Here is a 57,671-nt window from a genome sequence, read left to right on the forward strand (position 1 = left end):
CTTACCTCTTGTACCGTGTTCGGTATCTTGCCCGAGTATAGCACCTGTTATTAATAGCGAAACTTCACTGTTGCAGAACCCGATAAGATTTTTGTAAACATCTCCGTTAGTAGATACGCCTGCTGCAAATTCCAGTGTTTCGGTTTCATCGATTATGAAGTAAGCTGCTGCACCCATGTCTTTCATCATCTGCTCGCCACGGTTCAGCATAGCCGTATCTTGCGTATTGGTCTTCAGAACCCGGGGGGGTATGCCGTAAATTTCGCACAGCTCACTCCAGCAGCTCTGTGCAAAACGTTTGAATAGTATGTGCGGTACTGCCTTATTGAGCAAGCCTAAACCACCAGAGTTAAATTCTAATACCCAGGTTCCAAACTCCCTCATCTCCCTGTACAATGCCGGATTGAGGTCATCAGTATAATCTTTATAGAACAGTCCTTTTTGGGGAACTATATTGGTTCTGGGCAATGTTTCTGCTTCTAATGTAGCGTTGTTCCAAGACAGCTCCGATATGGAATAACCATAAAGCTGGCTATCGAACATGGCAGTTGTCAAAGAATGATAAACCTTTGAATTGCTTAATATTTCCGTAGCTTCCTTTTGTACTTCTCCATTTAGCTTAAGATTGAAGTTAGCTGAAAACAATTGTTGCTTTCTGTTCTCTATCTGAGAAGTGAGCAGTGCATCTGTTAATATTTCATTGTACAAAAGCTGAAGTGGCCACATCCGTGGTTCTTCTGCCATCTGCGCCATGTTTAAGGCCCTTGTCCAGCTTTGTATGTCCTGACGGCTCCTGCTTACGCTCTTGAGTGTCCATGGCAATACGCGTTTTGCAATTGTTTTGCCTACTTTACTGTTTGTCGATTTAGTTGCCATTGTTATTCGTGGTTAAATTTTCGTCTTGATCCCATGCGGAAAGGATTTGGCTTATTTCCAGTCTCGTTACCTTCATCTGGTAAAGTGGGCAAGGTCAGGTCCGTAGCATCGCCATCTGCCAATGCGGTCATGTATGCTACCGCTCTATCGTATCTATCCTGTATTACCTCATAATGAATACCTGCATTACCCCTTATGATAAGGTGCCATAGGGCCACGATCTTGGTATAGGATAAGATAAGGGCATGCCTCTGGTCTCCCTCTTTTGCGAATATGGCCTGCACGTCATAGCGCTGCCTGCCATCAAAAGAGTTACGTTTTGTGGAAGGCGTTAAGCGGCTCATTACTTCAGTAATACCACTATTGACACATTCTTGTATAATAGTGTCATCCATGCCAGCTATAACTTGTACATGCTCGGTCTTAGCTACTGTTTTTAACTCTTGTATGGTAAGGAAAGCCATTTTATCTCCTCCTTACTTTATTTTGGTGAGAAAGCTTTTTAAAGTTGGTTTTACCTTTTCTGCTCTTACCGTTACCATACCTCAGGCCGTATTCTTTTGGGGACATGCCATATTCTCCAACTTGGACAAGATCCAATCCACCTACCACTTGCTTGCTTGTTTTTTGTTTGGTGGTTATTTTAGATGCAGTAGCCTGTTTTTGCTCCTGATGAGATAAGTTTTTGTTGATGGTTGCAGGTTGTGCAGTACCTCCGAGTGCTGCAAGTGCCAGAGCAAATCCAGCTCCGATGAATCCGAATTTTGATGTTCTTTTTTTCATTGTTTAAAAGGGTTTTAAAAGGGTATTAAAATTTTCTTGATGGCCTCTGATAGCTTCTATATTTAGTACTTTTCCTATGCTTACGATTTTTTATGATCCATACGGCACCCTCCAAGCCATCCGGTCCATCTATATGGGAAGCATTAGGCGAAACAGCCAGCATTTGACCTTCCATGATCTTCATGGGTGGCGTGTCTTTTAGCCGTTTATCAAAGATTAAATTACCAGATGCATCTTCCGGTTGTAACGTACCTTCTACACGGTCATATTTTTCTGGTTTTTTTCGAGTGTCTTCACGTAATGGAGGATAATCTGAATTTAATTCCTCTGCCTGCTTTGCAACCTCTGGTTTAATGACCTGTTCATAGTGTGGAGCTTGTAATGTATTGTTCTCTATATAGATGATTTTGGGATCGACACCATTTTCATTTAAATATTCATCTGCCTCAAAAATCCATTTAACAAACGTCTTGTTATTGGTTTGGAGGAGCCTTATCCAATAGATGTAGTACTTTCTGTTTTTATACCCAACAATGATTACGCATTTGAAACTGGGCCCTTTTCCCTTTCCTTTTGGTTTATCTTTGTTAGATGTAGATGGATCTGCATAAACAACTACTGTTTCACAGGTATTGATTGGAGGAGCCTTATCATATTTAACGCTTTCAAATACATCTCCATCAATGATTGGGTTATTAAAGTATTCACGTTGTTGAGCATTGTAGCTTATTGTTGACAATACTCTGTCAATCATTTCTTCCGTGTTTTTGCTTGGCCAAGTGCTTTGTCCATTTGCATCACGAATATTAATGATGTCCCACTTATCAGCTTTATCTCCAAGCTCTGAAATGCAGCAATAATTCGCTATCAAATTCCCGCAAACAATTAAAAGCAATGGCTCTGATATTGAACGGGTAGGTATCAATGCAGACTCTATCCAACTAACACGTGCTTTAATTATGTCCGAATTCTTTACATCGTGGTCCGTATCGATATCATCGATTAAGATTATATCTGGTCTGACTGCATCGTTACGAGTACCCCTTGGGGATTGCCCTGCCCCTAAGGCTCTAAAGCTCTTCCCGTTCTTTGTTTTAAATTCGCCTGCTTCCCAATTTCCTAAGCTTTGTTGTTTGCCATAATCATTGATTATGCGGTTATTGCTCTCAAGGTTTGCCTTATATGGGAGCAATAGACGCTCAGCATTGTCATAGCTATTGGATACAAGCAAAACATTATGCTTTTTATCCGTTAATACTAAAAAAAGCACCTCCATCATGGTTCGTGCAGACTTGGCCAATTCGCGGCTCCAAGATCTTACCTCGTACCACTCAGGATTTCTTAAGACCCTTCGAGAGGCATCAATATGAAACTGTGCAGGTTCAGAGGTGTAAAAATTGGGGAAATAGTATTTGGACCAACTTTCAAAATCTTTCTCCAGTCGTTCAATACGTCGCTTTTTAGCTAATGGTTCCTCGTTTATGTCAATAGGTGTCGCCCTATTTATGTTGTCTTTAAACTTTTCCCACTGTTCAAGATATTGTTTATCAGTGGCCATTATTTTATGAGTGTTTGGATGTATAAATCAAACCAAGCGGTTATTTTCTTGGCTAACTCTAAATCATCAACCTGAACAAATCCTATAAACTTTCGTCCAACATCTACTGTTTCTCCAAGGCTTGTTTCAACCTCTAATTTTTGTATGGATGCCGACAGTTTTGAGATTACGTCGGCTTCTTTAGTTGTTGCTACCTTATTTTGCCTATTGGCAATTTCATTATTTTGCCATTCCAATTGGTCATATAACAAGGTAATCTGTGTTTGCTTGGTAGTGAGCAATGATCGTTTCAAGCTCTTCCAATTTCCCTCGTTAATCCACTTTGATAGGGTTTTTTCAGTTACGCCTACTCTATCTGCGATAACCTTTTGGTGCAGGTTCTCTTTTACATATAGGACCTGTGCATACTCTTTTGCTTTTGCTTTTTCTCCAGCCATAACACGTTGATTATGGTACAAAAGAATGCCTTGAAATACCTGATTTTTAAATAGTTGTGCAAGCCTTGCCCAGCTAATTCGGATGCGTTCTTTTTCGATACAACTTTGGACAAACAAAGAAGGAAAGCATGTCTAAAAAGAGTTTTGTACTGAATGATGAAACACAGGTAAACAGCTATGGATTTAGGGTACCTAATGCCCTTATAGACTTAGACAGGTTCAAAGAAAATGCAGTATTGCTTTATATGCACAAACGAGGAGAAGTGCATGGCAGATGGGAAAACATCAGGATAGAAGGCAGCTTACTGTTAGCCGATCCTGTATTTGACGAAGCGGATCCGGATAGTGCAAAAATTGCAGGAAAAGTAAAAAGAGGCTTTTTAAAGGGAGCATCAATCTATCTCAATTTTACCAATAACACAACTTTCTTTGAAGCCCCAGACAAAGTTCTTGAGCTTCATAACAGTGAAGCATTTGAAGCATCGGTAGTAGATATCCCGAGCAACAAAAAGAGCGTAAAACTTTTTGCGGACGGCAAAGAGCTTAATGAGAAAGAGATCAAGGGCATAATGCTGTCTGCTCCATCTATCCACAACAAATCGGAAACAGAAGATAAAAATCAAAAAACAGAAGTAATGGAAAAATTCAAACTGACAGCTCCGGCTATAGCTGTTCTGGTTGGCGCTGGCCTTGCTGCCGGAGAAACCGAATCAGAGGTAAATGATGCGATCATAAAACTTGGCGCAGCTCTTACAGCCGAAAAGACTGCGCACAATTTAGAGAAGAACCAAAGGGAGGCTCTGCAAAAAGAGATCAATGACAGCAAGGCTGCTGCACTTACAGCATTGGTAGATCAAGCGGTTACAGATGGTAAAATTTTAGCAACAGCTAAGGAAAGTTTTATCGCTTTAGGCCATGATGCCGCCAAGGCTATTATTGACAACCTACCGGGCAAGGTTCAGTTGGGTTCTCAGGTCAATAACCAGGCAGGAGGAGCAAACCCTACAGACCCAAAAACTCTTGACGAGTTTGAAAAGCTCACTAATGAAGCCAAGCTCGCTTTCAAGAACAACAACCCTACGGGCTACACGGCATTGTTTGCATAGTCCTTAAACACCACGGAGAATAAATCAAACAAGTATTAACCTTAATCTTTATTAAAATGTCGTTAACTAACTTCCCTGAATTCTGGGAAAAGCGAGTAGAATACAACCTAACGCAAGCCGACAAGGCTCCGTGGTTAGAAGGAGTTGAAGAACTGGATATGGATGTTACAGTTTTAGGTGCCGGTACCGAAACAGAAAAGAACATCATTTACATCCCAACTACAGATTTTGAACCGGAGGTATTGATCAACAATACCACTTATCCTTTAGATGCTGTTGAATACTCAGACGGTACGGTACAGATCACATTGGATAAGTACCAGCCTAAAGTGGTAACCCTTGCTGATGATCAGGTAATGGGGGCATCTTACAATAAAATTGATGCGGCAACCCGTACCACTACCACTGCAATTACCAAAAAGAAATATGGTAAGGCCATCCATGCCATAGCCCCTGCTGGTAACAGCGTAAATACCCCTGTCCTTAAAACAACCGGGGCAGCTATAGGCACACGCAAGCGCTTCACGTACAATGACCTTGTAGCGTTAAAAGATAAGTTTGATGCTTTAGAAATTGATGCAGAGGGCCGCAGGTTAGTATTATGTACCGATCACTGGAATGACCTGTTGCTGGACCGTGAACGTTTTGGCGATAACTTTTCAAACTACCGCACTGGTAACCTATCGCCTATGGTAGCAGGCTTTGAACTTTACCAATATGTGAACAACCCTTTTTATACGGTTAGCACTTTGGCTAAGAAAGCTTATGGTACAGCACCTAACAATACAACAGATACCAGAGCATCTGTAGCGTTCTATGTGCCCAACATTGCCAAGAAAACAGGTAAGACAAAGCAGTACTTTGTTGCTGCCGCACAAAATCCGCGTAACCAGAGCAATGAGCTTGGGTACCGTCACTACTTCGTTGCTATGCCAAAAAGGGCAAAATACATCGGTGCCATAATTTCAGATCTAACCGCTTAGAGATTGCATGAAAACGTTCTTTGAAAGGCTATTGCAGACTTTTGATTATGAAAGTGCGGGACAGTTCTTGAGCAGTCTCGCACCGAGTTCAAAGTACAAACTTACCATAGCAAGTACGGCAATAAGTCTGTTCTTCCCTTTTATAGACAGGGTTTTCGGTCTGGACGTCTATGCCTTTGGAGGATTGGTACTGGTATTTATAGCAGAACTGACCAGCGGCCTGATCGCTGCCAATATCCGCAAGGAAACCTTCAGCAGCATGAAGCTTAGCCGTTTCACTTTTAAGGTAGCCTATTATCTGATACTGATTGCGGTACCCTATGTAATGTCCGTTAGCTTTAGGGATCACGGAAGGACAGCGGCGGCCACGGTTTTCGACTGGCTCCATTTATTTCTATTGGCACAGATCATCTTGGAGAACATTGTGTCGATTTTAGAAAACGTAGCGGTAATAAGCGGAAAAGATAAAACACACTGGATTGCAAAAATACAGACAAAGATTAACGAACTGTTAAAATGAGACTAATAAAATACATCGTACTGCATTGTACGGCGACACCGCACAACACAAGCATTGATAGTATAATGAACTACTGGCGTACAGTACTTGGCTGGAAAAATCCGGGTTATCATTATATGATCAAGGCCGACGGCGAAATTGTCAATACTTTTCCGATCGAGCAGGTCAGCAATGGAGTTGCGGGCTATAATGCAAACAGTATCCATATTAGTTACATTGGTGGCATCGATGAAAAAGGCAAGGCTGTCGATAACCGGACACCTCAGCAGATCGTAGCCCAGATAAGGCTTTTAAAAGAGCTTAAGGCAAAGTTTCCGGCTGCAGAAATTAAAGGTCACAGGGATTTTCCAAACGTAAAAAAAGAATGTCCGTGTTTTGATGTCAAGACATGGCTAAGAACCATATCGTTACTTATTGCCTTGTGCGTAAGCTTAACGGCTTGTAAGGTCAGCCAAAACAGGCAGTTGAACAAATCTAGCTCTATTACGAGCGAAATGTCAACAGCAACAACAGATCATATGGCTGAAACCGTTAGGGAGACCGAAGCAAGGCATACAAGTAACAGATCTGAGTTAAACGGTGCAACCATCTACAATTTTAATGGAAAGGTAAACGCTGATGGAAGTATAGAGGGCAGCGCAAGCCAGATCAATACCTCATCACAAAAGAATGCCAGCACCAGCAGCCAGATCAAAACAAAAGTACAGATCAGAACAATTACCAAGACATTGCTCGTAAGGGCTATAATCAAAGAAACGCACATAATTACCCAGACGGTGGTCAAAACCGTCACAAAAACATTCATACCGTGGTGGGTTTGGTTAGCAGGCTTGGCCGCAGTAGCGGTCAGCCTGTTCTTTGATCCTACCCGATTATTTGTAAAACTTAAAAACTTGATAAAATGGCAGAAGAATTAAGCCGCACGCAAAAGATGCAGATCATCTTTAAGCAGCACCCCAATGCACAGGAGTTCTATGTAACATCAGATGACCAAGCTTTCTACCTTCCGAGCGATGCTAAGAACCACGCTTCTACACTTGATGATAAAACGGTCGACTGCATCAAAAGAAGGGATATACTAAAAGACGCCAAGATCGAGAATGGCGGAGATAAGAAAACTGACCGCCAAGCTTTGTTCGAGGAACTGAAGAACTTGGGAGGTTCGGCCCCTACCAACATCAGCGATGCTAAACTATTGGCCAAGGTCGAGGAATTAAAAAAGAGCGCGCCCAAGATGATCGATGTTACCGTAACTCAGGAAATGCTTGACCAGAACCCTGAGCTGGTAGCAGAGGGCGTTAAAGTTGGTGAAACCATACAGATACCTGATACCGAAAAAGAGTAATTAACAGAGTTTTAAACTTAATTTTTATATAATGTATTCATACGGAGTAACCAAAGCCGAGGTCGGGATATTTAGTGCTGTAGACGGCTCAGTTAGTGGCTGGAAAGAAATTGAACTGTACAAGGACACCTTTACAATGGGTGAAGATGATCCTACACAGAACGAGCATTACCAGCAAGGTGTCGCATCTCCTAAAATAGTAAGAGAAACCACCGCCCCGACAAAGATCAATTTTTCGTTAATGGACCTCTCGGCTGATAGCAAGATCGAGTGGATAGGTGGTACTAAGACAACAGTCGCAACTGTTGATACATGGCATTCCCCACGCTTAAAAAGATCAAAGATCAAGGCGCTCAGGTTTACCTTGGAAGAGGGCGGCGTAATTACCATTGCTAAAGTGCAGACCTACGCAAAACCCGACGTAAAAGCAAGTGATGCCGATATTAACCTGATGTTGGTAACAGGGACAGTTCTCGATCCTGGTTTTGAAGATGTACTGCCGATTGACTGGAAAGATGCAGAATAATGGAGCAGCTGCACACAGAACTACGCGCAGCTAATACCTTACTGAAAAGGGGCATAAAGGTGAGAGCCCGAGCCCCTTTTTTATTGAGGTTGTTTTTCATCAAGACCATAACCATCACGTTATACCAACCCTATAGGGGTACTCTTGAAAGAGCCGCACGATATTACCTGAGTACTGGTCTGAATTTAGAAAAGCTGCAAGATATTACTGCCGAGGAAGCCTTGGCCGTAATGGCCGATCATGGCGGGCCATTGACCAATGCCGTATCAGTGTCCGTATTGAACGGATGGATTGCGGGCTACCTCTTTACCCGCCCTTTGAGCTGGTATCTAAAGTGGCATTTAACAGAGGTTGAGATAATGACATTGATGCAGGCCATCATCAGCTATGGGGGCCTACAGGATTTTATGACTACTACCAGATTAGTACGGAGCATGAAACTGACAGCTCCCAATCTGGGCCAAAAAAGCACGAAGGGGAGTTAGTGGCCTCTGGCCTGAATAGCCCCTTTGGAATATTGCACCAGATCATCAATGAAACTGGATGGACGTTGCATTACATATTATGGCGTGTTCCATGGTGTACAATATTACTGATGCTGGCAGATAAGCCAAGTATGAGAAAAAGAACATCCATCATTAAAAAAGGGACAAAAGACGACCTGAGATCATTAATACAGAGAGCTAATGGACAATCTTAGATTAGGTATTGAATTTCCGATAGATAATGACCGCTTGCGTCAGGAAAGCGCAGAAAGTAAGCGGATCATCAGTGGTGTTGGAGATACTGCAACTGATGTACAGAACAGGGTACAGCAGAACATGCAAAAGTCTTTTGACATGAGCAAACGCGAGTCCTCTCTTTCAAAAGATGAACAGGCCATGTTCAAGAAAAGACAGGCCGAAAAAGAAGCTTTTTATAAACAGGCTGCAGAAAAGATCATAGCTTATGAACAAGAGATCAACCGTTTGACCAAAGCTGGTAAAAAAGGCTTTGACGAAATGGGCAATGCCATACCTAAATTTGATAAACCACTTGGCCTTATAAACCGTCTGGCCTATGCGGCGGAGCTTTACAGGAAAGCAGTTGCATCAGCTATAAACCCCGAACTGATTGCTAAGTATAACAGAAAGTTAGAGGAGACCGAGCAAAAGATAAATCAGCTTAAGAATGTAGGCAAAAAGGGTTTTGATGAGATTGGAAACGCTATTCCAATAAGTAAGGCAGAAAGGTTCAAAGAGATATTGTCCGGTGTATTAAGCGCTCTCGGTGTAACTTTCAGCATACAACAGGTGGTTGAATTTGGAAAGGAACTGTTCAATGTTGCCCAAAAAGCAGAGGGTATAGAACTTGCTTTTGCCAAAATAGGCAATGGAAAGGATCTTGAAAAGTTAAGAGCTGCTACAAAAGGCACTGTTAGTGATCTTGATTTAGTAGCTGTAGCGGTTCGGGCGGATAAATTTAAGATCCCCATGGATACCTTGGCCATGGGACTTGCTTTTGCACGCCAGCAGGCCAAGGATATGGGCGGGGATGTTGATTATATGGTCAACAGCTTTGTTGATGGGTTAGGCCGTAAATCTACCATGATCTTGGATAACCTCGGTATCTCAGCAGCAGCTGTATCTGAACAGATCAAAAAAACAGGGGACTTCTCAAAAGCTGTAGGTAATGTTATCAAAGAAGAAATGGCAAAAGGAGGGGTTGAGGTAGACACCTTATCAGAAAAAACCTCGCGGTTAGCTGCTTTTTGGGACAACCTGAAGACTACCGTTGCCAATACATTCAATACCGGGCGCTTGGACATGGAACGGATAGGCAATATGACCAAGGCAGGTACCTTGGACATGGGACATTATAGGTATGAAACCCGTCTCGACATTATTGAAAAGCAATCAAAAAAAGTAAGGGATCTGGCCGCACAGAGACTGGACCTCGAGAAGAAAATAGCTACCATTGGCCCTGCCGCCGACGAAGCAATGATGAAAACATCATTTGAACGGCGGTTAAAAGATATAAAGGAGCAGGAACAGGCCCAGAACAACATCTATCAATCGATGCAAAAGCAGCACCAGCAGCTCAATGAACAGCATAGGATATCTAAAGGTATATTATCTGTGGAAGAGTTAAGGCTTGCTGCCGAAGAAAAACGTGCCCGTGCAAAAGACCTGGTCATCCGTACTGCGTATGACGCCGAATATGTAAAAAGACTTTACCGTGAAGCTGATGAGATTGATGAAAAAATAGCAAAGATTACGGGTAAGGCAGAAAAAAAGCAGGAAGCGGCCTATGCAAAAAGTTTGGAATCATACAGGCTGATGAAACAAAAGATCGATGAGGTCAACGCCAAATATGAAGCCAGATCTATGTCAAAAAATGATACCGAAGTCCAAGAGGTCCGCAATGAATTTATTAAACTGTCAGAAGAAGTAGACGCTTTCAATAAAAAGCGTAAAAATATGCTAAAGGTTGATGGCACTGGCCTTACCGCTACAATGAACAAGGCAATAACTGACCTTAGGTATAGACAGGAGACAGAGGCATTAAAAGTGGCGCTTGAAAAACAAAAACAACTTTACCAAGACTTTGAGGAGTATAAATTAACTTTTGGGGAGGCAAAGGCAAAAGAACGGTTTAAAAACGAAATCAATGTCAACAGCTCCTATTTAACGACCTTGCAGACTGCTTATGCAATTGCTTCGGCACAGAATGTTAAGTCCGGTGGTCGGGGAACCACGTCAGATCGATTAAAAGCATTAAAGACAGATATTGATGCTGCTGAGAAATCAGAGCGGCAGCGTTACGACAACCTGCTGAAGGACCTGCTGAGCTATGAGCAGAAACGTACGATCTTGGTCGAAAATTACCAAAAGAACCGTACACTCCTTGTAGAAAAAGGCAAAACAAGCGAGGTAACCGTTTTAGACCAGATCCACAAAGAAGCCCTCGGCAGGCTTGATGATGAGAATACGCAAAAACTTGATGCCTATAAAAAGCTGTTTTTAGGAATAGAAGATCTGAGCGATAAAGCTGCTGCAAAAGTAATTGCTGATGCAAGATCAATGCTTAAAAAGCTGGTTGAAAATGGTACTATATCTGTTGAACTGGCAAAGCAAATTTCAGATAAACTAAAAGAAAGCCAGAAATCTTTAGATGACCGCTTACCGCAACGCCTACAGAAGTTAGGGGGCGAGCTTAAGAACATCGCTGGGTTGGTTGGCGATGTTGAGTGGGGTAAATGGGTTGCTGCTACGGGCGATGTGCTTAGTGGACTTGGTAATATTAAGGAGCAAGTTAATACTATACAAAAAAACTGGGGAGAATGGTCAACAATGGATAAAATTGGCGCAGGTTTTGGACTATTCGGATCTTTCATAAGTTTAGGAGATACCATTTCCAGTTTATTCAACCGTGGTTCTCAAGCTGCTTTAGAGCAGGCCCGCTATGCCAGTGACCTGCAGATCAAACAGACAGAAGCCTTGACAAAGGCTTTAGACCGCCAATTAGCATTGATAAAAGAAGTTTACGGCATCGAGCGCATTACTAAATATACAGAAGCTATTGGTAACATTGGAACTGCAACCAATAAGGCAAAAGAGGATTTATCTCAATTATTCGCACTTACAGGAGATAAACAGATTGATGACCTTTTAAAGAAATGGAACGAAACACTTGGTAAAGGTTGGAGCGGTCAAGATAGGATAATCTTTAATAAGCTTTGGGATAGCGGTCAGCTGGGACAATATCGCATAGCCGTAAACGATTTAACCGCTCTTCAGAAGTTATTGGATGAGGGCAAGCTCGATGAAAAGGCTGCAGCACTGGCAAGGACCATTCTGGATCTGGCCGAAAAAGAAAGAGAGGCTACCAACGCCATTAAGGAGGGCTTAACAGGGACGGGCTTTGAAGAGTTGGCAGATGGTATATTTGATGCGATTGTTGACGGTGCAAATAATGGTGCTAAGAGCTTCGAGGAGATTATGCGCAAGGCAATGTTAAATTCTCTCAAGTCATCAGAACTTACCGCACAAATACAAAAATTCTATGATGACTTTGCTAATGCGAATAAGAACGGATTAGATGATGCAAAAATAGCTGAATTACGCGCCCAATACGATGCAATCGTAGCCAAGGGCAAAGCAGATGCGGCAGCTATGGAGAAAATCACAGGGATATCACTTCAAGATCAAAGTAGCACCACAAATTCATTATCAGGCGCATATAGATCGGCAAGTCAGGAAAGCATAGACCTATTGGCAGGGCAGACAGGCGGTTTTAGATTAGCGCAGTTAGAAGGTAACGAGCTTTTAAAGGTAAGTAATCAGAACATGTTGCAACAGTTGGTAGAATTAAAAGCCATGCAGCTTACTCAAAAGGAGATTGAGGTAAACACCAGGAATACAGCCGAAAATACCGGGGAGATAAAACAGGACATCAAAAAGCTTAACGATACCATTCAAAGTGTTTACAACAGCCTAAGGAGCACGGGGAGGTTACCATGACAGATAATATTTTACTTAATGATACCAATGCCTCGGCAATGGGTATTTTCTTCGTTGATGGCATCTATAGAGAGCTGTTGAAAATGGCGAAGCTCAAGCCGGGCTTAACACAGGACTGGATGGATGAGGATGGTACAGAGCGGGACGATACCAATCTGTACTATGAAAGCAGGGTTCTTAATCTACAAGTATTGTTGATAGGTTCAAATGAGACCGATCTATTAACCAAGTTTCAGGCATTTAAAGACTTTTTAATGAATGGTTATTTTATGCTTAAATGCCAAAAACTGAACAGGCAGTACAAACTCCTATATAGCGATATGACCAATGTAGATTGGCAACCGGAGTTCGTAGCCTTTACGCTTACTTTAATTGATGATTTTCCCCAACTGACAATACCTTACACATAATGCATATCATAAAACGTGGCAACACAGACATATTGAATATCAAAGCATCCGGAACGCTCACAAAGAGGTATATGGATGCCTCTGTAGTGCAGATGAGTTTTACGCTTACAGATCAATTTGATTTTGCCATAGGCGATAGTGTAATTGTTCACGGCCAGAGATTTTACCTTAACAAAATACCTTTGTTAATCCAACAGAGCAGCTTTAAATATGATTATACGGCCACTTTTGAGGCTCGGTATTATGATCTTTCAAAGGTTATCTTCTGTCAGTATGATGAGAACAATGAGCTGACAGAGGGATCGTTCTCTTTAATGGCCACGGCTAACGTATTTCTGGATCTGATTATCAAGAATGCTAACCGAGACCAAAGTGGATGGGAAGCAGGAACCGTAGATAATACCAAAGCTAAAAACCTGACTTTCTCGGCCAATACCAAATGCCTTACGGCACTGGCACAGGTTGCAGAGGCTTTTGAGCTTGAATATTGGGAAGAGAACCAGGTATTACATCTAACCAAAAAAGGGTCACCAAGCGGATTGACATTCTCGTACGGTAAAGGTAACGGGTTCTATAACATAGCCCGGTCTAATGAGAATGATGCGGCCATCACTACCGTTGTTTATGCAAGAGGTGGTACCCAGAACATCCCTAATAATTATCGTAACTATTCTTCACGTCTAAAAATGCCTGCATCAGCAGGTGTTAGACTTACTGCAAATACAGAGTTATATGGCTATAACGAAGAGTGGCTTGAGAATAATGATATATTCCCTAAACGCCTGGGCACGGTATCAGCGATTAATGGACATCTTAAATTTAAAGATGCCGATATCGACTTTGATGTTAACCAACAGCTCATGCCGGGTGTTTCAGCGAAGATAACATTCCAGACAGGCCAGCTTGCTGGTTATGAATTGGAACTTACCAATTATAACCATGCAACTAAAGAGTTTACCTTAAAAGTAAATGCCGACGAAAAAGCGTTAGAAGTACCGAGTGCCATATTACATGCCGTTATCGGCGATCAATATGTGCTGCATGATATCATAATGCCAGCCAGCTACATATCAGCAGCAGAGCAGGAGCTATATGACTGGGCATTGGCCTATCTTCAGAAAAACAGTATCCCAAGGGTATCTGTACAGCCTACCGCAGACAGGTTATATTTTAAAAAACAGGCTATTGCTTTATCTCTTGGAGATACAGCTAATATTGTCGCTCCTAAGCTTGGGATTAATAGAGAACTCCGCATTTTAGGTTATACCCAAGATATTAACGACCGATATAATTATATAAGCTTAGAATTTGCTGAAACAGCTTTGCCACGGGCCATCAATAGAATTGTTGCCCGAGCAGAAAAGGTTGACAATGCCATCCGTATCAATAACCTCTTAAATCCTGCCAAAGCCCGTAACAACTGGCGGACTACTCAGGAGCTGACGACAATGTTAGATACTCTGCGGGCTGAGATGCTATTAATAACCGTTGCGGGCGCTGCCTATGATACTGATGTTACCGCCATTGTTAACGATGCCAATTTTGTTACAACAGCAGGCCAGCTACAGCACGCTCAATATACAGATAATGGCGGTGCATGGGCTGTTGATGCAGCTGTTTTGGCATTACCAGCTAACGTGCCTTATTACGTTTATTTTAAAGCCTCACAAGTTGAAGCCACGGCAACTATCGTTTTGTCTGAAGTAAAAATTGGCGTTGAAGATATAGTTGGTTTTTACCATTTTCCTTACGGTATAATCAGTTCAATTATTGACGGCACCCGTGTATTTACATCTACGAAAGGTTATACACGCATAACTGGAGATAACGTAACAACGGGCAAGATCAGCGCAACCAATGGCACAACTGTGCTGGATTTGGATAATGCCGTTTTTGATGTTGCGGGTAACGCTGGCATAAGCGGTAACGGTGCGCTTAATACGAGCATTAGGTTTTGGGCTGGTGCTGCGTTCGCAGATCGTAATATAGCACCATTTAGGGTTGACCATGCAGGCCGCCTATTTGCTACAAATGCAACCATAAGCGGACATATCGAAGCTACCTCAGGTAGTATAGCTGGCGTTAGTATTTCAGCCGGAGACCAATTTTCGCTAAACGGCACAAAGGTTAAAATTTTACCTGATAAAGGTCTAAGAGTATTAGACGGTGGTTATTTAAGCATACCCAAAGTACCTGCTCCTATAGAAGACATGCCTATTGGCGAATATTGCCTTGTGATGAGAGAGGCGGTTGGAGGCATAACCCCGGTTAATGTAATAGCAAGGCTCGGTGATCTTTTAGACGTTGATACTACAGGAGATGCAGAATGGGTATTGTACAAAAAAAATGATGGAACATTCGGGTTTAAGGCAGCATCAGGCGGACCGGGTCCTGATGTGTACTCTAAATCAGAGATAAATGCTTTTTTTGGCGGAGTTACTCCGATAACGGGGTACAATAAAGCGAATTGGGATGCTGCTTATTCATGGGGAAACCATGCTACAGCAGGTTATGCTATGGCAAATGGGTCCAATGCTTTTGGAGTATGGAATATTAGCTCCTCAAAGTGGGGCGGGATAACTGCTGATTTTTTAACGCCGGGCACATCATTATCATATATACTTGGGCTAGACAACACAGATAAAGGAAAGTATTTTAGTTCAGCATACGTACAAGCTTTTGTGGGCCTAAACAATGGATCAACACTTACTAATAGCATCAGCGGTAATGCTTTGACTTCTACAACAGCATATAGCGCAGATAGATTTGCTGGCATTGGTTATGAAGGAGCATTATTAAACCCTCCTATTTATTTGATGGGGTTCAATGGTGTAACCAGCCGTTTTGGAGTTGTAGATGCGGCGCAGACAAAAGCATTTTTAGGATTACCTGCTTCAGGAGGTTATGACCTGCAAGGAGTTACGAACAGGGGAGCAACAACAACCAATAGCATTACCGTTGGCACTAATATTACTGTTAAAGGAGTTACGCCTTTTATTCAGTTCAACAACTTCTCAGACGTAGGCTTAGGGTATATCCAACAGAATGCTGCAGGGATTGAATATTATACAACTACTGGAGGGCATAAATTCAGACAAAAGGTTTTTTCCAGTTTTTTTGGAATACCAAGCGGCAATGGGGCTAATGAATTTGAATTAGGTTCCAACAGCTCAGGAGGTGGAAGTTTTTACATATATGATATAAATAACGGTCGCTACCGCCTCAATATTCTTAATAATGGATATGTAGGTATCGGGACTTACGAGCCGCTTCAAAAATTCGTTGTGTCAAATAACGGAGCTTTAGGTTTGGAAATTTACGACGATAGCGCTAACGGGGCTTTCGGCATCCAGGTTTACAACAGATCTTCTCCCGGTTATGGTATTTTAAAAATAGATGCCAGTCAGGTTGTTATCAGCACTAATGTTCTATTGGCCAATAACAAGATGACAGCTAAGCATATTGAGGCTACAGCCGCACTTAGAGTTCCGAAAGTAGAATTGGATCCAGCAGATATGGTACCTGGCGAGTATTACTTAAGGATTAGAGAGTTATAAGATATGGCAGCACCAAACACAGCATATTATAAGAACGATACAGTAAGGGTAGAGTTTCCAATGGTCGGTGTAAGTCTTACAGACTTGCACTATCCGGTATTGGCCACAGCATACCCAACCCCTGATGATTTTAAGGCACTATTCTATTGCGATTATCTGATAGAGATTTTCTATGTTATCGAGGGCGGCGTAAAAAAATACCTCCTTGCGGCTGGGTGCGATGAGGGCTCGGCAAATTATAGGCTGCACAATCCGAATAGCATAGCACAGCTTGAGCCTTACATTAGACCGGGAACAGCATTAACAAAGCGGAAAATAATCTTATTCAAAGATGGTGGATTAAACCCGTATGCTTTATGTAAGATTTTATTGCTGAAAACAAGGTTTTCAAATCGTCTGAAGATTGATATGTTACTTAAGTCAACATTTTATGCCGATACAACTGCATGGGGTTTTGAATATCGCAAACAGGGTGCAGCCTCATGGTCAGATTATCCAATCAACACATTTTTGCCAGCCAAAAACGAGCTAAATCAGGAGGTAGTTATTTATCCCAACTTAACGGCTAATACAGTATCAGAAATCCGGATGTATTCAGTGAACGATCAGGGCAAGTATTATGAGCTACCTCATGTATTTACAGTTTTAGATGCCCTTCACGAATTTCAGGCACTTAAAAGATCAACGGCCTGTAACTCTGCAGGGCAGGTTGCGGTTGATATTTTTATGCTGGAGGCGGATTATGAGAAAATACCGCTATTAACAGATGACAGCCAGCAATTGGATATCTATGCTTATGAGGATGATGAATTTAATCAGCATTTAGAGGACGGCTATTATTGGGGCATAATAGATGATTACGCTATAGTTTGTGCAAGTGGTCAGTTCATTCAAAGAGTTTACTGCAGCCCTCCAGCTCCTGATAAGAAAGTTTACATCTACATAGCTGTGCACGGGGATGGAACGGCTTACGTCAATGCTGTTAGACCTGAGAACGTTGGTACACCAGCATTAAAAATTCAGGGTACTGTTGCCGCTAAAGACGAGAACGATAATGCAATTGGCTACTTCGATTTTGAGGTAATTGTTCCCGCTGGGCAGTATAATGGAAACAATACCGTTGCTCATTCCCTTGATTACCCGGCAACATTATACTATAGTGTGTTTGGCCAGCATGATGTTAACGGCAACATAACCAATACTGAGATTTATGCGGAAGCAAATTACGAAGAAATATAAATATTAACATGGAACCATTTAAAGCAATATTAGCGGAATCGCAAGGCGAGGAAACTGTAGCAGTGGCGACTGCTGAAAACATCACGTTCAATTTTTCGATGCCCGATGCTGAAACAGCGATCTCGGACGGAAACTTTACAATTGGCGGGAACCTAAAGCTTAAGCTGCTCAACGGCAGTACAACATCCGCCACGATGCCGACCATTAGCAAGCGGCTTAAAGATTTAGCAGTCGTTATCTCAAACATGCCTGCTGGAGCCGAAAAAACAAAAGCACAGGCAGAGTATGACAACTGGAGCAATATGATGACTACCATTAGATCAGCTATTGCCAGCGCATTAAAAACTAATTATGAACTTAATAACCCTTAAATAAAATGAAAATTACACGAGGAGAACTGTCAACATTATCAGCAATAATTGGCAAGTGTACAATAAAGAGTATAGGAAGTGAATTATTCTTTCCTGTGATCAAATTAAAGGCAGCACTATCAGTAAATGTAACAGAGAGTCAAAGCTTATTAAAGTCTATCTATGAAGAATGCGGTATTACAGAAGATAATTATAAAATTCTCAGCGATAGTCAAGGTAAAGAATTAATGGCGAGCGAGAAAAAATTAAACGAAGATGTCGTTGATTTTTCTGATACGCACCTATTAAATGCCGATCAGTTTTTGCTTTTTTCAGACGAAAACCCAAAGCTTAACACAGCAGAGTTGGAATTTTTATACAAGTGGTTGGTAGGCGTTAAATAAACGCCCCTCAATTAGGGCTTTTGTTATTTTTAATTACCTTTGAAATGTTATTTAATTTTGTACAATTCGATTTATATTATTGTACAAGTTGTTTTGGCGATTATACTTATTGCTAAAGCATTGGCTACAGCAATATTTTTATAATCAGTATACTGGTATGCATCTAATGTTTTAGGTAACCTGTTTGGAGAAGACCATCCAGACCAATAATTGTAAGAAATAGAAGGTTTTCCTGTTTTTCCCTTTTTAGTGGTAATAAAAACAACCCCATTTGCAGCTCTACTTCCATATATAGCTGTTGCGGCTGCATCTTTTGCTATGTCAATGGTTTCAATATCATTAGGGTTAATAGAGGCTAAAGCATTACCCCCTGCATTTGTACTGCTGTAATCCCCTGTTTGAGCTACAACACCATCTACTACAATTAGGGGTTGAGAACTTAGAGAAATGGAGTTTGTACCGCGTATTCTGAATACCGGGGGAGCGTTGAGAACCCCGCTCGGAACAGTTATCTGCACACCTGTTGCTCTACCTCCTAAAGATTGCTCAAATGATTGGGTTGGACGCTGGGCTATATCCGCACCTTTTAAAGATACGGTACTTCCCGTTACGTCTCCCCTTTTTTGAACCCCATACCCTGTTACAACAACTTCGCTTAATAGCTTAGAGTTAGATGCTAAAGAGATATTTATTACAGTTCTGGAATTAATCTCTACCGTTTGAGAATCGTATCCGATGGATGTTATCTCTAAGGTAGTTACAGATCTGGGTATGGATAAGGAGAATTTACCATTTGGATCGGTAGAAACGCCAATATTGGCTCCTTTTGCTTTTACGCTTACTCCGGGTATCGGTAATCCGTCTTCTTTTGAAGTAACCGTACCAGTAATTGTTCTGTTTTGCGCCATTACCGTAGAGGTAAATAGTAGCAAAATGAACAAACTCTGTAGAAGTTTTTTCATGAAATTTAAATTTAGGTTTAGTTAATAGTTTGATTAATAGAAATAAACTTAATGAATAAATTAATGTAACACAAATTTTATTTAAAAATGACTGTTAAATGCTTGATTTTTCAATTAAAAAACAAGTTGAAAAGAATATATTTATATATCCAAAACTTAATTCTTATTCCAAAATGGGTTTAAGATATTTTTTATGTATAGATGAGAACATTAATAACAGCCGTTATTGATATTGCAAGAGGAGGAAAGAAGGATAAAGAATAAAAAATCCCCTGAATTTTCAGGGGATTTTTTTATTCTACAGTAACGGATTTTGCCAGATTTCGGGGCTGATCTACATTGCACCCCCGCATTACAGCAATATGATAAGATAATAACTGTAAAGGTATGGTTGCTAACAATGGTAGAAATGCTTCCTGCGATTCGGGAATTTCTATACAGTAATCGGCCATTCGCTTTACTTCTACATCGCCTTCTGTTACAATAGCAATAATTACACCTTTACGAGCTTTAACCTCTTGTATATTGCTGATTACCTTTTCATAGGATGAATTTTTAGTAGCAATAAAAATAACCGGCATTTCTTCGTCTATTAAAGCAATTGGTCCGTGTTTCATTTCTGCTGCCGGATAGCCTTCTGCATGTATATAAGAAATCTCTTTTAATTTAAGCGCACCTTCTAATGCAACAGGAAAACCATACCCCCTACCTAAAAACAGACAATTTCTCGAATCTTTAAATTTAGCTGAAATGGTTTTGATCAGGTCATTAGATCTTAATGCGTCCTGAATTTTTTCGGGAATACAATCTAGTTCTGTAAGGAGCTCACGAAGTTTTGAACTACTGATTGTTCCTTTTTGCTGTGCCATATAGAAAGCCATCAGCGTAAGTACGGTTACCTGTGCTGTAAATGCTTTGGTAGAAGCTACTCCGATTTCAGGACCAGCATGTGTGTAAACGCCTGCATGCGTAATTCTCGGGATAGAGGCACCTACAACATTACAAACACCAAATATAGTTGCCCCTTTTTCTTTTGCCATTTCAATGGCGGCCATTGTATCGGCGGTTTCTCCGGATTGCGAAATGGCGATTACAATATCTTTTTCGGTTATGATAGGATTCCGGTACCTGAATTCTGATGCATATTCTACTTCTACCGGTATACGGGCATATTCTTCGATCAAGTACTCGCCTACTAAGCCTGCATGCCACGAGGTTCCGCAAGCCACAATGATAATTCGGTCTATGTTCTTCAGCTTATCGGCATAATCTTTAATGCCGCCTAACTGCACTTTTCCTTCTTCGGGATAAATACGACCTCTCATACAATCTTTGATTGAACGAGGTTGCTCATAAATTTCTTTAAGCATAAAATGCTCGAAGCCCCCTTTCTCCAACATTTCTAACTTTAGCTCTAGCTCTTGAACATATGGAGTCTGAATAACGTTATCAAGTCTTTTTACCGTTAGATTATCTCGTTTTATAAGAGCAATTTCGTTATCATTTAGATAAATCACGTTATTGGTGTACTCTACAATAGGGGTAGCATCTGAAGCGATAAAATATTCTCCTTTACCTACACCAATGACCATGGGACTTCCTTTTCTTGCGGCAATAAGCTGATCAGGTTGCTCTTTATCCATAATAACGATGGCGTAAGCACCATTTACTTCGTTCAGCGCCAATCTTACTGCTTCAAATAAATCTATATCATGATTATTGTAAATTTCCTCTACAAGGTGGATAAGGACTTCGGTGTCCGTTTCGCTAGTAAATTGATGACCTCTGCTTAAAAGTTCTTCTTTTATTGTAGCATAATTTTCAATAATGCCATTATGTATAATGCTGAGCTTGCCACTGTTAGAGGTGTGAGGGTGAGAATTTCGGTCAGAAGGAGCTCCATGAGTTGCCCACCTGGTATGTCCCATAGCTACAGTTCCGGCAAGATCTTTCCCCTCGGCATATTGCTCTAATTCTTTCACTTTTCCCGCTTTCTTGTAAATGTTTAAATTACCATTATTAAGTAAAGCAATTCCTGCGCTGTCATATCCCCGGTACTCTAATCTCTTCAGACCTTTCAATACAATTGGCCAGGCTTCTCTAAAGCCTATATATCCTACAATTCCACACATTTGGTTATTTATTTTTGGTTAAAAAAATCGCCCTAAAGTTATGCTTTAGGGCGACAATATCAAATTCCGTGTAAAGAAAAAATTACTATTTAACCTTTGTGAGATAAATATTTAATTTCATTACATTATCGCCTGCGCTGGGGCTTTTCTTAAAAGCGCCAATTACAGAACGGGCTCCGGTACTATACGGAGGTGAAAAAACAAATTCTGAAGAAGGTGATGGGGCTAAAAATGTACCATAATCTTCTGTTTTTCCATCCAATAAATCTTGAATGTATGAAGTGATCACAAAAACATATTGCTTGGTTACCGAGTTAAAGTAGCCTCCAAAAGAACTTGGATTTGCTCGTTTATCTCCTCCCCCGTAAACTGTACCCACATCATTATCTGGCACATTCTGGCGTTGTCCTGCAATATCATATCTATATAATGCTAAGCGTTGTGCTGGTTTAAAAGGGGATACATCTGTTCCTGATTTTAGATCAATCACTAACTCTGCACGGTTTACAATTACCTTTCCTATTTCTTTTTTGAATTTAGTCAGATAAGGAAAAGATATTTTATTTCTTACGCCAGCTAGCGGTTGCAAATAGGTCTCTGTAAATTGTATTTTAGAATCTGCAGTAAGCTGAGCATCAACAGGTGTACCTGTATAGTTATGTTTTAATGTGGTAGCTACTGCAGAATTTGCAGAAGCATTAATAGGAAACCTTACAGAAACCGTATCAATACTGGTAGATGAAGCATCTGTTTTTTTTCTGTAATAAAGAACCAACCCCGTTTCAGATGAAGAAGAGTCGAAATTAAAGAACATTAGCCCCCCCTTACCAGATGAATTGCCTTTATTTACTTCAACATGCAATCCTTTAAATGCATCCTGAAAATAAGCATTACGTTTTAGAGCATTGGCAGATAAATTAAGGATGCTATTGGTAATAAAGTTGTTGTTCAGCCTTATTCTTATTTGAGGAGAAACATAGCGTAATGTATCAGGTCCGCCTGCTACAATATCAGTAACCTTATAAGGTGTAGCAGGGAAAACCTTTCCTGTATAATTTCCTACAGATGTAAGAGATTTTGAATAGCTTTTAGAGCTGAGGTAAGAACTTTCCTTGGTAAGATTGTTGCTTAACTGGTGAACGTCAAGACTATATTTAGACGTGCTATCTCCATAAAATTCTGTACTGTAGTTTAAAACTAAAACAGCAGAATCTAGAACAGCATCAGTGCCAAAACTATATTCGTCATTAGGTAAGTTCACGCTAAAAGCCAGGCTGGCATCAGTAGTTCCAAAAGTAGGATCCGTTAAAGATCCTAATGGATAACGGGTTAAGAAACTACTTGTTGAATAAGTAGGGGCATCGTCTTCTTTTATCGTTCTTGAATTAATGGTAGCTGTATCGATCAGCTCTCCATTAATTTTTGCACTAGGATCAACTTCTAAGCCAATTGTGGAGGTGTTCTGACAAGAAGAGAAAACAAAAAGACTTACTAACAAGGTTAATAAGTCTATTTTTAAAAATTTCATATATTAAATAATGCTATTTTATGCAATTGATACCAATTCTTCGCTTGTAATTTCTTCATAAAAATTAAAGAAATTATCATAATCTTGGGTCAAGTTAGGAGCTAAAGTTGGTTTATTCGAATCTTTAACAAATTTTAACACAGCTTTATCAATGTTTTCATCAGCTAAAACCACAGCATCTGAATATGTTATAGCTCCGATATGCATTGCATTGCAATCAGCATCTACAAATGGCTTAGTGTCTGCCTCTGTCATATTGCTCATCACTGCTTTTTTAGCTAAACGGTCATTCATTTTTTCTGCAAAACAATTCTCGTAAACCGAATAAATTACTTTAGAATTTTTAAAAGCAGGATCATGCTTATAAGTTGTTTTGATATACGCAGGTACTAAAGCAGACATCCAGCCGTGGCAGTGTACAATATCAGGAGACCAACCTAGCTTTTTAACGGTTTCTAACGCCCCTTTACAGAAGAAAATAGAACGTTCATCGTTATCATCAAAAAATACGTTATCCTTATCCCTGAACACATGTTTACGCTGGAAATAATCTTCATTATCCAGAAAATAAACTTGCATGCGAGCTGCAGGTATTGATGCTACTTTTATAATTAAAGGATTATCATTGTCATCTATTATGATATTCATTCCCGATAAACGAATTACCTCGTGTAATCTGTTTCTCCTTTCATTGATGTTACCAAACCTTGGCATTAAGATGCGGATTTCAAACCCTTTATCTTGCATTGCTTGGGGTAATTGACGGGTAATTTCTGAAATCTTGCTAAGTTCGAGGAAAGGCGCCATTTCGTGGGTAACAATCAGTAGCTTCGTTTTTGCCATCTCCATATTAATGTATTTTAAATTATTGTTAATTTAAAGATTATCAAGGTGCAAAGGTACGAATTATATTAGTATTTATCAATAAAATAGGCAATAGGCTTTGTAGTTTTTGTAGAAATAACCAATTTAGTACCCTATTTAACTAAATCAAATTTGGAAGTAACACAAACCAGAGCAGCGTTGCAAGAGGCGCTGGCTAAACTTAAAAAAGCAGAAAGTACCGTTGCTTTAGTGCCAACAATGGGCGCATTGCATGATGGGCATATATCGTTAATTAACGAGGCGAAGAAAGAAGCAGACATTGTGGTGTGTAGTATTTTTGTAAACCCGACGCAATTTACGGATCCTAAAGACCTTGAGAAATATCCTCGCCCCCTTGAGCATGATATTAATATGTTGAAGAAAGCTGGATGTGATGTAGTGTTTATGCCTTCTGTAAAAGAAATGTATCCTGATTTTCCGCAACCCGAAGACTGGTATATTGATTTAGGAGAAGCAGAATTTCTTCTTGAAGGAGAATTTAGAAAAGGTCATTACCAAGGGGTAACTCAGATTGTATATAAGCTTTTTAAGGTTGTAGAGCCAGATATTGCTCTTTTCGGTCAGAAAGATTATCAGCAGGTGCTTATGATTAAGACAATGGTTCAAAAGCTTGATTTGCCGGTTAAAATTATAACCTGCCCTATTATTAGAGAAAAAGAAGGGTTGGCCATGAGCTCAAGAAATGTACATTTAAGTGAAAAGGATAGAAAAAACGCATTAGTGCTTAGCAAGGCTCTGCAATATATTAAAGATAACTACGATACCTTAGATATTAATACCTTGCTTGAACATGCAAAACAAATGATGGTTGCTACGGAACATGTTGAATTAGATTATTTAACCATAGCTAATGGCGAAACACTACATCCGCTTAAACAGAAAGCGCTAAAAAATGTGGTAGCTCTTGTGGCTGCAAAAGTTGGAGAAACGCGTTTAATAGACAATATGATTATTAATTAGATTAAAGGTTTACTAAAATTTAACAATGTGCCCAAACATTATTATTAACTTTGCAAAATGATTATTGAAGTATTAAAGTCTAAAATTCACCGCGTAAAAGTAACACAGGCTGAATTGAATTATGTAGGGAGTATTACAATTGATGAGGACTTGCTTGATGCGGCCAACATCATTCCAAACGAAAAACTTCAGATCGTTAACAACAACAATGGGGAGAGATTTGAGACTTATGCTATAAAAGGCGAGAGAGGAACTGGTATTGTTTGCCTGAACGGGGCTACAGCCCGTAAAGTTCAGGTCGGCGATATTCTTATCATCATGTCTTATGCCGCTATGCCTGTTGAGGATGCGAAACAATATAAGCCTATTCTTGTTTTTCCTGATGATAACAACCGTCTGTTAAAGTAATAATATTTACTTGCCATTTTTTCTTTCTGCATAAAGTTAGGGCAGGGCTATAATACCAGTTGCCATAAGCTAAATGTTTTGTAGAGTGCCTTTTAAGTGAGGTAATTGTTCCATCCTTTTTCGTAACCTACTATATTGCTTTCGATATAGCCTTTAAGAGTTAGATACACTAACCTATAGGAGATATATCACGTTATCTTTATTGAAAAAATATTATGGTTGCATAGTATTTTGATCAAGAAACACTAAATTTGGAAAAATTAACCAATTGTAGATTATAGTTATGAATTTTGAGTTAAGTGAAGAACAACTGATGATAAGACAGGCTGCAAGAGATTTTGCGCAAAATGAATTAAAGCCTGGTGTTATTGAAAGAGACGAACATCAAAAATTTCCTGCAGAGCAGATCAAAAAGCTTGGGGAACTTGGTTTTTTAGGGGTAATGGTAGATCCAAAATACAATGGTTCTGGCATGGACGCGCTTTCTTATGTTCTTGTAATGGAAGAGCTATCTAAAATTGATGCTTCAGCTTCTGTAGTTGTTTCTGTGAATAACTCTTTGGTATGTTACGGCTTAGAGCAGTATGGAACTGAAGAACAAAAAGAAAAATACCTGAAACCTCTGGCATCGGGAGAAAAGATAGGCGCATTTTGCCTTTCTGAGCCTGAAGCGGGTTCTGATGCAACATCTCAGAGAACCACTGCTGAAGATAAAGGGGATTATTACCTGTTAAACGGAACCAAAAACTGGATAACAAATGGCAATAATGCAAGCTACTATCTGGTAATTGCACAAACTCATCCAGAATTAAAACATAAAGGCATAAATGCATTTATTGTAGAGAAGGGCATGCCTGGATTTACTGTTGGCCCAAAAGAAAATAAATTAGGTATAAGAGGGTCAGATACGCATTCTTTGATGTTTAATGATGTGAAAGTACCAAAAGAAAACAGAATTGGTGAAGACGGATTTGGTTTTAAATTCGCGATGAAAACATTAGAAGGAGGAAGAATAGGTATTGCTGCGCAGGCTTTGGGTATTGCCGCCGGAGCTTATGAATTGGCTCTCGCTTATGCCAAAGAAAGAAAAGCATTTGGTAAACCTATTGCAGATCACCAAGCCGTAGCCTTTAAGCTTGCTGATATGGCAACTGAAATAGAAGCGGCAAGAATGCTGGTTTATAAAGCGGCGTGGCTTAAAGATCAGGGAAAACCTTATGCGTTAGAAGCGGCAATGGCAAAAGTTTATGCCAGTAAAGTAGCTATGGATGTAACGGTTGAAGCTGTTCAGGTGCATGGTGGTTATGGTTATGTTAAAGAATACCATGTAGAAAGATTGATGCGTGATGCAAAAATCACACAGATTTATGAAGGGACTTCTGAGATACAGAAAGTAGTAATCAGTCGAAGTATATTAGGTTAAATATATTCGTAATTGTGTGCCCTTTTCTAAATAAGGGCACACAAATTATTCGCGATTCATACCAAAAATAGCGTCTAATATTATCTTCACAAATGTTACCACAATTGCAAGCACTGTTGCAGACAAGAAGCCGTTGGTGTTAAAACTGGTCATCATACTATCTACCAGTAATATCATTAAAATAGAAATAATAAAAGAAACCAATCCCAAGGTAAGCAGGTTTAGCGGAAAGGTAAAAAAGCGTAGGACCAGTCCTATGGTTGCGTTTGCCAAAGCAATAAGTAAAGATGCAATTATGGCGCTCCCGTACCCATCAACATATACGCCGGGAACAATACGTGCTCCAATGTACAGAGCAAGTCCCATTAATAATACTTCTAAAATAAGTTTCATAAGCTATATTTGTTAAATGAATAAATTTAAGGTATTCGCTTCTATATTCCTAATGTTCGCTTCATGCACAACAAACAAGACAACTCAAATTGGATTTTCTAAAGATAGTACCAGGATTGTTATTGCCGATTTAGGAGAAGCGGAACTTTATCAGGTAAGGCAGCTTAAAGATAAAGAAAACTTAATCATACAGGTTTTTCAGTCTAAAGAAGATAGTCTTGAAAAAGAGATAAAAGGAAAAATTAGTATTTCCGGGGATAGTTTGGTTTTTACACCGAATAAACCTTTAGAAAAAGGAAGTACGTATATGGTTAATACGTTAATAGGGGCAAATTTTGGAAAAACAGAAGATATTTTAAAGTCAGATGTGGGATATAAAGTAAAAACGCTGCAGAAAGAATTGTTGAGATAAAATCCTATCTTGCGCCCCATTATCAAACAAACACAATGAAGAATTTTATTATTTTGCCCATGCTATTTTGGGTAGGGATGGTATCTGCACAAAATCCCGTTCAACCACCAAAAAATGATGCAGTAAGTTTTAGTCATTTTCGTGTAGCGTTTTCTGGTGGGTATAGCTATCTTTTAGGTAAAATTTCTAAAGATGCTACTACAGAAGAGAGGTCATATATTCAGGGGCTAAAATCAGGGGGTAATTATGGAGTAGACATTAGCTATTATGTGAAACCTACTTGGGCAATTGGTTTAAAGCTAAATCAGTTTAAATCTTCAAATCAGGGAGATGGGTTTCTGGCAGATGATTTTGGACAGATTGTTGCTTTGGGCAAAGTAGAAGACAACCTTACGCATACTTTTGTAGGACCAAGCTTATCAGGTAAGTATTCTACTGCAAATGACAGGCATAGCTTCTTGTTTGGAATTGCCCTAGGATATCTGGATTATAATAATAAACTAAATTATGTAGGTAGAGCGGTTACAATTACCGGAGGTACATTTGGATCTGCAATAGATGTAGGCTATGATTTAAAAGTGGCAAAATCAATTGCTATCGGGGCGCAGTTAGGTTTGGTCGGGGGTGTACTGTCTAAAATTAATATAGATAACGGAACCACTGCGGTTACCAAAAATCTGGAGCAGGATCAGAAAGAAAATATGGGACGAATTGATTTCTCGTTAGGAGCGCGTTTCTTCTTTTAGAGTTATAAATGCTTAGATATGAGAATGATTTTTAAAATTTAAAAAAAAATAATATCTTTGCAGAGCAAAACAAGAAAAGAGGGGACGCGTGTCCCCTCTTTTCATTTAGCAAAATTTTATACTATGCAGATAGAAAAGAGAGTTAGTGAGTTAGTAGAAGAAAAAATTGCTGACAGACCTGATTTATTTTTGGTTGATGTAAAAATGCTGCCAAATAATAAGTTGATTATTCATGTAGACGGAGATCAGGGAATTAGCATACAGGATTGTGTAGCAATCAGCAGGCATGTGGGATTTCATTTAGAAGAAGAAAATGCAATCGAAACAGCCTATAATTTAGAAGTTTCATCGCCCGGGGTTGGAGAGCCCCTAAAGCTGGAACGTCAGTATGTTAAAAATAAAGATAGACAACTGGAAATTAAGCTGGCTGATGGCAATAAAAAACAAGGCAAACTTCTTTCGGTTGATGGTAATGCCATTACCATAGAAGAAACCGTAAAAGAAAAAGGAAAAAAAGCTCAACAGGTAAGTCTATCAATAGAGTTTAAAGATATTTTAGAAACAAAGGTTTTAATTTCATTTAAATAGAAATGAGCAATATTAACTTAATCGATTCTTTTCAAGAGTTCAAGGACTTTAAGAATATCGACCGCCCAACAGTAATCAGTGTACTTGAAGAGGTTTTTCGTAGCATGATACGTAAAAAATACGGCACAGATGAAAACTGCGACGTAATTGTAAACCCGGATAATGGAGATCTGGAGATCTGGAGAACCAGGAAAGTAATGGAAGATGGCTTTTCTGAGGATGATGATCTTGAAATTGAGTTGGCAGAAGTACGTCAATATGACGCTGATCTTGAAGTGGGTGATGATTATATAGAGCAAATTACATTAGAAAGTTTTGGCCGTAGAGCTATTTTAGCTGCACGCCAAACATTAGTTTCTAAGGTTCTTGAGCTGGAAAAAGACGAGATCTTTAAAAAATATAAAGACAGGGTAGGAGAAATCGTAACAGGAGAGGTTTATCAGGTTTGGAAAAAAGAGACATTGGTTTTAGATGATGAAGGAAATGAACTTATTATGCCAAAAACTGAACAAATTCCGGCTGACTATTTCAAAAAAGGAGATGCTGTTCGCGCGGTTATTTCAAAGGTAGATATGGTTAATGCCACACCTAAAATTATTATTTCGCGTGTTGCGCCTGAATTCTTACAACGTTTATTCGAACTGGAAGTTCCAGAAATTTTTGATGGTTTAATCACTATTAAAAAGATTGTTCGTGAACCAGGAGAACGCGCTAAAGTTGCGGTAGAATCTTATGATGATAGGATTGATCCGGTAGGTGCCTGTGTGGGTATGAAAGGATCCCGTATACATGGAATTGTTAGAGAGTTGAAAAACGAGAATATCGACGTAATTAATTTTACCAATAATATTTCGTTGTACATCCAACGTGCTTTGAGCCCGGCAAAAATTACATCTATTAAACTGGATGAAGAAAGTAAACATGCTTCAGTTTATCTAAAACCAGATCAGGTGTCTCTGGCTATTGGCCGTGGAGGTCACAATATTAAACTGGCAGGCAAATTAACCGGTTACGAGATTGATGTATATCGTGAGGCAGATGAAGAAGATGAAGATGTGGATTTAGAAGAATTCTCAGACGAAATAGAAAGCTGGATCATAGATGAGCTTAAAGCCATTGGTCTTGATACCGCGAAAAGCGTATTGGCATTAAGCCTAGATGATTTGGTAAAACGTACAGACTTAGAAGAAGAAACTGTTAAAGAGGTTTTGGGTATTTTAAGATCTGAATTTGAATAATAGGCCGTTTACTTGAAAAAACAAGAATAAACGTTACTTTTGTATAATATAGAAAAAAGAGGAAAATCAATGTCAGACGACAAAACAATAGTGTTATTAAAAGCAGCAAAAGAACTTAACATCGGAATTTCTACGGCCGTAGAGTTTCTGGGTAAGAAGGGCTTTGCTGTGGATAACAAGCCAAATACGAAACTTTCCAGCGAAATGTATAACGCCCTTTTACGAGAGTTTCAGGGTGACAAAATAGTTAAGGAAGAGGCAAATCAAATCGTTATTGGCAAAATCCGTCGTGACGAACCCGAAGCAATTGAGAAATCCCCGGAGGCTCCTAAGGCAAAACAGGATTATGAGAATGAAGGGGTATTGATTAAAAACTTACATCATTATACACCTCCTGTAGAAAAGGCTAAAGAAGAAAAACCTGTTGTTGAAAACAAGCAGGAATCAGAATCCAAAGAACCTGAAAATGAAGAAAACTCTTTACCGGGAGTTAAAGTTGTAGGTAAAATAAATTTGAATGATTTAAACCCCAAGCCTAAAGCTAAGGAAGAAGTAACGGAACCGTCTCCTGCTCCAGTGCAGAAAGAAGATGTAGCAAATATCCCTCAGGAAAAACCAGTTGAACCTAAAGTTGTAGAACAGCCAAAACCAGAGGTTAAAGCAGAGGTGAAAGAGAGAGTAGTTGAGGAGAAGCCTAAGCAACCTGAAGTAGTAAAAGCCAAAGAAGAAGTGAAAACTCCTGTAAAAGAGGAGAAAGCAGAAGATGAAGTGATTAAAGCCAGATCTGTAAAATTATCGGGCCCTAACATCATCGGAAAAATAGAATTACCAACAGTACCAGAACGTAGAAGTCAACCTGTAGCCTCATCCAGCGATAGTGAAGCGGCTAAACGTAAACGTAAACGTAAGAAAACAGGTCCAGGCGGTGTACATACACCTGGTCAGCAGGGAACTCAGGGGCAACAAACCCAGGGTGGCGGACAGCATGGGCAAAACAGACATGGAGGTCATGGTAATGCCCGCCCTGATTTTAAAGGAAATCAGCAAGGGGGTAATAGAAACTTTAAAGGTAAAGGTCATCAGGGGCATCAGAATGTTCCAAAAGAAGAACCTTCTGAAAAAGAAATACAAGATCAAATTAAGGCAACTCTTGCCCGTTTAAGTGGAGCTGGTAAGTCTGGTAAATTCGCTCAAAGAGCTAAGTTGCGTCGTCAGAAACGTGATGATATAGCTTTATCAGCAGAAGAAGCAGCCTTAGAAGAAGAATTACAATCAAAGGTACTTAAGGTAACAGAGTTCGTTACGGCGAACGAATTAGCCAATATGATGGATGTGCCTGTAACCAAAGTAATAGGTACATGTATGAGCTTGGGTATATTTGTTTCCATCAATCAGCGATTGGATGCAGAAACCTTAACCATTGTAGCTGATGAGTTTGGTTATGAGGTACAGTTTGTAAAACCAGATGAAGAGGAAGATGTAAATCTTGAAGAAGAAGATTCAGAAGAAGATTTGAAACCTCGTGTACCAGTGGTAACTATCATGGGACACGTTGACCACGGTAAAACTTCATTACTAGATTATATTCGTAAAGCAAATGTGGTAGCCGGTGAGGCGGGAGGTATAACTCAGCACATCGGGGCATATAAAGTAACTACGAATACAGGTAAAGAAATTACATTCTTAGATACCCCTGGTCACGAAGCGTTTACCGCTATGCGTGCACGTGGTGCTAAAGTTGCAGATATTGCAATTATTGTAATCGCGGCTGACGATGCTGTGATGCCTCAAACTAAAGAGGCCATTAATCACGCACAAGCTGCGGGTGTACCTTTAGTTTTTGCTTTCACTAAGATAGATAAGCCAGGGGCTAATTCAGACAGAATTAGAGAACAGTTATCTACTATGAATATTTTGGTTGAAGACTGGGGAGGTAAATATCAGTCGCAGGAAATATCAAGTAAAAGCGGTTTAAATGTAGATTTACTTTTAGATAAGGTACTGCTTGAAGCAGAGTTACTGGAGCTTAAGGCTAATGCAGATAAACGTGCTGTAGGTACGGTTATAGAAGCTACTTTAGATAAAGGCCGAGGTATTGTAACTACTGTTCTGGTACAAGGAGGAACGCTAAGAGTTGGAGACCCAATACTTGCAGGTAGTTACAGCGGTAAAGTAAAAGCTTTATTTAATGAACGTGGAGCTAAAGTAAACGAAGCTGGACCATCAGTGCCTGTACAGGTATTAGGTATGTCAGGAGCTCCTACTGCGGGCGATAGATTTAATGCTTTAGGAAGCGAAACCGAAGCCAGAGATATTGCCAATAAACGTTTGCAATTAATGCGTGAGCAAGGTTTGCGTACGCAAAAACATATTACACTTGCAGAGATTGGTCGTCGTTTGGCTATCGGTAACTTTAAAGAGCTGAACCTGATTATCAAAGGCGACGTGGATGGTTCTATCGAAGCATTGGCAGACTCTTTGTTGAAGTTATCTACTGAGGAGATACAGATTAATGTAATCAGCAAAGGTGTAGGGCAGATTTCAGAATCAGATGTATTATTGGCTTCTGCATCTGATGCGATCATCGTTGGTTTCCAGGTGCGTCCATCGGCAGGTGCACGTAAATTAGCAGAGCAAGAGCAGATAGATATTCGTTTATATTCTATCATTTACGATGCGATTAATGAGATCAAGACCGCAATGGAAGGCATGCTGGCTCCTGAATTTGAAGAGAAAATTGTGGCTAACGTTGAAATCAGAGAAACCTTCAAAATTTCTAAAGTTGGAACAATTGCGGGTTGTATGGTATTAGATGGTAAGATTAGCAGAAATAGCAAAATCCGTATTATTAGAGATGGCGTAGTAATTTATACAGGAGAATTAGCATCGTTAAAACGCTTTAAAGATGATGTAAAAGAGGTTTCTAAAGGTTATGAATGTGGTTTGAACATTCAGAACTTTAATAATATTGAAGTTGGTGATATCATCGAAGCTTACGAGCAAGTTGAAGTTAAACGTAAATTGTAATATAAATTATACAGTGAAAAAGCGTTTTGGGGTAAATCTCAAAACGCTTTTTTGTTGATATTAGCAGGTGAATGCAAAACACTGAATTAGTACAGGAGAAAAAGAATTTTGATTTTGTAGATACCATCAGATGTATAGCCATGATGGGCATTGTTTTTGAGCATTCTGTTTACAGTGGGACATACATCTTCGATAGCTTTTCTTTAAAACATATTGTATATATAAGTTTAATTCAGTTATCCAAATTTGGTACCATCGCTTTTTTTGTATTAGCCGGTTTTCTTTTAGGAAGTAAGTTTGTTTCGTACTCTTCTTGGCAATATTTTAAAAGGCGTCTCTCTACCGTATTTGTCCCTTGGTTGATATGGTCAAGTATTTTTATCACAGTTGTTTTAATTCAGCAATACATTGTACTGAAAGATAAATTTGATCTTAGGCAGCTGCTGCCTGAAAAATTAAAGATGACCTATTTGTACACGAATTATTGGTTTATTATAAACTTTTTATTCTGTATAGGTCTATTGCTCATTTTTAAGAGGTTTCTGTATAAATGGTGGTTAGGGGTTATATTTCTTCTTTTCTCGCTTACATACAGTGTAAATGTATATTTTGAGTGGTATACACCCTCGCATACTACCGCTATTTTTGGGTTTGTGTTTTATCTTTGGTTAGGAGCCATGCTCAATAAAAACTGGGTTTATATAGAACAGAAGCTAAAACATATTTCCTATCCTGTAATTATTATATTGTTTATTTTGTCTTTTGTATGCTCAGTTTGGGATAGTATGAACCTCATAAATCTTCAAAGCTCCGATCCATACAATACGTTAAGGATTAGCAATATTTTCTATTCCTTGATTACAATTTTTTTACTGCTCAAAATCAAGAATTTTGGTTTTACTAAATATCTGAAGCCGAGAGAAACTACATTTGGGGTATATTTAATTCATTATATACTGGTAACCAATCTTCTTCCCGAAATATTCAGGCCATTTAAGCTGCCTCAAATACAAGATATGTCTTTAGCAGGAATGTTTGCTTATGTTTGCTGTAGGTTTATGATTGTATATGGAACAACGTTATTGTTGATATGGGGCATTTCGAAAAGTAGAGCTAAGTGGATTATAGGTAGAACATAAAAATTAAAGTTCATGCTACAGTATAATAAACAAATACCGGTTCTTTTTTTGGTCTTTAACAGACCTGATACTACCGAAGTTGTTTTTAAAGAAATTAAAAAGGCACAGCCGAAGAAACTATACATTGCTGCTGATGGCCCCAGGAACGAGGCCGAAGCTGAAAAAGTAGCTTTAGTAAGGACTATTGTAAATGGGATAGATTGGGACTGTGAAGTAAAAACACGATTTAATGAGCATAATTTAGGATGTAGAGAAGCCGTAAGCACAGCAATTTCATGGTTCTTTAAAAATGAAGAAAAAGGAATTGTATTAGAAGATGACTGCGTTCCTTCCCAAAGTTTTTTTGGATTTTGCAGTTCAATGCTTGAAAAATATAAAGATGATGACAGGATAGGTCATATTGGCGGAGCTAATTTCCAAGAGGGAAATATAATTGGAAATGGATCATATTACTACTCCCGATTAACACATGTTTGGGGATGGGCAGGCTGGAGAAGGGTTTGGGAAACTTATGATGTGGATATGAAGAGCTTCGAACATTTAAAGGTTACAGAATTAGAAAGTTTGGCCAGTCACGCTGCTTACAGCCAAATATGGTATAGAAACTTAGAAGCTACCTATAAAAAAGAAATCAATACCTGGGACTATCAATATGCTTATTGTAACTTGATTAATAACAGACTAAGCATCATTCCAAATGTTAACCTGATTAAAAATATTGGATTTGGACCAGATGCAACCCATACTTTTGGCTCCCATCCTCATGCTAATTTGCCTGTGTATGAACTGGAAGAAATTAAAGATCCAATCTTTTTTATCCCCAATGCCTATGCAGATCTTTTTACCCAAAGCGTAGAACATCCTATAGTTAAAGAGGTAAAAAAAGGATTTTTATCCAGAACTTGGAAGAAAATAAAAACCAATCTTAAGGGAACAAAATAGCTATAGGTTATGATACAGATTTAGTGTTTTGTCAATGCAGGCCTGTATAGGATATTGCATTAGTTTTTCTTTTCCTATTGTCACCAATCTTTGAACAAGGATTTTATTCTCAAGTATCTTGTCAAGCGTAAAGATTAGGGATTCTAAATTATTGTCCTCAAAATAAAGAGCCCCTTCTGCAGCTATTTCTTTGAAACATTCATTGTTGTTCAATAATACCGGACATTCATTATTAAAGGCTTCTAATATAGGAAAACCAAAGCCTTCATAGCTTGAAGGGTAAACAAAGCATTGAGCTTTATTGTAAAGTGTGTTGAGCTGCTCATCGGTCGGATTGATATGGATTACTTTGTCAACTAGTTTTTTTCGATATAGATATTCAGAGTCTCCATAAGCTAAATCTCCTCCACCAGCTAATACTAAAGCAATATCAGGGTACTTTTTCGCGATTTGTTCAAAGGCATCTATGAAAAAGAAAAAATTCTTATAAGACCACCTGCCACCAACATATAAAATATAATTTTTGGGTAGATTTTCTACATTAGCGTATACAGGAGGCACTAAGTCCATACCGTGATAGATAACTTCTATTTTATTTTCAGGTATGTTGGTAAAGTTTAGAATATCTGTTTTTGTTTTTTCTGATATCGCAATCAGTCTATCTGCTTTTTCCATTGCCAAACGCTTGTAATAAGGGGTGGGGTCATCAGCTGGAAATAGATGAGGAAAAGCTTCATAGGTCATGTCATGAATAGTGACTACCGTTGGTTTTTTAATGAGAGGTAAATAATAAGGGTCAAAATAAGTTGGGTGAAAAACATCAAATTCATTTTGCTTAATTATCTTTTTGGAATAAGATTTATTTCGCTTTAAGATTTTTTTTTGCGAGTTGAATAAAAATTTAAACTTTCCAATTACAGAAGGTAGGTCATGCTCCTCCAGATACATATTTTCACTATAAAGCGCAGATAAAATATAATCGTCTTTAGCAGTTTCGCTAATGCCGTTTATAAGGTATTTGAAGTAGCGAGAAATCCCTCCGGCTTTTTGCGTAGTAAAAATCTGGTGGTCATAGCATATTTTCATAATCTTTATCGTAAGAGCTTTATCAACCCTTTAACTAAGGTCCATTTAAACTTATGATTGTTTTTTAAATATAGCAGTTGCTTAAGATATTTATCGTTATATGCGTTGAGAAGTTGATAATCATTTTTAAAATTACTAAAGAACTTGTCTATGGTCTGGTCCCTTTCCTTGTGCATGGAAGGATGGTTTTCCGTATTTGAAGAAATCCCTGTTCCATCGTAATCTGAAATGATTAGATTTAAATGCCGATAAGTAGCATCGTATCTAAAAATAGCAACAATAAAAAATTCCCAGTCCGAGACGATTTTATAGGCTTCATTATATAATCCTATTTTATCAAATAAAGATTTCTTGATAAAACTGGCCTGATGAGATAAATTGAATCTGTAGAAGTAGCTAAAATCTAATTGTTGCGGAAAATTCACTTTTTTATTTCTTCCATTAGGTTCTTCATAAATAATATCTCCGTAATAAATATCAACAGGTTCACTCATTAATTTAGAAGCTTCGCTTAAGGTCGTTGAGTGGTGTAATCGGTCTCCGGCATTTAGGAAAAGAAGGTATTCTCCCTCAGCTCTTTGAATACCCTTGTTCATCGCATGGTAAATACCATTATCGGGCTCGCTTACCCAAAAACCAATTTTATTATTGTATTCTTCTAAGAGCTCTTTGCTTCCATCTTTGCTTCCTCCATCTATTACTAGAAACTCAAAATCAGCAAAAGTTTGCTCAATTACACTTAGAATAGTTTTTTTTAAACCCTCTCTGTCATTAAAATTTACGGTAATGATGGAAATCTTTTTCATAAAAATGAATGCTAAAATAAAATGTCTTTGAGCTGGTTAGTTACAGCCTCTGGTGAATATTTAGCTATGGCATCTAATGAGTTTTTATGGATTTTCTGCCATAATACTCCGTTATCATATAATTGGATGATTTTTTCTGCAAATGCAGCTGTATCATTGGCTACCATACAATTTTCATCATCACTTAAATACATACCTTCTACCCCTATTTCTGTTGATATAACCGGCAGACCAAATTCTAAACTTTGTCCAATTTTTCCCTTCATTCCAGCTCCAAAACGCAAGGGAGCAACAAATATGCGAGAATTTAGAAAATAAGGAGCTACGTCTTTTATATAACCGGGCACCATAACATTATCGGATGCTAAACTTATAATATCCTTAGTTGGGTTACTGCCTAATAAATATACTTTTATGTGCGGATGTATTTGCCAAACAAGAGGCATAATTTCTTTAATTAGCCAAAAAGCTGCATCTATATTCGGTTGATGGAGATAACTGCCAATGAATAGTAATCCTTCCCGCTCGTTAAATGAAAGATTTTTATCAGCTATATTTTGCAGGGGATGTATGTTGGGAATTGTATACACATTCTCTATGTTATGCTGGTTCAGGATGTCTTTTTCAACATCGGTTACTGTAATAGTATAATCAGCAAGGTTTGCAAGTTTAAGTTCCTTTTCCTTAAGCTGATCTATATTGTGATCAATGACTAAAGAAACACTACTGCTAATTTGTTTAGCTCGTTGCTCTCTTATAAAATGAAGATCTACAGTATCGTATATCCACTTAATATGCGGATTGGTTTGTTTAATCCGACCGCCATAAATTTCATTCATGTCAGGACGTGAAATCCATGCAAAATTAATCTCAGGTAGATAAGGAGCTAATTTAGAAAACTGTTTCTCTCTGTGATAGCGTCCCTTGAATACCCTTATACCCAAATTTACCAAGTCATTATAATATTTTTCTGTTGTTACTGCCTCATGAGCCAGAAAATAAACGGTAAGATTTAACGATTTGAAAATTTTAATCAGTTCAAACAATCTTCTTGAGCCGGAGTCTTTGTCTGGGGTTGGATATACGGCATCGACAACTAAAATTGCTTGATTTTTAAGCTTACTCTGCTGAATAAGATACGCAGGGTCTTGGTCTAAAGCCACCTCAGATACTTTATCGCTGTATGTTGCAAAAGCTAACAAAGGATGATAGTAAACAGGCTTGTTTAAATTAGCACATAGATTTGAGCTTAGTTTGGCTAAGCTTTCTGCCCAGTTATCTGTTTCTAAAACAAGATTTTCTGATGTAAAGAAATCAGATGTTTTAAAAAATAAAGTTTCGGTTGCTAACTCTACTGGTGTAATATAATTAAACTCGAAATCGTTAGGGTTAGCATAAAGCCCTTGCAGAATTACTTTTTGATTTTCATACCTTGCTCCGGCATACTTTAGCAAGCCGTTACTTGCAAAAATTATCTTAGAAGTTAACGCACTAAAATCACCCGTAAATTGTAAACAGTTGGCAAGAACATCATTAAGTAATTGGTGATAGGCACTTATTAAAAAAGTATATTTAGCATTTATATTTTTTGCTAAGATGTCTTTATCAAGAGCACTTGGCGATACCTGTTTAATGTTATCAGGTAATTGATACCGGTCATTTGTAATTACAATAAGTTCATAACTTATTGATCTTATCTTATTATCAATACCTGCTAAACAATTGTGTAAATATTTTTCAGGGCAATTTACTGCATTAATAATAATACAGACAGTAGGATTGTTAGAAACAGTTGGTTTATAAATAGTATTGAAAAAACTCTCGCTTGGCTTAATGTCGTTTAAGAAAAGTGAGAGTTTTGACTTTTTGCTTTTTGCTATACCTAATGCTAAAATATAATAGACGAGTGCATAAGTCCACTTTTTTAAAATAATGATAATTAATTTAAAAGTAATAGTCTTTTGGTTAGCGAAATAGACCGTTGCGGCCGCGTAGCTTAAGGTAACAACTTTTGTTTTAAGCTTAAGCCTTATTCTGTCTATTTTCATTTCTTTTTCTTTTTAAAAAATCCCTGATCAGCAAAAACAATTCTCGGCCGTAGTAGAAAGCCAGTACATCAAATGGAAATATTTGGTGCAAAATCCTTTTCTTATCTCTTATAAAATCCTTGTCATCATTATTCCCCGAAGAACCTCTGTCGTTAAACTTCGCAACGATAATATCGAAATAGCGGAATTTATAGTTTGTTTTAAAGAATAGTTGGATGTTGAGATTGTAATCTGCCCAAAGCTTGTATTTTGTATCATAGCTAAAGTGCTTAAAAACCTCTTTAGGATAAAAAATTGTTTGATGGTTAAAGTTATGTTTAGCCAGCTTATATCTATTCATCTTCCTAAATCGAATAGTCTGACGGTGAATATAAAAGGCATTTCCATAAATGATGTCACTGTGATTTATATCATTCTCTCTTGAAAAAATATTGTCCAGAACAAGGTTGTTATAAAGAATATCATCAGACCCTAAAAAATATATCCAATCTCCAGAGCAATATTTTAAGGCTTTATTCATGGCATCATATATGCCTTTGTCTTTTTCAGAAACAAGAACGTCTATTTGATTTCCAAAACTTTCAAGTACTTCCGTAGTTCCGTCTGTAGAAAGGTTATTTATGATGATCAGCTCCTTGTTGCCATAAGTTTGATCCAATACACTTTTTATAACATTTTCAATGGTGGTAATTGCATTGAAAACCGGAATTACAATACTAATCTTAGGAGAATTACCACTCATTATTTCTTTAAAAGCTTTTTAAGAAAGGATTTTTTCTTGGTGTATGCCCATTTAAACAGCTCAAATTTTTCAACTCCGGCTTCAATCATTTCCTGTTGATAGATGTCGTAAACAGGTTTAACATCAGGATTACTTGCAAATGTATATCTGTAATGCCTTGAAATCTCATGGCTCTTGTAGTTGTAAGAGCTGAAATGGTAAAATACAAGATTGCTTTCACCATTCACCATAAAAGAAGAATCGTTTTTACCGCTTAGGCTTCGTTCATGTAAATTCCATGGTCCCATATTGTAACCCTTGTCTAATATAATAAACGTTTCTTTGGGGTGAAACAGGGGGATATAGTTCATCCAGAGCTGGTCAACAAAAAAACCATATTTTGGATTGTTAAATCCCATCTTCAAGCAACGGTCTTCCCACCAATCAAGAGTGGCGGCTGCGGCCTCTGATTTTTTTAATCCTAAATAACCTAAATTATACAGGCCGTGGCGAAGGAAAAGATTTTCATTGGGAGAACCATCCTGCCACTTAATTGGGTTAAAAATATGAGGTGTAAGCAATATAGATGCCTGATCAAAATATGCATCAAGATGATTTAAAGATGAGAACAATCTGATGTCAGGATCAAAGTAATGAACAATTTCTGCTTCGTATTTTGAAAACAGATATTTAAAGCAACTGGCTTTAATTCCGGTACTCAGCTCAACCACGTCAAACTTCTTTTTAAGATCTTCACAATCTATAGGAAGATCTTGCCAATTAATGAAATTGATGTTTTCAAACTTGTTATATTCTATTTCAGGACTAAATTCATCGGCCAGGAACAGATAAAACATGTAATCCAGAGCCATATTTTTAACGGATTTAGCCAAAACATTTGCTTGGGCAAGATAGTTATTGGTGCAGACTGTAAATATAATTTTTGACGGGTTCATATAATTATTCATTAAAAGCCTGCATTTCTATCAAGCGATTGTATAAGCCCTTTTGTGCGATTAATTCAGCATGAGAACCCTCCTCTACAACTTTACCTTTATCTAAAACCACAATTTTATCAGCATGCTGTATAGTACTTAACCTGTGAGCAATTACCACAGAAGTTCGATTTTGCATTAAATTATTCAAGGCATTCTGAACCAGTTTTTCAGATTCGGTATCTAAAGCAGAGGTTGCCTCATCCAGTAACATAATAGGAGGATTTGCCAATACCGCTCTGGCAATGCATATTCTTTGTTTTTGACCGCCAGATAATTTATTACCTCTGTCTCCTACATTGGTTTGATAACCAGCCTCGGTTTCCATAATAAAATCATGGGCATTAGCCACTTTTGCTGCGGCAACTACTTCCACTTCTGAAGCATTAGGGTTTGCAAAGGCAATGTTGTTGAAAATAGAATCGTTGAATAAAAAAGAATCCTGATTAACTAAGCCCATTTGAGACCTTATGCTTTCAACGGTTAGGTCTGTATAATTCTTGCCATCAATTTTAATGGTTCCGCTCTTTGGATCATGAAAGCGAGGAATTAGATCAAGTAGGGTGCTTTTACCCCCGCCTGAAGGGCCTACTAGTGCAATTGTCTTTCCTTTTTCAATGGTTAAGGTAATATTTTTTAAGATTTCTATTTCTCCATAATTAAAGTTCACATTTTCAAGTGTGATCTTTTCATTAAAGGCCTCTAAAGGTTTAGCCTCAGGTTTATCGGTAAACCCAGGTTTAGTATCTATAAGATCTAAAACCCTTTCTCCGGCAGCAATTCCAGAGTGTATGCCGCTAAACGAATCGGTAAGTGCTTTGGCCGGACGCATAACCTGTGAGAATATGGCAATATAGGCAATGAATTGACTGGTAGATAAGGCTCCTGGGTCTCCACTAATAATCAAATTTCCACCATACCAAACAATTACAGATACCATTAATACGCCTAAAAACTCAGAAACAGGAGAGCCTAATTGCTGTCTGCGTACCATTTTGCGGTTAATGTTTGAATAAAAAACATTTTCCTCATGGAATTTCTCCTTAATACGCTGTGTGCCATTAAAGGCTTTTATAATTTTTATGCCACTTAAAGCTTCGTCTAAAAAACCAATCATTTTTGCGAAAGATTCATGAGCTTCTTTAGCTTGTTGTTTTAAGCGCTTTACAATTTTACTAATGATAAAAGCCGAAACAGGGATCACCAATAAAGAGAACAAGGTTAATTTTACAGAAATGGAAAGTAATACTAAAATGTAAAATATAAGTGTAAGAGGTTCTTTAAAGACAACCTGTAATGTATTGGTAACCGTATATTGTACTACTTGTACATCTGAAGCAACTTTTGAGATAATATCGCCTTTTTTTTCATTGCTGAAATATCCCACATGCAAATTCATAACATTATTGAATACCGTTTTGCGCAGATTTAATAATGTATGTACCCTTAAATCTTCCATGTACCTTTGAGAAAAATACCTAAATAAATTAGATAGCAATACTGATGCAACAATAACCATACAGACATAACTCAGAGTAGTTGATTGGCCATTTTTGATTATGGACTGATTTACAAAATCTTTAAATTGGGATGTAATATCAAAAGAAGAGGTTGCTTTATTGGCAACAGAGGTAAGAGATGAAGAGCCTTTTGATATTAATGTTTCAAATAAAGGAACAAGTAAGGTAAGATTTAATGTGCCAAAAATGATGGATAACAGTGTTGCAATAACATAAGGAATCGCAAATTTCTCTATGGGTTTTGCAAATGATAATAGTCTAAAATATGTTTTCATTCAAAATACTGAAAGTTAGCAAAGGTACGGTTTTTAATAAAATCTTTATTGTGACCAAAATTTAAAGATAGGCCAACAATTTAAAATTATTATGTTTGTTTAATTATGCTTGCAATTAAATTACAAGAATTCATACATAATATTTCGATTGGCGATTTTAAGACCATAGCCAGGGCGCTTACTTTGGTCGAAAATAATATTCTTCCTTCAGAAGAACTCTTAAAATCTTTAAATTACCATAGTTCAACACCTGTTATAGGTATAACCGGACCTCCAGGAGCAGGAAAAAGTACTTTGGTAAACGCTATCGTTTCTTCTTTAACCTCTGATGGGAGAAAGGTGGCCGTTTTAGCGGTTGATCCGACTTCTCCATTTAACTTGGGCTCCTTGTTAGGCGATCGTATAAGAATGGTTAAGAACTTTAACAACCCCAATCTATTTATTAGGTCTTTGGCAACAAGAGGATCTTTGGGAGGTGTTTCTGAAAAAACATTGGAAATGATAGATGTTTTGAGAGCTGCCAACTTTGATTTGATTATTGTTGAGACAGTTGGAGTGGGACAATCAGAAATAGAAATTGCAGGTCTGGCAGATAAAACCATATTGGTTTTAGTGCCCGAAGCAGGAGACGAGATACAACATATCAAATCGGGCTTAATGGAAGTTGCTAATGCGTTTGTGGTAAATAAAGCAGATAGAGAGGGTGCTGATCATTTTGCTAATAGCTTAACAAAAATGGTTAGAGAACAACATCAAAAGATACCTGTGTTTAAAACCGTAGCAGAAAAGAACGAAGGTATAAATGATCTTATAAAGTGGATAGAGAAACCTTTAGAACAGAACTCAGATAGAAAAAATATATTAATTACACAAAAAGCACTCAAAATTATTCAACAGCAAAAAATGGCATCTATCAAAACAGATGTTTTATATAATGCTATCGTTAATATGGCAAAAAAACCGCATTTTAATGTTTACAGATTTGTTGAAGAATGGTTAAAGGCGCATAATTAACAAAGCAACTGTCTAAAAAGCAGGTCGATTGAAATGAATTTGTTTGGCAAATAAAACGTATTTGTTGTTAATTTTAATCACAATAGAGAATTAAATAAAAGCAGATAAATTAAAAAATGATAAAAAACAATACATTTTTTAAATAGAACTGATTTTGGAACGGTGTTTGTGTTTCATTTTGAGAATTTGAAAAATTGTTTAATTTTGTAGAGCAAAAAATTATACAATAGAAATATTTTGTTTAACCTTAAAAAAGAAAATTATGAATTATTCTACTTTAAAAAAGGGTGTTGCAGCTTCTTTAGTAGCATTACTAGGGGTTACTTCCTTAGCGAATGCACAAGATGCTCCAGCTACCTCGTCTTCTGCTAAGGTATTTGGTGGAAGAGCACAGTACAGAACGTGGTCTTTAGGTATTAACGGAGGTGTTTTAACACCTGTAGTTTTAACCGGAGGTTCTGATGACTTTTCAAACTGGGAAGCTAACTTAGGTTATGGTCTTTCATTACGTAAGCAATTAGCACACTCATTTGGATTAGAAGGTAATATTTTCCGCGGCAAAGTATCTGGAACAAATAAAGATAATCCTTCTATGACTCCAAAAGGATTTCAAACAGATATTCAATATGCATTAGATTTAAGAGGTGTAGTTAATGTTGCTACTATCGATTTTATCCGTCGTGAGAACTCTGTTAATTTCTTTGTAACAGCTGGTTACGGTGTTGTTGCTTTCAATCCAATCGTTGATGGTAAAGACAACAAAGGTAAATTCGGTAAAGACGGAGATAAAGACTTCATTAAACAAGCTTATATCCCTGTAGGTGCTGGTATCAAATTTAAAGTATCTGACCGTGTTTCTTTCAACTTAGCTTATACAATGAACTATGTTGATGGAGATAACTTTGACGGAACTTATGCAAAAAGTCCTTCAAAAGATAAATTCTCTTATGGATCTGCTGGTTTAGAATTCTCTTTAGGTTCGAAAGCTAAACCTAATTTGGATTGGGTAAACCCAGTAGCTATGATGTATGATGAGTTAAAAGATCCTTCATTACGTCAAGAAGTTGAAGCATTGAAAAACCGTGTTGCTAACGTAGAAAAATCTGTTGAAGATTTGAAAAAAGATAGCGATGGTGATGGTGTTGCTGATATGTTTGATAAAGAGCCAAATTCAGCTCCAGGTGCTGTAGTTGACGGTTCTGGTCGTACAATCAAATTCCCAGAAGCAAAAACAACTGTAATTGAAAACAATAACAATGCAGTAACTGGTTTCGAGAACATCCAATTTGATTTCAACAGTTCAGTTTTAAAAACCGAATCTTATCCAACTTTAGATAAATTATCTTCAATTTTGCGTGAAAACGGTGGTAAAGTAACTGTAAACGGTTACGCTTCTAGCGAAGGTACTGCTGCATACAACTTGAAATTATCTAAAGATAGAGCTAACTCAGTAAAAACTTACTTAGTAAACTCAGGTGTTAAAGCTAGCCAAGTTGCTACTAAAGGTTACGGAGAAGCTAATCCAATTGCTTCAAACGATACTGAAGAAGGTCGTATCCAAAACCGTCGTGTACAAACTGTAAGAAACTAATTATAGTATAACACATATTAAAAAGAGCTTCAAATTTTGAAGCTCTTTTTTTGTTTAAAAAATATTCTATGCTACAATCAGCAGTACCCATCTTGGCTTCGTTAAATACAAACGAAACAATTGTTTTTTATACAGAAAAACTGGGGTTTACTTTTCATTCAAATTGGGAAGGATATCTTATCTTCAGCAAAGATAATGTACAGATACACCTATGGCCAACCGATAATTCAGATATCCCTAAAAATACAGGCTGCTATGTGAATGTTGCCGAAGTGGATGAACTTTATCAAAGATACAAAGCTTTAAATATAGTGCATCCGAATGGACATCTAAAGAATATGGAATGGGGTATGCGTCAGTTTTCCATATTAGATAATAATGGTAATATTATTCATTTCGGGCAAGAGATATCAGATTAACAGTATAACATAAAGACTAAGTGTAATCAAAACACTACTTTAAAATTAAGATACAAATCTTATATTTGCGCTTGATAATATTTCAAAATAAAATGAGAGAAATTCAATTTAGAGAAGCACTACGCGAAGCAATGAGCGAAGAAATGCGTAAAAACGAGAACATTTTCTTAATGGGCGAAGAAGTTGCGCAATATAACGGTGCTTATAAAGTTAGTCAGGGTATGTTAGATGAGTTTGGTGAAAAACGGATTATAGATACCCCTATTGCCGAACTTGGTTTTGCTGGTATTGGTGTTGGTGCGTCTATGAACGGATTGTTGCCAATCGTTGAATTCATGACCTTTAATTTCTCATTGGTTGCTATTGACCAGATAATCAATAGCGCAGCTAAAATGTTATCAATGAGTGGAGGTCAGTTTTCTTGTCCTATCGTGTTTCGTGGTCCAACTGGAAATGCGGGACAATTAGCAGCGCAGCACTCACAAAATTTTGAGAACTGGTATGCAAACTGCCCGGGTTTGAAAGTGGTAGTACCCGCTACTCCATATGATGCAAAAGGTTTACTGAAATCAGCGATATTAGATCCTGACCCTGTGATTTTCATGGAATCTGAGGTAATGTACGGAGATAAAGGAGATGTTCCTGCAGAAGAGTACTACTTAGAGTTAGGAAAAGCAAATGTGGTTAAAGAAGGAACAGATGTTACTATTGTAACTTTTGGTAAAATGTTAACTCGTGTTGTTAATCCTGCCGTTGAAGAATTGACAAAAGAAGGTATCAATGCAGAAGTGATAGATCTACGTACAGTTAGACCAATAGATTATACTGCTATTATCACTTCAGTTAAGAAAACAAACCGTTTAGTAGTAGTTGAAGAGGCATGGCCTTTGGCTTCTATTTCATCCGAAATTGCATTTAATGTTCAGAAAAATGCATTTGATTATTTAGATGCTCCTGTAACTCGTATTACGTGTGCAGATGTACCACTTCCATATGCACCTACTTTAATTGCTGCAAGTTTACCAAATGCAGAGCGTGTAGTTAAAGCTGTTAAAGAAGTAATGTACGTAAATAAATAATATTAGATTATTTTTCCATATTTAAGTCCTCAAATTAAAAACTTGAGGACTTTTTAATTTTCTGCACTTAGAATAATGAATGCCAATTATCAATACATCGCAACCAGATTAACTTTAAAAGATAAACAGGTTAAGGCAACTTTAGATCTTTTGGAAGAAGGAGCAACCATTCCTTTTATATCAAGATATAGGAAAGAAGTTACCGGGAGTCTTGATGAAGTTCAAATTGCTCAGATTAGAGATCTGGCTCAGCAGCTCCGAGAACTTGAAAAAAGGAGAGAAGCTATTTTAAAGTCGTTGACAGAACTTGATAAGCTTAGTCCCGAATTAGAGAAAAAAATAAGAGAAGCAGAAACATTAAGTCTTCTTGAAGATATTTATCTTCCATTTAAACCAAAAAGAAAGACTAGAGCAAGTGTTGCAAAAGAAAAAGGATTAGAGGCCCTAGCATTAAAAATCTTTGCCCAGCATAAAATAGATCTGGAAAGTGAAGCAGAAGCCTTTGTTAATGATGAAAAAGGGATAAGCACCGTAGAAGATGCCATTGCTGGCGCAAGAGATATTATTGCAGAACTGATTAGTGAACATAGTGATTCTAGAGGAAGGATGAGATCATATTTTGAAAAGAATGCGACTTATAAGAGCACTGTGGTTAAAAATAAAGAAGCTGATGCAATTAAATACAAAGACTATTTTGATTGGGAAGAAAAGGCTAGAACTGCACCATCGCATAGAGTTTTGGCAATGAGGAGAGGTGAAGAAGAAGGCTATCTAAAACTGGACGTATTACCTGAAGATGAAGGCGCAATCACAATTTTGCAACAATTGTTCATTAAAGGAAACAACAGCGCAAGTCATCAGGTTGATCTAGCTTTGCAAGACGGCTATAAACGCTTGTTAAAACCAGCTATGGAAACCGAGCTAAGGGCTATGACTAAACAAAAAGCAGATGAGGAAGCTATAAGGGTATTTGCAGAAAATGTGAGACAATTGTTGATGGCTGCTCCTTTGGGCCAAAAAAATGTAATGGCCATAGATCCGGGATTTAGAACAGGCTGTAAAGTGGTTTGTTTAGACAGACAAGGCAATCTATTAGAAAATGTAACCATTTATCCACATACTGGACAAGGAAATATTAAGGATGCAGAATGGAAAATTAGTCAGCTTTGCGATAAACATGAGATTGAAGCAATAGCAATCGGTAATGGAACAGCAGGCCGTGAGACTGAAACTTTTGTAAGGAATTTGAAATTGGCAAATATTGCCATTGTTATGGTAAATGAAAGTGGAGCTTCTATCTATTCTGCATCGTCATTGGCCAGAGAAGAATTTCCCGATTACGATGTTACGGTGAGAGGTGCGGTATCTATAGGCAGAAGATTAATGGATCCATTGGCTGAACTGGTTAAAATAGACCCTAAGTCTATAGGCGTAGGTCAATATCAGCATGATGTAGACCAGGGCAAATTACAACAAAGTTTAGATGATACAGTAATGAGCTGTGTAAATGCTGTTGGGGTAGAGCTCAATACAGCTTCTAAGCAAATTCTTGCGTATGTGTCTGGACTAGGAGAGAACTTAGCTCAAAATATCATTAATTACAGAACTAAAAACGGGCCCTTTAAAAATCGCGAAAGCCTTAAGAAAGTGCCAAGGCTAGGGGATAAAGCCTTTGAGCAAGCTGCGGGATTTTTGCGTATTAGAAATGCAGAGAATGTTTTAGATAGTAGTGGAGTGCATCCTGAGCGTTATAATTTGATTAAAGAAATGGCTGCTGATCTGGGTGTAGATATAAAGCAATTGATGCAGGATAAAACGTTACACCAAAGAATTCACCTAAACAAATATGTAAGTGCTGAAATAGGATTGCCAACGTTACAGGATATTATGAAAGAGTTGGCAAAGCCCGGTCGTGATCCCCGTGAGGAATTTGAGGCATTTAGTTTTGCTGAGGGTATAAATAGCATAGCAGATTTAAAAACAGGAATGAAGCTGCAAGGAATCGTTACCAATATTACCAACTTTGGTGCCTTTGTAGATATTGGTGTACATCAGGATGGTTTGGTACATACAAGCCAAATGGCAAATAGATTTGTTGCCAACCCTAATGAAATTGTAAAAGTTAGCCAAGTTGTAAGTGTAACGGTAACAGATGTTGATGTTGCCCGTAAACGAATTTCCTTGTCTATGAAAGAAGAAGTAAAAGGACAGCAGGCAACAAGAAATCAGGAAAGGCAAACTCAGAAAAAAGAACATAAACCTAAACACTTCCAGCAAGTTAAAACAGAGAAAGAAGCAGATGGTGATTTACAAGCCAAATTAGCTAAGCTCAAGGGCATGTTTAAATAAAAATTAATGCCATTTCAGGAGTTTTCCTGAAATGGCATATGCTATTCACCTTTTATTTTCCGGTATTTCCCTGAAAGATAATCGGAAATTCTTTTACCTAATAAAGCATTGGCTATTTTTCCCATCCAGCTATATTCTTTATCATGTATCCATGAACCTGCAAAATGGTGTATACAATATGTATTGTCTGTAAGATTTATCTTTAATGTTTTCCAGCTTTTTGGACAGAAATAATCACTAGGATAAATGGTACAATAATTTTCTATTTTTTGGAAAGAGTTATTAATCAATACACCTTTTTTATTCTTCATGAACGCTGTTATGATTTCGGTATTGGGATTAATATCTAATTTGCCTTTTTCCATATAAAAGCTTCTGTCTTTATAATGAGAGAGAAGGTCGCTTATCCACGGCCCACCCTTTTCACTGCCCATAATTGCTGAAGAGATAAGTAAATTATCTTCAAAACCTGTGAAAGCTTTATTGTCAAGTATAGAGGCGTCTAATGGCCGCAAGAATTCTACATCGGTATCCATGTATATCCCACCTATTTTTTTTAAAGCATATAAGCGGCATACATCAGATACAAAAGCAAATTTACGTTCTTTATAAGCCTCGGCCGAAAAAATATAGTTGTTAATATCAAAGTTATCTTCATTCCATTCCATGATTTCGTAATCAGGAAGATGCTTTTTCCATGATTGGATACACTCTAAAGCTAAAGAGGATTTCTCTCCCCTGCCAAACCAGCAATAATGAATAATCTTAGGTATCATAAACTTATCTTTTCCTCACTTTCTTGTAGATATCTGTTAAGGTAGCTTTGTCAAACTTCATAACTATAGTAACGGCCAATAATACTATCCCAATGGTGCAGCTATTTAGGATAAACATAAACCAGGAATCTACCGAAATCCAGTTTAGCTTTCTCCAACCATAAGTAATCAATATCAGAGCGCTAAAACCGGCTAGGCCTTTAATAATTTTAATGAAAAAAAACCACCTGCTTTCCTGTAAGCAATACGCGGCATACAAAGGAGTGAATGTTAAATGACTAAACACACCACTAATTAAAGCTGCTACAGGAATAGCATATATTCCTAATGAACTATATATACATAGTATGATTACCAAAACGAAGTTTAAGATAGAAATGAAGATTCCCCAAAAAGAGGCTATTTTAAGCTTATTAGTGATTACAAAAACGTGGTAAACGGTTTCTATTGTACCATGTACAATAAAGGGTACCAGCGTGATAATAGAGAGAATATGAAGAGCGTGAGCATCTTGGGTAGGTAACCATAATCTAAAAAAGGCATCACCGTACACAAAGAATACAGATAGCGGTAAAAGAACTACTACAAAAATTGCTTTAAACGACAGATCTAAGTTCTGCTTCAACTTATTCATATCATTTTGTGCATAGGCCTTGAGCATTTCAGGCAAGAAGATAGGTACAATAATTCCTAGCAAAATATAGATTGCATTAGGAATAAATTTAGTGAGGGATAAAAACCCCATGCCAGAAGCTTTGAAGAAATGGTTAGCTATAAGCAGATCAAGCTGCGTATTGATTACATTTGACAGGGCTATAACCGAATTCCATATGCCTGAACCCACAATTACAGATAAGGCACTGCGTGAAAAAAACGACCAGCTGATATGTACCTCAGGGAGCAGCTTTTTGGTAATTCTGTAATTGGCATAAAATACATAGATGGCAGTTACGAGGGTTACTACACCTAAAAAGTGTATTCTCGGCGTAAAAAAATAAAACAGTAAAATAATAGCTCCTAATTTTAATATATTAGATATAATATTGATGACAGCCAACTTATCAAATCTGTTTAAAGCAAATGCTGTTACTGAAAAAACCGCCGAAGAAACATTAATAACCAGACTTAACAAGATGAATACAAAGAGCAGGCGTACATCGTAAACCAATCCATCAGGAATATCCAATATCTTATCAATGAAGAAGCAGAATAATGCACTGACAAGCAAAAATACAAGCGAAATCAGCAAATTGCCAAATAGTACAGAATTGAAATAGGTATTTACTTCTTTGATGTCCTTTTTCTCGAGACTAATAGTAATATATCTGCTCGACATAGAGTTTAGCGCAGTGGTAATAATACCGGCATACATAACAAAGTTATTAGATAAAGGATAGAAACCATAAGCCTCCTTACCCAGATGTTCTACAATATATGGCGTTAAAAAGAAAGAAATACCGACACCTGAAAGGGCGCTAAAGAAATTGGAGACCAGATTAATTATAAAACGTCTTTTATCCATATGTAAACAGTTGTACTAAAGTAATCGTTTTATCCGACTACTTGAACGGATTGTTATAATTTATCTTTATTTTGGCTGTAATTAAACCATTTGACTTATCTTAAATAGATTTTGATTGGAACCTCTTGTATCAATTATTACTCCTTGTTATAACTCAGCAGATTTTATAACTGCAACCCTAAACTCGGTACTTGAGCAAAGCTACCAGAACTGGGAGCTGATCGTTATTGATGATCAGTCTAAAGACGATACATGTGAACTGGTTGAAGCTTTTTTGCAGCGGGAACCTAAAATTAGATTAATTAAGCTTGAAAAAAACGGAGGAGTAGCTAATGCCCGTAATATAGGTTTGGAAGAGGCTAAAGGTAAATATATTGCCTTTTTAGATAGCGATGATATCTGGCTTAAAGAGAAATTGGCCACTCAGGTAATTTATATGGAAGAAAAGTCCTTACCTATGTCGTTCTTTGCCTATCATAGAATAAATGAAGAAGGAGAGATTATTTCAGGAAAGATAAGCGTTCCTTATAATGTAAGTTATAAAAAGCTTTTATGGCACAACGTAATTATCTTTTCTACTTCAATGGTTTTAAAAAGTGCAATTGGTGGTTTGCGATTTAAAAAAGCAGGGCATGAAGACTGGATTTTCTGGCTCGACTTATTTAAGCAATGTGGCAATGGTTATGGAATTAATAAGCCTCTGGTTCAATACCGGATCAGAAAAGGATCTGTATCGGCTAACAAATTGAAAGCAGCAGGTTATACCTGGAAAATACTAAGAGAAAATGAAAAAATAGGGTTAATAAAATCGATGTATTTATTTAGTAAATACGCTGTGGCAACGGTATGGAAAAGATTGAAATAAGTATTAATCTTTAATTGTGAAACCTAAACTTTTACTGTTTTTCCCGTGGGTATAATTCCAGAGTAGCCCCTTAAATACCCATTTGGCTAAATTAGCTTGTTTACTAAACAGAAGTTTTAAAATGCTTTTCGGGCAGGCTATCAATGTATAGTAAACCGCAAATAACACGGTATTTAACCAGCCTGTATTTTTCCTGATAAAGAGCATCCGGTTACGGGTATTAAAATAGGTTTTTATAGGGCTTGCTTTACCTACGCTCATTGATTCTTTATGGTAAATAAAAGTCTTTCCGGTAAACCAGATCTGTTTACCCACTCGTTTAAATTTCTCGCACCAGTCTAATTCTTCATAGTACAGAAAATAATTTTCGTCCATTAATCCAGCTTTCTGCAAATCTGATTTTCGGCATATTACAGCAGCACCATGGCAAAATCCGGTTTGGTAAGATAAATCATTGTATTGCCCTCTATTTTTATCAAACTGTCCTATGCAGGCATTGCGACCTGTTAAATAGTTAATAGGGGTGTAACCCGCATATTGTATAATGTCTGGATAATCAAAATATAATAACAAAGGAGACAGAAGGCCGATGTTTTCATTAGCTTCCATTTCTGCTACCATGGTTTCTATGCATCTTTCGGGTATCTCGGTATCGTTATTAAGCAGAAAAATATAATCACCTTTAGCTTGTTTAATCCCTAAATTGTTTCCACCAGCAAAACCTAAATTCTTTTTCGATTGGATGTATCTGATGTTTTGGAAATGAGGTTGAAAAATCAGCTCCATATTTTTAACTGCACCATTATCTACAATGATTACCTCAATCTGATCAGGGGAACAGGATTTTGCTATCGATTTCAGTAAATCGATAGTAACATCTGGTTGATGATAATTAACGGTAATGATAGAGATTTGTGCCATCCGTTTCTAATAGCTGTTTTGCATTATTGTTTGTTCTTTTCTACCTGTTGAATAGCCCTATAAATTTCTTCTGCATTTTTTTCCCAAGTGTGGGTCTGGGCAAAAGCAATACGTTCCTGTTCCCGCTTACTGTTATTTTCAGTTAATGCTTTTTCGGCAAGAACAACATAATCTTCTTTGGTGTCAGCAATATAAACATAATCCTTAAAAATACTTATAGCCTCTGTTTTTGTGGCTAAAGTAGGTTTGCCCATAGCTAGGTATTCATCTATTTTACGGGGATAATTGCCAATAGTTAAAGGGTTAACTGCCTGCGGGTTTAAGCAGATGTCAAAACCTTTGATATAGGCTGGGAGAGTTTCGGGTTTTTGAGGACCCAAGAAATGTACATTGGCTAATTGATGAAGCCTGCTTTTTGCGAAAACCTCATCTTCTGGTCCTACTAAAACAATACTCCAGTCGGGGCGTTGCTCCGCCAAATGCAGTAGAATATGCTCATCAAGTCTTACAGACAATAGAGCGCCTACATAACCCAATATAGGCTTCTTAATAGCAGAAAGTGCTTTAGGAACTTTAACATTATCATCGTTTTTGAACATTTCAAGGTCGCATCCCTGTCCTACGTAGAAAGAATTTGAATTATATTGCTTACAATAATTTGCTAAATAAACTGAATTTGCTACGCAAAGATCACTTTTCTGGATCAATTCTGGTTCAAGGTATTTACCATGCCGGCCCCAGTAAGCAGTGGCCAGTAAATTATCTCTTGAGTAGTAAATGCTCAAATTGGGCTTTAAAAGTTCTTTTGAATGATAGCTTCTGAACATATCGCTATCATTAAACAAAATAAAGTTCTTAAAGCCTAATTCAGAAATGACTTTCTTAACGGATTTACTAAACCGTTTGTTATTGATTTTATTGAATAACCTGAATACTGAAGTCCATTTGATCCAGTTGATAGATTCAATAATTACATCGGGATAAAAAGTCCATAGATTAGGCGCTATTTCTTCTAGCCCGTTTTGATAACCTTCAACAATGCGTATGCGCTTTTTCACATTTTCTGTATGTCGCTGCTGGAATTTTGTTCTACGGTCTAAAGGAGCATTGATATACAATACCCGGTTATGTTTACTAAACTCTAAGGCCAGATCTTTACAGTTGCTGCCTATAGGCGTATCCCAAGGTTGCTGACCCACTACAACTATATCTCTATTTTCAATAATAGGCATGGTTTTATCATTAGTTTTTTACCTTTTTATAAGCATTTAGGCCGCTTATAAAACCAATTATACCAAAAACTACACCCGGAATAATCAATAATTCTAAAGGCATATCAATTCTTATCAACAGGTTTATTGCTATGTGGGGTTACCATAAAAGATTTCTTGGCCTTGCCAATACTAAATAAAGCCACTACCATACCTAACATAGCCTTAGGTATTTGTAACATAGCAATATACAATCTCCTATCTACGTAAAACCTCCTTGGAACAGCAATTAATAAAGTTAAACAAAGACAAATAAATAAACCACTCCAAAATATAACAGCAGGGCCAAAAGGATTAAAAAAAGATTGTAAGGTCATGATAAAAAGCAATCCTAACAAAAGCATTCTGGGCATCAAGAATGTTTGAAGTGTTTTATTGAAAAACTCTAAGTTGCCTTTGAATAACTGAGCAAAGCCTTCGAAAGCGTATTTTTTGAGAAATTCTACTTGTGAAGCAATCCAACGGGTACGTTGCTTGGTAAAAACTTTAGCATTTTCTACCTTTTCGTCATATACATATACATCGTTCAGGTAAGCCACATGAACTTTGTCTTTGGCAATCATAAAATCAAGCTGTTTATCTTCTCCAACTGTTTCTCCGATGTTATTTAATAAGTTACGGAAATATTCAAATTCGAAAGCCATTCCGGAACCAATAAGCGCTGGCGAAAAACCTAAAACGGCCTGACCTTTCCGGTAAATATGGTTGTTTACTTCTTCGTTGCAGGCATCTAAAAAGGCAAAGCTGCTATCCATATTTTTTGCTGTACGGTGCGTTTGTACTACTCTTTTGCCTCGTTCAAAAGCATTATTGATATAATTTAAGCAATTCTCACTCATCACATTATCTACATCGAGCACTACGGCAACATCAAATCCTTGGTATTCTAATTGGTTCATGGCAAATTTCATAGCTTTTCCCTTTGTGCTCTTTTCAAAGAAAACTTCAATTACCTTAGCTCCAAACTCTTTTAAGGTGTGGAGAGTCTCTGCTTGTAGGCCATCTGCAATAACAATTACTTCAAAAGACCCATTATATGAATGCCTTAATGCTGCTTTTACACTTTCTACAATAACCACATTCTCCTGATAAGTTGGAAACAGTAAGGCTATTTTGCGGTATTGCTTTGCTGCAGTTTTTGATTTTGGTAAACTAAATAAGCCAACAAGAGTAAAAAAAGCCAAATAGCAGCAATTAAGCAGGAGATATATGCCCAATAACCAAAATAAAAAGTTTAAAACGCTATATATTACTTCCATTTTCTTTTAATTCTTGAGATTGCTTATCTAACATAGGTGCAATAAATACGAATGACCATGACATGAACATAATTACAGAAGAAGGCATACCATTCATTATTTCGTTACCATAACTACAAATAAAACAACCTACTGTACCCGAAGTAAGCGCAACCATCTTAACTTTAAGTTTAGGGTCTTTCAGTTTCCATACAATACCACTGCACTTACCTATGATATAAGCATTTATGGAGAACCAGATGAGCAAGCCAACAATACCGTACATTACCCATACCTTAACCCAATAACTGTCTGGTTGCACATTGGCTATGGGTTTATCGGCATTATAGGTAGTACCGTTCATGCCGCTCATACCTAAACCTGCGCCAAAAGGCAGGTCTCTTAGCATGAACTTTAGTTTCTTTTGATTTTCAAGCCTCACATTAAAAGAAGCATCTTTAGGATTTAAGGCGCTACGCAAACGCCGTACCTGAAAAATCTCATCACCAATATTGGTATATTTAAGCACCCACAAGCCGCTGAGAGCGAAGGTTGTACCGATAATCAGTAGTTTAAAGTTCTTACTCAAGAAAAGCGCATAGAATAACCCTGAAACTAAGGCAAACAAAGCACCCCTTGTTCCTGAAATACCCATGCCATATAGAAACAGTAATCCTGCTATGGCAAGTATAATCTTTTTCATAAAACCAAAAGGCCCCGAAGCCAGCACCAATGCTATAACCGCCATAATAGCTTGGGATGCACCAAATTGTCCGGCATCTGAATAGGTAGAAAATACCCTTAATTTTCCTTCGAGGATATGTGTATAATCATTGCCCGCATTTAGCCATTGTTGTTCGCCATTGGTTACGCCCAAATAAAGTTGCTTTATACCATATAACGTAGCTATTGCAGAAAAAAATAGGATAAACAGGATAAAACGATTGAGATCCTGTTTATTATTGAACAATAGAAAAACAAGTGGGGCAATTAAAAGCCAGCTTAAAGCAGTGAACCTAAACTCGTTAAACCAGCCAGTTAAACTGCCTCCTGCAGGGTTAAAAATTTCTAAAAAACTAATTATAAACCAGATTAACGAAAGAATAACATGTTCATTCTTTAAATTTTTCCAGTTAAAGCGATTTTTATTGACCAGAAGACTACACCAGGTAAGAAGAAGAATGCCATCTAACGCAATACCAACAGGAATTTTAAGAAAAGATTTAGAAACGAAACCTAAAAGGAAGCAGTAACCAAAGTATATCCAAAATGCAACTTTGGGCTCTTTAAACAAAGAAATGATAAATGTACCCAAAGCAGCTAAGGCCATTACTGTTACAGGTCCTAAAAAGCCATATTGATAGATCGATCCGGCTACCAGAACAGAAAGGCTCATTGCAACCAAAAAGAACAATATTTTTTTTTTGCTGTCAGTAATATACATGTGCAACTTGTTAAGCATTGGTGCGCTTATTCCGTTTCACACCGTCAATTAACCATCCAATAAATTTATTATCCTCTTTAAGATCTTTAATGGCTTCTTTATCTTTTTCCCCGATAGAGTTACCCGCCATAAAAGTAGCTAAGTATTTTTCAGTGAATAAAGTCCATTCTTTCATATCATTAACCGTATTTAAAGGGTCAAGACAGATAATGATCAGATCAAACTCTTGCTTAAGCTTGTTAAAAGACTGGATAAGAGTGTTTTTATCATTTCTCTCTAATAAAGAAAAGCCTTCAAGATCGTTATTTAAATAAGTAATGAGCTTGTTTTTTTGTATACTGGAATCCTGAAA

The 57,671-nt window shown here is 37.7% G+C and carries 52 protein-coding genes (2 of these 52 cut by a window edge); 29 read left to right on the plus strand and 23 right to left on the minus strand.

The features are described from left to right. The 5 genes in view from ACLHG9_RS12975 to ACLHG9_RS12995 are tightly spaced (at most 25 nt apart) and all read right to left on the minus strand, a layout consistent with a single transcriptional unit that may run on beyond the window. Positions 1-876, minus strand: the 5' portion of a protein-coding gene (locus ACLHG9_RS12975) for a DUF935 family protein (RefSeq protein ID WP_410221926.1). 309 nt of this gene lie to the left of the window's left edge; only the first 876 of its 1,185 coding nucleotides appear in the window; it begins with the start codon at positions 874-876; its stop codon lies beyond the left edge, outside the window. 2 nt (positions 877-878) lie between these two features. Beyond that, a complete protein-coding gene (locus ACLHG9_RS12980; protein WP_410221927.1) occupies positions 879-1,340 on the minus strand; it encodes a hypothetical protein in 462 nt (153 codons plus the stop codon). Between the two features lies 1 nt (position 1,341). Further along, a complete protein-coding gene (locus tag ACLHG9_RS12985) occupies positions 1,342-1,659 on the minus strand; it encodes a hypothetical protein (protein WP_410221928.1) in 318 nt (105 codons plus the stop codon). Between the two features lie 25 nt (positions 1,660-1,684). Next, positions 1,685-3,217 carry a hypothetical protein gene (locus ACLHG9_RS12990; protein ID WP_410221929.1) on the minus strand — a complete coding sequence of 511 codons (1,533 nt, stop codon included), beginning with the start codon at positions 3,215-3,217 and terminating at the stop codon, positions 1,685-1,687. Then, the gene (locus ACLHG9_RS12995) at positions 3,217-3,654 is read right to left on the minus strand and encodes a hypothetical protein (protein ID WP_410221930.1); all 438 of its coding nucleotides are present in this window, start codon (positions 3,652-3,654) and stop codon (positions 3,217-3,219) included. The genes ACLHG9_RS12990 and ACLHG9_RS12995 overlap by 1 nt, the downstream gene beginning before the upstream one ends. 128 nt (positions 3,655-3,782) lie before the next feature. On the opposite strand from ACLHG9_RS12995, the gene ACLHG9_RS13000 reads away from it, so the two are divergent. The 13 genes from ACLHG9_RS13000 (at position 3,783) to ACLHG9_RS13060 (ending at position 18,596) form a co-directional block, all read left to right on the plus strand. Then, on the plus strand, positions 3,783-4,760 hold the full coding sequence (locus ACLHG9_RS13000) for a peptidase (protein ID WP_410221931.1): 978 nt from the start codon (positions 3,783-3,785) through the stop codon (positions 4,758-4,760). 56 nt (positions 4,761-4,816) lie between these two features. After that, positions 4,817-5,743: a hypothetical protein gene (locus ACLHG9_RS13005; RefSeq protein WP_410221932.1), complete on the plus strand. Its 927-nt coding sequence runs from the start codon at positions 4,817-4,819 to the stop codon at positions 5,741-5,743. Positions 5,744-5,750: 7 nt separating this feature from the next. Further along, positions 5,751-6,263: a phage holin family protein gene (locus tag ACLHG9_RS13010; protein ID WP_410221933.1), complete on the plus strand. Its 513-nt coding sequence runs from the start codon at positions 5,751-5,753 to the stop codon at positions 6,261-6,263. Continuing rightward, positions 6,260-7,180: an N-acetylmuramoyl-L-alanine amidase gene (locus ACLHG9_RS13015; protein ID WP_410221934.1), complete on the plus strand. Its 921-nt coding sequence runs from the start codon at positions 6,260-6,262 to the stop codon at positions 7,178-7,180. The genes ACLHG9_RS13010 and ACLHG9_RS13015 overlap by 4 nt, the downstream gene beginning before the upstream one ends. After that, the gene (locus tag ACLHG9_RS13020) at positions 7,165-7,608 is read left to right on the plus strand and encodes a hypothetical protein (protein WP_410221935.1); all 444 of its coding nucleotides are present in this window, start codon (positions 7,165-7,167) and stop codon (positions 7,606-7,608) included. The genes ACLHG9_RS13015 and ACLHG9_RS13020 overlap by 16 nt, the downstream gene beginning before the upstream one ends. 31 nt (positions 7,609-7,639) lie before the next feature. After that, entirely contained in the window at positions 7,640-8,134 is a 495-nt protein-coding gene (locus tag ACLHG9_RS13025) for a hypothetical protein (RefSeq protein WP_410221936.1), read from the plus strand. Beyond that, positions 8,134-8,619: a hypothetical protein gene (locus ACLHG9_RS13030; protein ID WP_410221937.1), complete on the plus strand. Its 486-nt coding sequence runs from the start codon at positions 8,134-8,136 to the stop codon at positions 8,617-8,619. The genes ACLHG9_RS13025 and ACLHG9_RS13030 overlap by 1 nt, the downstream gene beginning before the upstream one ends. Positions 8,620-8,820: 201 nt before the next feature. Then, positions 8,821-12,636: a hypothetical protein gene (locus tag ACLHG9_RS13035; protein ID WP_410221938.1), complete on the plus strand. Its 3,816-nt coding sequence runs from the start codon at positions 8,821-8,823 to the stop codon at positions 12,634-12,636. Continuing rightward, a complete protein-coding gene (locus ACLHG9_RS13040) occupies positions 12,633-13,046 on the plus strand; it encodes a hypothetical protein (protein ID WP_410221939.1) in 414 nt (137 codons plus the stop codon). Before ACLHG9_RS13035 ends, ACLHG9_RS13040 begins: the two co-directional genes overlap by 4 nt. Next, positions 13,046-16,603, plus strand: coding sequence for a hypothetical protein (locus ACLHG9_RS13045; RefSeq protein ID WP_410221940.1), 3,558 nt, complete (start codon positions 13,046-13,048; stop codon positions 16,601-16,603). The genes ACLHG9_RS13040 and ACLHG9_RS13045 overlap by 1 nt, the downstream gene beginning before the upstream one ends. A gap of 3 nt (positions 16,604-16,606) precedes the next feature. Then, positions 16,607-17,842, plus strand: coding sequence for a hypothetical protein (locus ACLHG9_RS13050; RefSeq protein WP_410221941.1), 1,236 nt, complete (start codon positions 16,607-16,609; stop codon positions 17,840-17,842). 8 nt (positions 17,843-17,850) lie between these two features. After that, positions 17,851-18,213 carry a hypothetical protein gene (locus tag ACLHG9_RS13055; protein WP_410221942.1) on the plus strand — a complete coding sequence of 121 codons (363 nt, stop codon included), beginning with the start codon at positions 17,851-17,853 and terminating at the stop codon, positions 18,211-18,213. 5 nt (positions 18,214-18,218) lie between these two features. Then, the gene (locus ACLHG9_RS13060; RefSeq protein WP_410221943.1) at positions 18,219-18,596 is read left to right on the plus strand and encodes a hypothetical protein; all 378 of its coding nucleotides are present in this window, start codon (positions 18,219-18,221) and stop codon (positions 18,594-18,596) included. 71 nt (positions 18,597-18,667) lie between these two features. On the opposite strand, the gene ACLHG9_RS13065 is transcribed toward ACLHG9_RS13060, so the two are convergent. The 4 genes from ACLHG9_RS13065 to ACLHG9_RS13080 form a co-directional block, all read right to left on the minus strand. Continuing rightward, the gene (locus ACLHG9_RS13065) at positions 18,668-19,558 is read right to left on the minus strand and encodes a carboxypeptidase-like regulatory domain-containing protein (protein ID WP_410221944.1); all 891 of its coding nucleotides are present in this window, start codon (positions 19,556-19,558) and stop codon (positions 18,668-18,670) included. A 293-nt stretch (positions 19,559-19,851) separates the two neighbouring features. Then, a complete protein-coding gene (glmS, locus tag ACLHG9_RS13070) occupies positions 19,852-21,690 on the minus strand; it encodes a glutamine--fructose-6-phosphate transaminase (isomerizing) (RefSeq protein WP_410221945.1) in 1,839 nt (612 codons plus the stop codon). Between the two features lie 85 nt (positions 21,691-21,775). Beyond that, positions 21,776-23,218: a DUF4270 domain-containing protein gene (locus tag ACLHG9_RS13075; RefSeq protein ID WP_410221946.1), complete on the minus strand. Its 1,443-nt coding sequence runs from the start codon at positions 23,216-23,218 to the stop codon at positions 21,776-21,778. A gap of 18 nt (positions 23,219-23,236) precedes the next feature. Further along, positions 23,237-24,061 carry a glycogen/starch synthase gene (locus tag ACLHG9_RS13080; RefSeq protein WP_410221947.1) on the minus strand — a complete coding sequence of 275 codons (825 nt, stop codon included), beginning with the start codon at positions 24,059-24,061 and terminating at the stop codon, positions 23,237-23,239. Between the two features lie 153 nt (positions 24,062-24,214). Between ACLHG9_RS13080 and panC the strand changes: the two genes are divergently transcribed. The 3 genes from panC to ACLHG9_RS13095 all read left to right on the plus strand — a co-directional run bounded on the left by panC (position 24,215) and on the right by ACLHG9_RS13095 (position 26,894). Continuing rightward, positions 24,215-25,063, plus strand: a complete 849-nt coding sequence (gene panC, locus ACLHG9_RS13085) for a pantoate--beta-alanine ligase (RefSeq protein ID WP_410221948.1) — start codon at positions 24,215-24,217, stop codon at positions 25,061-25,063. A gap of 57 nt (positions 25,064-25,120) precedes the next feature. Then, positions 25,121-25,471: an aspartate 1-decarboxylase gene (gene panD, locus ACLHG9_RS13090; protein ID WP_410221949.1), complete on the plus strand. Its 351-nt coding sequence runs from the start codon at positions 25,121-25,123 to the stop codon at positions 25,469-25,471. Positions 25,472-25,754: 283 nt separating this feature from the next. After that, a complete protein-coding gene (locus tag ACLHG9_RS13095) occupies positions 25,755-26,894 on the plus strand; it encodes an acyl-CoA dehydrogenase (protein WP_410221950.1) in 1,140 nt (379 codons plus the stop codon). 45 nt (positions 26,895-26,939) lie between these two features. Here the strand turns inward: ACLHG9_RS13095 and ACLHG9_RS13100 are convergent, their stop codons facing one another. Further along, the gene (locus ACLHG9_RS13100; protein ID WP_410221951.1) at positions 26,940-27,287 is read right to left on the minus strand and encodes a phage holin family protein; all 348 of its coding nucleotides are present in this window, start codon (positions 27,285-27,287) and stop codon (positions 26,940-26,942) included. Between the two features lie 16 nt (positions 27,288-27,303). On the opposite strand from ACLHG9_RS13100, the gene ACLHG9_RS13105 reads away from it, so the two are divergent. The 7 genes from ACLHG9_RS13105 to ACLHG9_RS13135 all read left to right on the plus strand — a co-directional run bounded on the left by ACLHG9_RS13105 (position 27,304) and on the right by ACLHG9_RS13135 (position 35,379). Then, positions 27,304-27,699: a hypothetical protein gene (locus ACLHG9_RS13105; protein ID WP_410221952.1), complete on the plus strand. Its 396-nt coding sequence runs from the start codon at positions 27,304-27,306 to the stop codon at positions 27,697-27,699. Positions 27,700-27,734: 35 nt separating this feature from the next. Continuing rightward, positions 27,735-28,445 carry a hypothetical protein gene (locus ACLHG9_RS13110; RefSeq protein ID WP_410221953.1) on the plus strand — a complete coding sequence of 237 codons (711 nt, stop codon included), beginning with the start codon at positions 27,735-27,737 and terminating at the stop codon, positions 28,443-28,445. A 123-nt stretch (positions 28,446-28,568) separates the two neighbouring features. Beyond that, complete coding sequence (gene rimP / locus ACLHG9_RS13115) at positions 28,569-29,033, plus strand: ribosome assembly cofactor RimP (protein WP_410221954.1); 465 nt, start codon at positions 28,569-28,571, stop codon at positions 29,031-29,033. Between the two features lie 2 nt (positions 29,034-29,035). Next, positions 29,036-30,271: a transcription termination factor NusA gene (gene nusA / locus ACLHG9_RS13120; protein WP_243358979.1), complete on the plus strand. Its 1,236-nt coding sequence runs from the start codon at positions 29,036-29,038 to the stop codon at positions 30,269-30,271. 69 nt (positions 30,272-30,340) lie between these two features. Next, the gene (gene infB, locus ACLHG9_RS13125; RefSeq protein WP_410221955.1) at positions 30,341-33,298 is read left to right on the plus strand and encodes a translation initiation factor IF-2; all 2,958 of its coding nucleotides are present in this window, start codon (positions 30,341-30,343) and stop codon (positions 33,296-33,298) included. A gap of 71 nt (positions 33,299-33,369) precedes the next feature. Then, a complete protein-coding gene (locus ACLHG9_RS13130) occupies positions 33,370-34,437 on the plus strand; it encodes an acyltransferase family protein (RefSeq protein WP_410221956.1) in 1,068 nt (355 codons plus the stop codon). A 12-nt stretch (positions 34,438-34,449) separates the two neighbouring features. Continuing rightward, a complete protein-coding gene (locus tag ACLHG9_RS13135) occupies positions 34,450-35,379 on the plus strand; it encodes a nucleotide-diphospho-sugar transferase (RefSeq protein ID WP_410221957.1) in 930 nt (309 codons plus the stop codon). Here ACLHG9_RS13135 and ACLHG9_RS13140 read toward each other — a convergent pair whose 3' ends face one another. From ACLHG9_RS13140 to ACLHG9_RS13165, 6 genes are read right to left on the minus strand one after another with little or no spacing between them, the layout of a single operon-like run. Beyond that, positions 35,380-36,465: a glycosyltransferase family 4 protein gene (locus ACLHG9_RS13140; protein ID WP_410221958.1), complete on the minus strand. Its 1,086-nt coding sequence runs from the start codon at positions 36,463-36,465 to the stop codon at positions 35,380-35,382. Between the two features lie 5 nt (positions 36,466-36,470). Next, complete coding sequence (locus tag ACLHG9_RS13145; protein ID WP_410221959.1) at positions 36,471-37,271, minus strand: glycosyltransferase family 2 protein; 801 nt, start codon at positions 37,269-37,271, stop codon at positions 36,471-36,473. Positions 37,272-37,282: 11 nt separating this feature from the next. Further along, positions 37,283-39,319, minus strand: coding sequence for a glycosyltransferase (locus tag ACLHG9_RS13150; protein ID WP_410221960.1), 2,037 nt, complete (start codon positions 39,317-39,319; stop codon positions 37,283-37,285). Further along, positions 39,294-40,061, minus strand: coding sequence for a glycosyltransferase family 2 protein (locus tag ACLHG9_RS13155; protein WP_410221961.1), 768 nt, complete (start codon positions 40,059-40,061; stop codon positions 39,294-39,296). Before ACLHG9_RS13155 ends, ACLHG9_RS13150 begins: the two co-directional genes overlap by 26 nt. Further along, a complete protein-coding gene (locus ACLHG9_RS13160) occupies positions 40,061-40,996 on the minus strand; it encodes a hypothetical protein (protein WP_410221962.1) in 936 nt (311 codons plus the stop codon). Before ACLHG9_RS13160 ends, ACLHG9_RS13155 begins: the two co-directional genes overlap by 1 nt. Positions 40,997-41,000: 4 nt before the next feature. Then, entirely contained in the window at positions 41,001-42,830 is a 1,830-nt protein-coding gene (locus tag ACLHG9_RS13165) for an ABC transporter ATP-binding protein (RefSeq protein ID WP_410221963.1), read from the minus strand. A gap of 105 nt (positions 42,831-42,935) precedes the next feature. On the opposite strand from ACLHG9_RS13165, the gene meaB reads away from it, so the two are divergent. The 5 genes from meaB (at position 42,936) to ACLHG9_RS13190 (ending at position 49,282) form a co-directional block, all read left to right on the plus strand. Continuing rightward, positions 42,936-43,844 carry a methylmalonyl Co-A mutase-associated GTPase MeaB gene (gene meaB / locus ACLHG9_RS13170; protein WP_410221964.1) on the plus strand — a complete coding sequence of 303 codons (909 nt, stop codon included), beginning with the start codon at positions 42,936-42,938 and terminating at the stop codon, positions 43,842-43,844. 262 nt (positions 43,845-44,106) lie between these two features. Beyond that, positions 44,107-45,435 (plus strand): OmpA family protein, encoded by a 1,329-nt coding sequence (locus tag ACLHG9_RS13175; RefSeq protein WP_410221965.1) that lies wholly within the window; start codon positions 44,107-44,109, stop codon positions 45,433-45,435. A gap of 68 nt (positions 45,436-45,503) precedes the next feature. After that, on the plus strand, positions 45,504-45,854 hold the full coding sequence (locus ACLHG9_RS13180) for a bleomycin resistance protein (protein WP_410221966.1): 351 nt from the start codon (positions 45,504-45,506) through the stop codon (positions 45,852-45,854). A gap of 92 nt (positions 45,855-45,946) precedes the next feature. Next, complete coding sequence (locus tag ACLHG9_RS13185) at positions 45,947-46,933, plus strand: pyruvate dehydrogenase complex E1 component subunit beta (RefSeq protein WP_410221967.1); 987 nt, start codon at positions 45,947-45,949, stop codon at positions 46,931-46,933. A 75-nt stretch (positions 46,934-47,008) separates the two neighbouring features. Then, positions 47,009-49,282, plus strand: coding sequence for a Tex family protein (locus ACLHG9_RS13190; protein WP_410221968.1), 2,274 nt, complete (start codon positions 47,009-47,011; stop codon positions 49,280-49,282). A gap of 41 nt (positions 49,283-49,323) precedes the next feature. Here ACLHG9_RS13190 and ACLHG9_RS13195 read toward each other — a convergent pair whose 3' ends face one another. Next, positions 49,324-50,058, minus strand: coding sequence for a glycosyltransferase family 32 protein (locus tag ACLHG9_RS13195; RefSeq protein ID WP_410221969.1), 735 nt, complete (start codon positions 50,056-50,058; stop codon positions 49,324-49,326). Positions 50,059-50,062: 4 nt separating this feature from the next. Continuing rightward, positions 50,063-51,580, minus strand: coding sequence for a lipopolysaccharide biosynthesis protein (locus ACLHG9_RS13200; RefSeq protein WP_410221970.1), 1,518 nt, complete (start codon positions 51,578-51,580; stop codon positions 50,063-50,065). A gap of 115 nt (positions 51,581-51,695) precedes the next feature. Between ACLHG9_RS13200 and ACLHG9_RS13205 the strand changes: the two genes are divergently transcribed. Next, the gene (locus ACLHG9_RS13205) at positions 51,696-52,445 is read left to right on the plus strand and encodes a glycosyltransferase family 2 protein (RefSeq protein WP_410221971.1); all 750 of its coding nucleotides are present in this window, start codon (positions 51,696-51,698) and stop codon (positions 52,443-52,445) included. A gap of 3 nt (positions 52,446-52,448) precedes the next feature. Here the strand turns inward: ACLHG9_RS13205 and ACLHG9_RS13210 are convergent, their stop codons facing one another. The 5 genes from ACLHG9_RS13210 to ACLHG9_RS13230 form a co-directional block, all read right to left on the minus strand. After that, on the minus strand, positions 52,449-53,366 hold the full coding sequence (locus tag ACLHG9_RS13210; RefSeq protein ID WP_410221972.1) for a glycosyltransferase family 2 protein: 918 nt from the start codon (positions 53,364-53,366) through the stop codon (positions 52,449-52,451). Between the two features lie 23 nt (positions 53,367-53,389). After that, entirely contained in the window at positions 53,390-54,598 is a 1,209-nt protein-coding gene (locus ACLHG9_RS13215; RefSeq protein WP_410221973.1) for a glycosyltransferase, read from the minus strand. 104 nt (positions 54,599-54,702) lie between these two features. Next, on the minus strand, positions 54,703-55,896 hold the full coding sequence (locus ACLHG9_RS13220; RefSeq protein ID WP_410221974.1) for a glycosyltransferase: 1,194 nt from the start codon (positions 55,894-55,896) through the stop codon (positions 54,703-54,705). Beyond that, positions 55,880-57,319, minus strand: coding sequence for an O-antigen ligase family protein (locus ACLHG9_RS13225; RefSeq protein WP_410221975.1), 1,440 nt, complete (start codon positions 57,317-57,319; stop codon positions 55,880-55,882). Before ACLHG9_RS13225 ends, ACLHG9_RS13220 begins: the two co-directional genes overlap by 17 nt. 10 nt (positions 57,320-57,329) lie before the next feature. Next, positions 57,330-57,671, minus strand: the end of a protein-coding gene (locus tag ACLHG9_RS13230) for a GumC family protein (RefSeq protein WP_410221976.1). 1,827 nt of this gene lie beyond the right edge of the window; only the last 342 of its 2,169 coding nucleotides appear in the window; its start codon lies beyond the right edge, outside the window — the gene reads right to left on this strand; its stop codon occupies positions 57,330-57,332.

The organism is Pedobacter sp., from assembly GCF_046462515.1.
In the GTDB taxonomy this organism is placed as follows: Bacteria; Bacteroidota; Bacteroidia; order Sphingobacteriales; family Sphingobacteriaceae; genus Pedobacter.

Bases quoted from the DNA above. Each gene is read 5' to 3' on its own strand.
- ACLHG9_RS13210 (WP_410221972.1), bottom strand. From the start codon at position 53,366: ATGGCACAAATCTCTATCATTACCGTTAATTATCATCAACCAGATGTT.
- ACLHG9_RS13145 (WP_410221959.1), bottom strand. From the start codon at position 37,271: ATGAAAAAGATTTCCATCATTACCGTAAATTTTAATGACAGAGAGGGT.
- ACLHG9_RS12990 (WP_410221929.1), bottom strand. From the start codon at position 3,217: ATGGCCACTGATAAACAATATCTTGAACAGTGGGAAAAGTTTAAAGAC.
- ACLHG9_RS13060 (WP_410221943.1), top strand. From the start codon at position 18,219: ATGAAAATTACACGAGGAGAACTGTCAACATTATCAGCAATAATTGGC.
- ACLHG9_RS13185 (WP_410221967.1), top strand. From the start codon at position 45,947: ATGAGAGAAATTCAATTTAGAGAAGCACTACGCGAAGCAATGAGCGAA.
- ACLHG9_RS13220 (WP_410221974.1), bottom strand. From the start codon at position 55,896: ATGGAAGTAATATATAGCGTTTTAAACTTTTTATTTTGGTTATTGGGC.
- ACLHG9_RS13095 (WP_410221950.1), top strand. From the start codon at position 25,755: ATGAATTTTGAGTTAAGTGAAGAACAACTGATGATAAGACAGGCTGCA.
- ACLHG9_RS13105 (WP_410221952.1), top strand. From the start codon at position 27,304: ATGAATAAATTTAAGGTATTCGCTTCTATATTCCTAATGTTCGCTTCA.
- ACLHG9_RS13020 (WP_410221935.1), top strand. From the start codon at position 7,165: ATGGCAGAAGAATTAAGCCGCACGCAAAAGATGCAGATCATCTTTAAG.
- ACLHG9_RS13140 (WP_410221958.1), bottom strand. From the start codon at position 36,465: ATGAAAATATGCTATGACCACCAGATTTTTACTACGCAAAAAGCCGGA.
- ACLHG9_RS13035 (WP_410221938.1), top strand. From the start codon at position 8,821: ATGGACAATCTTAGATTAGGTATTGAATTTCCGATAGATAATGACCGC.
- meaB (WP_410221964.1), top strand. From the start codon at position 42,936: ATGCTTGCAATTAAATTACAAGAATTCATACATAATATTTCGATTGGC.
- ACLHG9_RS13015 (WP_410221934.1), top strand. From the start codon at position 6,260: ATGAGACTAATAAAATACATCGTACTGCATTGTACGGCGACACCGCAC.
- ACLHG9_RS13200 (WP_410221970.1), bottom strand. From the start codon at position 51,580: ATGGATAAAAGACGTTTTATAATTAATCTGGTCTCCAATTTCTTTAGC.
- ACLHG9_RS13155 (WP_410221961.1), bottom strand. From the start codon at position 40,061: ATGAGTGGTAATTCTCCTAAGATTAGTATTGTAATTCCGGTTTTCAAT.
- rimP (WP_410221954.1), top strand. From the start codon at position 28,569: ATGCAGATAGAAAAGAGAGTTAGTGAGTTAGTAGAAGAAAAAATTGCT.
- ACLHG9_RS13100 (WP_410221951.1), bottom strand. From the start codon at position 27,287: ATGAAACTTATTTTAGAAGTATTATTAATGGGACTTGCTCTGTACATT.
- ACLHG9_RS13195 (WP_410221969.1), bottom strand. From the start codon at position 50,058: ATGATACCTAAGATTATTCATTATTGCTGGTTTGGCAGGGGAGAGAAA.
- ACLHG9_RS13165 (WP_410221963.1), bottom strand. From the start codon at position 42,830: ATGAAAACATATTTTAGACTATTATCATTTGCAAAACCCATAGAGAAA.
- ACLHG9_RS12995 (WP_410221930.1), bottom strand. From the start codon at position 3,654: ATGGCTGGAGAAAAAGCAAAAGCAAAAGAGTATGCACAGGTCCTATAT.
- ACLHG9_RS12980 (WP_410221927.1), bottom strand. From the start codon at position 1,340: ATGGCTTTCCTTACCATACAAGAGTTAAAAACAGTAGCTAAGACCGAG.
- ACLHG9_RS13160 (WP_410221962.1), bottom strand. From the start codon at position 40,996: ATGAACCCGTCAAAAATTATATTTACAGTCTGCACCAATAACTATCTT.
- ACLHG9_RS13130 (WP_410221956.1), top strand. From the start codon at position 33,370: ATGCAAAACACTGAATTAGTACAGGAGAAAAAGAATTTTGATTTTGTA.
- ACLHG9_RS13010 (WP_410221933.1), top strand. From the start codon at position 5,751: ATGAAAACGTTCTTTGAAAGGCTATTGCAGACTTTTGATTATGAAAGT.
- ACLHG9_RS13215 (WP_410221973.1), bottom strand. From the start codon at position 54,598: ATGCCTATTATTGAAAATAGAGATATAGTTGTAGTGGGTCAGCAACCT.
- ACLHG9_RS13180 (WP_410221966.1), top strand. From the start codon at position 45,504: ATGCTACAATCAGCAGTACCCATCTTGGCTTCGTTAAATACAAACGAA.
- ACLHG9_RS13055 (WP_410221942.1), top strand. From the start codon at position 17,851: ATGGAACCATTTAAAGCAATATTAGCGGAATCGCAAGGCGAGGAAACT.
- ACLHG9_RS13065 (WP_410221944.1), bottom strand. From the start codon at position 19,558: ATGAAAAAACTTCTACAGAGTTTGTTCATTTTGCTACTATTTACCTCT.
- ACLHG9_RS13045 (WP_410221940.1), top strand. From the start codon at position 13,046: ATGCATATCATAAAACGTGGCAACACAGACATATTGAATATCAAAGCA.
- ACLHG9_RS13030 (WP_410221937.1), top strand. From the start codon at position 8,134: ATGGAGCAGCTGCACACAGAACTACGCGCAGCTAATACCTTACTGAAA.
- ACLHG9_RS13025 (WP_410221936.1), top strand. From the start codon at position 7,640: ATGTATTCATACGGAGTAACCAAAGCCGAGGTCGGGATATTTAGTGCT.
- ACLHG9_RS13075 (WP_410221946.1), bottom strand. From the start codon at position 23,218: ATGAAATTTTTAAAAATAGACTTATTAACCTTGTTAGTAAGTCTTTTT.
- ACLHG9_RS13005 (WP_410221932.1), top strand. From the start codon at position 4,817: ATGTCGTTAACTAACTTCCCTGAATTCTGGGAAAAGCGAGTAGAATAC.
- nusA (WP_243358979.1), top strand. From the start codon at position 29,036: ATGAGCAATATTAACTTAATCGATTCTTTTCAAGAGTTCAAGGACTTT.
- ACLHG9_RS13190 (WP_410221968.1), top strand. From the start codon at position 47,009: ATGAATGCCAATTATCAATACATCGCAACCAGATTAACTTTAAAAGAT.
- ACLHG9_RS13135 (WP_410221957.1), top strand. From the start codon at position 34,450: ATGCTACAGTATAATAAACAAATACCGGTTCTTTTTTTGGTCTTTAAC.
- ACLHG9_RS13000 (WP_410221931.1), top strand. From the start codon at position 3,783: ATGTCTAAAAAGAGTTTTGTACTGAATGATGAAACACAGGTAAACAGC.
- ACLHG9_RS13110 (WP_410221953.1), top strand. From the start codon at position 27,735: ATGAAGAATTTTATTATTTTGCCCATGCTATTTTGGGTAGGGATGGTA.
- ACLHG9_RS13040 (WP_410221939.1), top strand. From the start codon at position 12,633: ATGACAGATAATATTTTACTTAATGATACCAATGCCTCGGCAATGGGT.
- infB (WP_410221955.1), top strand. From the start codon at position 30,341: ATGTCAGACGACAAAACAATAGTGTTATTAAAAGCAGCAAAAGAACTT.
- panD (WP_410221949.1), top strand. From the start codon at position 25,121: ATGATTATTGAAGTATTAAAGTCTAAAATTCACCGCGTAAAAGTAACA.
- ACLHG9_RS12985 (WP_410221928.1), bottom strand. From the start codon at position 1,659: ATGAAAAAAAGAACATCAAAATTCGGATTCATCGGAGCTGGATTTGCT.
- glmS (WP_410221945.1), bottom strand. From the start codon at position 21,690: ATGTGTGGAATTGTAGGATATATAGGCTTTAGAGAAGCCTGGCCAATT.
- ACLHG9_RS13080 (WP_410221947.1), bottom strand. From the start codon at position 24,061: ATGGCAAAAACGAAGCTACTGATTGTTACCCACGAAATGGCGCCTTTC.
- ACLHG9_RS13150 (WP_410221960.1), bottom strand. From the start codon at position 39,319: ATGAAAATAGACAGAATAAGGCTTAAGCTTAAAACAAAAGTTGTTACC.
- ACLHG9_RS13050 (WP_410221941.1), top strand. From the start codon at position 16,607: ATGGCAGCACCAAACACAGCATATTATAAGAACGATACAGTAAGGGTA.
- ACLHG9_RS13225 (WP_410221975.1), bottom strand. From the start codon at position 57,319: ATGTATATTACTGACAGCAAAAAAAAAATATTGTTCTTTTTGGTTGCA.
- ACLHG9_RS13175 (WP_410221965.1), top strand. From the start codon at position 44,107: ATGAATTATTCTACTTTAAAAAAGGGTGTTGCAGCTTCTTTAGTAGCA.